The sequence below is a fragment of the Pseudomonas sp. Z003-0.4C(8344-21) genome (assembly GCF_900104975.1).
Lineage (GTDB): Bacteria > Pseudomonadota > Gammaproteobacteria > Pseudomonadales > Pseudomonadaceae > Aquipseudomonas > Aquipseudomonas granadensis.
In genome coordinates this window covers 3,418,157-3,475,827 of record NZ_LT629756.1, presented here as the reverse complement: position 1 = coordinate 3,475,827, position 57,671 = coordinate 3,418,157, and the positions used below count along the sequence as shown (strand labels likewise).

The 57,671-nt window shown below is 58.2% G+C and carries 45 protein-coding genes and 2 pseudogenes (1 of these 47 cut by a window edge); 12 read left to right on the top strand and 35 right to left on the bottom strand.

Annotated elements, in window-relative coordinates:
* Positions 1-143: 143 nt before the first annotated feature.
* The 3 genes from BLU24_RS15750 to BLU24_RS15740 form a co-directional block, all read right to left on the bottom strand.
* Positions 144-509 (bottom strand): histone-like nucleoid-structuring protein, MvaT/MvaU family, encoded by a 366-nt coding sequence (locus tag BLU24_RS15750; protein WP_090283274.1) that lies wholly within the window; start codon positions 507-509, stop codon positions 144-146.
* Between the two features lie 233 nt (positions 510-742).
* Entirely contained in the window at positions 743-2,278 is a 1,536-nt protein-coding gene (locus BLU24_RS15745) for an EAL domain-containing protein (protein WP_093101770.1), read from the bottom strand.
* Positions 2,279-2,376: 98 nt separating this feature from the next.
* Complete coding sequence (locus BLU24_RS15740) at positions 2,377-3,249, bottom strand: LysR family transcriptional regulator (RefSeq protein WP_093101769.1); 873 nt, start codon at positions 3,247-3,249, stop codon at positions 2,377-2,379.
* A 76-nt stretch (positions 3,250-3,325) separates the two neighbouring features.
* On the opposite strand from BLU24_RS15740, the gene BLU24_RS15735 reads away from it, so the two are divergent.
* Entirely contained in the window at positions 3,326-4,264 is a 939-nt protein-coding gene (locus tag BLU24_RS15735) for a DMT family transporter (RefSeq protein ID WP_093101768.1), read from the top strand.
* Between the two features lie 248 nt (positions 4,265-4,512).
* Positions 4,513-5,589, top strand: a complete 1,077-nt coding sequence (gene hppD, locus BLU24_RS15730) for a 4-hydroxyphenylpyruvate dioxygenase (RefSeq protein WP_093101767.1) — start codon at positions 4,513-4,515, stop codon at positions 5,587-5,589.
* A gap of 126 nt (positions 5,590-5,715) precedes the next feature.
* Here the strand turns inward: hppD and rarD are convergent, their stop codons facing one another.
* The 4 genes from rarD to BLU24_RS15710 form a co-directional block, all read right to left on the bottom strand.
* Positions 5,716-6,597: an EamA family transporter RarD gene (gene rarD, locus BLU24_RS15725; RefSeq protein WP_093101766.1), complete on the bottom strand. Its 882-nt coding sequence runs from the start codon at positions 6,595-6,597 to the stop codon at positions 5,716-5,718.
* 169 nt (positions 6,598-6,766) lie between these two features.
* Complete coding sequence (locus BLU24_RS15720) at positions 6,767-8,878, bottom strand: acyltransferase family protein (RefSeq protein ID WP_093101765.1); 2,112 nt, start codon at positions 8,876-8,878, stop codon at positions 6,767-6,769.
* 110 nt (positions 8,879-8,988) lie between these two features.
* Positions 8,989-10,002 (bottom strand): aldo/keto reductase, encoded by a 1,014-nt coding sequence (locus BLU24_RS15715; RefSeq protein WP_093101764.1) that lies wholly within the window; start codon positions 10,000-10,002, stop codon positions 8,989-8,991.
* Between the two features lie 337 nt (positions 10,003-10,339).
* The gene (locus tag BLU24_RS15710; RefSeq protein ID WP_093101763.1) at positions 10,340-11,653 is read right to left on the bottom strand and encodes an MFS transporter; all 1,314 of its coding nucleotides are present in this window, start codon (positions 11,651-11,653) and stop codon (positions 10,340-10,342) included.
* A 171-nt stretch (positions 11,654-11,824) separates the two neighbouring features.
* On the opposite strand from BLU24_RS15710, the gene BLU24_RS15705 reads away from it, so the two are divergent.
* The 4 genes from BLU24_RS15705 (at position 11,825) to BLU24_RS15690 (ending at position 17,378) form a co-directional block, all read left to right on the top strand.
* A complete protein-coding gene (locus tag BLU24_RS15705; protein ID WP_093101762.1) occupies positions 11,825-12,946 on the top strand; it encodes a sugar diacid recognition domain-containing protein in 1,122 nt (373 codons plus the stop codon).
* A 238-nt stretch (positions 12,947-13,184) separates the two neighbouring features.
* Positions 13,185-14,327, top strand: coding sequence for a glycerate kinase (locus BLU24_RS15700; RefSeq protein WP_093101761.1), 1,143 nt, complete (start codon positions 13,185-13,187; stop codon positions 14,325-14,327).
* 196 nt (positions 14,328-14,523) lie between these two features.
* On the top strand, positions 14,524-16,149 hold the full coding sequence (locus BLU24_RS15695; RefSeq protein ID WP_093101760.1) for a methyl-accepting chemotaxis protein: 1,626 nt from the start codon (positions 14,524-14,526) through the stop codon (positions 16,147-16,149).
* Positions 16,150-16,190: 41 nt separating this feature from the next.
* The gene (locus BLU24_RS15690) at positions 16,191-17,378 is read left to right on the top strand and encodes a pyridoxal phosphate-dependent aminotransferase (RefSeq protein ID WP_093101759.1); all 1,188 of its coding nucleotides are present in this window, start codon (positions 16,191-16,193) and stop codon (positions 17,376-17,378) included.
* Positions 17,379-17,514: 136 nt separating this feature from the next.
* On the opposite strand, the gene BLU24_RS15685 is transcribed toward BLU24_RS15690, so the two are convergent.
* The 5 genes from BLU24_RS15685 to BLU24_RS15665 form a co-directional block, all read right to left on the bottom strand.
* On the bottom strand, positions 17,515-18,483 hold the full coding sequence (locus BLU24_RS15685; RefSeq protein ID WP_093101758.1) for a 2-hydroxyacid dehydrogenase: 969 nt from the start codon (positions 18,481-18,483) through the stop codon (positions 17,515-17,517).
* A gap of 12 nt (positions 18,484-18,495) precedes the next feature.
* Positions 18,496-19,794, bottom strand: coding sequence for an MFS transporter (locus BLU24_RS15680; protein ID WP_093101757.1), 1,299 nt, complete (start codon positions 19,792-19,794; stop codon positions 18,496-18,498).
* A 58-nt stretch (positions 19,795-19,852) separates the two neighbouring features.
* Positions 19,853-20,878, bottom strand: a complete 1,026-nt coding sequence (locus BLU24_RS15675; RefSeq protein WP_093101756.1) for a sugar kinase — start codon at positions 20,876-20,878, stop codon at positions 19,853-19,855.
* On the bottom strand, positions 20,871-21,653 hold the full coding sequence (locus BLU24_RS15670) for a sugar phosphate isomerase/epimerase family protein (RefSeq protein ID WP_093101755.1): 783 nt from the start codon (positions 21,651-21,653) through the stop codon (positions 20,871-20,873). The genes BLU24_RS15675 and BLU24_RS15670 overlap by 8 nt, the downstream gene beginning before the upstream one ends.
* A 151-nt stretch (positions 21,654-21,804) precedes the next feature.
* Entirely contained in the window at positions 21,805-22,833 is a 1,029-nt protein-coding gene (locus BLU24_RS15665; protein WP_093101754.1) for a LacI family DNA-binding transcriptional regulator, read from the bottom strand.
* Between the two features lie 230 nt (positions 22,834-23,063).
* Here BLU24_RS15665 and BLU24_RS15660 point away from each other — a divergent pair, with 230 nt between their 5' ends.
* Together BLU24_RS15660 and BLU24_RS15655 are read left to right on the top strand one after the other, a co-directional pair.
* Complete coding sequence (locus tag BLU24_RS15660) at positions 23,064-25,892, top strand: hypothetical protein (protein WP_172833275.1); 2,829 nt, start codon at positions 23,064-23,066, stop codon at positions 25,890-25,892.
* Positions 25,893-26,146: 254 nt separating this feature from the next.
* Positions 26,147-28,795: an autotransporter outer membrane beta-barrel domain-containing protein gene (locus BLU24_RS15655; protein WP_231990159.1), complete on the top strand. Its 2,649-nt coding sequence runs from the start codon at positions 26,147-26,149 to the stop codon at positions 28,793-28,795.
* Positions 28,796-28,860: 65 nt separating this feature from the next.
* Here BLU24_RS15655 and BLU24_RS15650 read toward each other — a convergent pair whose 3' ends face one another.
* The 3 genes from BLU24_RS15650 to BLU24_RS15640 all read right to left on the bottom strand — a co-directional run bounded on the left by BLU24_RS15650 (position 28,861) and on the right by BLU24_RS15640 (position 33,955).
* Positions 28,861-29,502, bottom strand: coding sequence for a DUF1345 domain-containing protein (locus BLU24_RS15650; protein WP_093101753.1), 642 nt, complete (start codon positions 29,500-29,502; stop codon positions 28,861-28,863).
* Between the two features lie 181 nt (positions 29,503-29,683).
* Positions 29,684-32,782 carry an efflux RND transporter permease subunit gene (locus tag BLU24_RS15645; RefSeq protein WP_093101752.1) on the bottom strand — a complete coding sequence of 1,033 codons (3,099 nt, stop codon included), beginning with the start codon at positions 32,780-32,782 and terminating at the stop codon, positions 29,684-29,686.
* Between the two features lie 15 nt (positions 32,783-32,797).
* Positions 32,798-33,955, bottom strand: a complete 1,158-nt coding sequence (locus tag BLU24_RS15640; protein WP_093101751.1) for an efflux RND transporter periplasmic adaptor subunit — start codon at positions 33,953-33,955, stop codon at positions 32,798-32,800.
* A 217-nt stretch (positions 33,956-34,172) separates the two neighbouring features.
* Here BLU24_RS15640 and BLU24_RS15635 point away from each other — a divergent pair, with 217 nt between their 5' ends.
* Entirely contained in the window at positions 34,173-34,874 is a 702-nt protein-coding gene (locus BLU24_RS15635) for a response regulator transcription factor (protein ID WP_093101750.1), read from the top strand.
* Between the two features lie 4 nt (positions 34,875-34,878).
* Positions 34,879-36,180 (top strand): ATP-binding protein, encoded by a 1,302-nt coding sequence (locus BLU24_RS15630; RefSeq protein WP_093101749.1) that lies wholly within the window; start codon positions 34,879-34,881, stop codon positions 36,178-36,180.
* A gap of 127 nt (positions 36,181-36,307) precedes the next feature.
* Here the strand turns inward: BLU24_RS15630 and pncA are convergent, their stop codons facing one another.
* From pncA to BLU24_RS15600, 6 genes and pseudogenes are all read right to left on the bottom strand, one after another.
* A complete protein-coding gene (gene pncA, locus BLU24_RS15625) occupies positions 36,308-36,934 on the bottom strand; it encodes a bifunctional nicotinamidase/pyrazinamidase (protein ID WP_093101748.1) in 627 nt (208 codons plus the stop codon).
* A gap of 158 nt (positions 36,935-37,092) precedes the next feature.
* Positions 37,093-37,434, bottom strand: a pseudogene (locus BLU24_RS15620) (transcriptional regulator); the annotation flags it as partial.
* Positions 37,431-37,904 carry a sigma-70 family RNA polymerase sigma factor gene (locus tag BLU24_RS15615; protein ID WP_231990228.1) on the bottom strand — a complete coding sequence of 158 codons (474 nt, stop codon included), beginning with the start codon at positions 37,902-37,904 and terminating at the stop codon, positions 37,431-37,433. The pseudogene BLU24_RS15620 and the gene BLU24_RS15615, both read right to left, overlap by 4 nt.
* Before the next feature lie 53 nt (positions 37,905-37,957).
* Positions 37,958-38,158: a hypothetical protein gene (locus tag BLU24_RS15610; protein ID WP_157720854.1), complete on the bottom strand. Its 201-nt coding sequence runs from the start codon at positions 38,156-38,158 to the stop codon at positions 37,958-37,960.
* Between the two features lie 366 nt (positions 38,159-38,524).
* A complete protein-coding gene (locus BLU24_RS15605) occupies positions 38,525-39,004 on the bottom strand; it encodes a hypothetical protein (RefSeq protein WP_093101745.1) in 480 nt (159 codons plus the stop codon).
* A gap of 209 nt (positions 39,005-39,213) precedes the next feature.
* Positions 39,214-39,552, bottom strand: coding sequence for a DUF2834 domain-containing protein (locus BLU24_RS15600; protein ID WP_093101744.1), 339 nt, complete (start codon positions 39,550-39,552; stop codon positions 39,214-39,216).
* Between the two features lie 249 nt (positions 39,553-39,801).
* On the opposite strand from BLU24_RS15600, the pseudogene ilvA reads away from it, so the two are divergent.
* Positions 39,802-40,791, top strand: a pseudogene (gene ilvA / locus BLU24_RS15595) (threonine ammonia-lyase, biosynthetic); the annotation flags it as partial.
* Between the two features lie 30 nt (positions 40,792-40,821).
* Here the strand turns inward: ilvA and BLU24_RS15590 are convergent.
* Positions 40,822-41,127, bottom strand: coding sequence for an NIPSNAP family protein (locus BLU24_RS15590; protein WP_093101742.1), 306 nt, complete (start codon positions 41,125-41,127; stop codon positions 40,822-40,824).
* Between the two features lie 21 nt (positions 41,128-41,148).
* The gene (gene eco, locus BLU24_RS15585; protein ID WP_093101741.1) at positions 41,149-41,634 is read right to left on the bottom strand and encodes a serine protease inhibitor ecotin; all 486 of its coding nucleotides are present in this window, start codon (positions 41,632-41,634) and stop codon (positions 41,149-41,151) included.
* 364 nt (positions 41,635-41,998) lie between these two features.
* On the opposite strand from eco, the gene BLU24_RS15580 reads away from it, so the two are divergent.
* Entirely contained in the window at positions 41,999-42,268 is a 270-nt protein-coding gene (locus tag BLU24_RS15580) for a DUF1652 domain-containing protein (protein ID WP_093101740.1), read from the top strand.
* Here the strand turns inward: BLU24_RS15580 and BLU24_RS15575 are convergent.
* The 12 genes from BLU24_RS15575 to BLU24_RS15520 all read right to left on the bottom strand — a co-directional run.
* Positions 42,265-42,663 carry a hypothetical protein gene (locus BLU24_RS15575; RefSeq protein ID WP_093101739.1) on the bottom strand — a complete coding sequence of 133 codons (399 nt, stop codon included), beginning with the start codon at positions 42,661-42,663 and terminating at the stop codon, positions 42,265-42,267. The genes BLU24_RS15580 and BLU24_RS15575 overlap by 4 nt on opposite strands.
* Before the next feature lie 89 nt (positions 42,664-42,752).
* Positions 42,753-43,019 carry a DUF2790 domain-containing protein gene (locus BLU24_RS15570; RefSeq protein ID WP_093101738.1) on the bottom strand — a complete coding sequence of 89 codons (267 nt, stop codon included), beginning with the start codon at positions 43,017-43,019 and terminating at the stop codon, positions 42,753-42,755.
* A gap of 449 nt (positions 43,020-43,468) precedes the next feature.
* Positions 43,469-44,440 carry a tetratricopeptide repeat protein gene (locus tag BLU24_RS15565; RefSeq protein ID WP_093101737.1) on the bottom strand — a complete coding sequence of 324 codons (972 nt, stop codon included), beginning with the start codon at positions 44,438-44,440 and terminating at the stop codon, positions 43,469-43,471.
* A 48-nt stretch (positions 44,441-44,488) separates the two neighbouring features.
* Positions 44,489-45,463 (bottom strand): tetratricopeptide repeat protein, encoded by a 975-nt coding sequence (locus BLU24_RS15560; RefSeq protein WP_093101736.1) that lies wholly within the window; start codon positions 45,461-45,463, stop codon positions 44,489-44,491.
* Positions 45,464-45,472: 9 nt separating this feature from the next.
* Positions 45,473-48,739: a hypothetical protein gene (locus BLU24_RS15555; protein ID WP_093101735.1), complete on the bottom strand. Its 3,267-nt coding sequence runs from the start codon at positions 48,737-48,739 to the stop codon at positions 45,473-45,475.
* Positions 48,740-48,771: 32 nt separating this feature from the next.
* Positions 48,772-49,635 (bottom strand): DUF4123 domain-containing protein, encoded by an 864-nt coding sequence (locus BLU24_RS15550; RefSeq protein ID WP_093101734.1) that lies wholly within the window; start codon positions 49,633-49,635, stop codon positions 48,772-48,774.
* Positions 49,626-51,680, bottom strand: a complete 2,055-nt coding sequence (locus tag BLU24_RS15545) for a type VI secretion system Vgr family protein (RefSeq protein WP_093101733.1) — start codon at positions 51,678-51,680, stop codon at positions 49,626-49,628. Before BLU24_RS15545 ends, BLU24_RS15550 begins: the two co-directional genes overlap by 10 nt.
* A gap of 629 nt (positions 51,681-52,309) precedes the next feature.
* The gene (locus BLU24_RS15540; protein WP_442965784.1) at positions 52,310-52,885 is read right to left on the bottom strand and encodes a transglycosylase SLT domain-containing protein; all 576 of its coding nucleotides are present in this window, start codon (positions 52,883-52,885) and stop codon (positions 52,310-52,312) included.
* 88 nt (positions 52,886-52,973) lie between these two features.
* Positions 52,974-53,912, bottom strand: a complete 939-nt coding sequence (locus tag BLU24_RS15535; RefSeq protein WP_093101731.1) for a carbohydrate kinase family protein — start codon at positions 53,910-53,912, stop codon at positions 52,974-52,976.
* Between the two features lie 13 nt (positions 53,913-53,925).
* Positions 53,926-55,422, bottom strand: a complete 1,497-nt coding sequence (xylB, locus tag BLU24_RS15530) for a xylulokinase (RefSeq protein WP_093101730.1) — start codon at positions 55,420-55,422, stop codon at positions 53,926-53,928.
* A gap of 311 nt (positions 55,423-55,733) precedes the next feature.
* Complete coding sequence (locus BLU24_RS15525) at positions 55,734-57,206, bottom strand: mannitol dehydrogenase family protein (protein WP_093101729.1); 1,473 nt, start codon at positions 57,204-57,206, stop codon at positions 55,734-55,736.
* A 15-nt stretch (positions 57,207-57,221) separates the two neighbouring features.
* Positions 57,222-57,671, bottom strand: the 3' portion of a protein-coding gene (locus tag BLU24_RS15520; RefSeq protein WP_093101728.1) for an ABC transporter ATP-binding protein. 654 nt of this gene lie beyond the right edge of the window; 450 of the gene's 1,104 nt are visible here — the last part of the coding sequence; its start codon lies off the right edge, out of view; its stop codon occupies positions 57,222-57,224.

Sequence of the window (57,671 nt, the reverse complement as noted above, 5' to 3'; positions counted from 1 at the left end):
AACATCAAGCAGCAAACTGTTTAGCCGCTGGCTCATAAACGTTACACAAAAGTCGCAAGTTGTACGATGAAATTCATTCCATTTGTTAGATATTGTCAATAAAAAAGCCCCGCTTGATGCAGGGCTTTTAATCGATTGGCGAATTAACCGCGCAACCACGAATCAACGGTGCCGGCACCGTATTGTTCCTTCCAGGCTTTCAGGCCGCGGTGGTTGCCGCCCTTGGTTTCAATCAGTTCACCGGTGTGCGGATTCTGATAGACCTTGACCACACGAGCGCGGCGGGTTTTAGGTGCTGCAGCGGTCTGCAAGCCGGATTTTGCCGGGTTTGGATCGAGGATGGCGATGATGTCCTTCAGGCCTTTGCCGTAAGTTTTCATCAGCCCCTGGAGCTTTTCTTCGAATTCGATTTCTTTCTTGAGCCCGGCGTCGTTCTTCAGCGATTCGAGCTGCTTGAGCTGTTCCTGAAGGGCCTTTTCAGCTGCACGAAATTCAGCGAGTCTGGACAATATCTTTACTCCAATAGTGTGTTTGGCTGATACCAACCGCAAACAAAGCTATAAGCCAAGAGCCGTGAAGCGACTCGGTGATAATGGCTCACCTGCGAATTTTGCTCAGGTTGAAAAAATTGTAGTAGTTAATGCGCCAAGAGTAAATCCTGATGTTGTCTTGATGTAACAGCAGTGGTCTTTTGTATCAAATTGGTGCGCCTTGTCGGTACGCTCGTCTTGAAACAGCTTAGTTAACGATGAGTTAATGCGTCGATGAAATCCGCGGCGGGCATCGGTTTGGCAAACAGATATCCCTGGAGAAAATCGACATGATGCGCGGCCAGATAGTCGGCCTGTGCCTGGGTTTCGACACCTTCAGCAACAATACCCAAATCCAGCTTGGCCGACAGTTCGATAATCGTGTCGAGTATGTGCCGCGATAGCGCGTCGATGCCGATCATGGCAACGAAGCTCTGATCGATTTTCAAAAAATCCACGTTGAATTTGCGCAAGTAGGCAAGGCTGGAGTGCCCGGTGCCGAAGTCATCGATGGCGATCTTCACGCCCATTGAATGCAGGTGCTCAAACAGTTGACGACTGATCTCGGTGGGTTCGATCAGTTCGCGCTCGGTCAATTCAAGCACCAGGCTGATGCTGCCGGGCGAGAATGCGGCGAGAAACAGCCGACAGTCCTCCACCAGCTCCAGGTCCCGGCAATGGCTGGCGGTGATATTGATGCCAATGTGAAAAGGTGCAGTGAAGGTCGATGACAGCGGTCCCAGCAGCGCAGCGGTTTGCTGCATCAGCGCGCGGGTCATTGGCACGATCAGTCCCGAATGTTCGGCGAACGGAATGAACAGGTCCGGTCGCACCAGACCCTCCTTGGGATGAGCCCAGCGCATCAGCACCTCGGCCCCCGACCAGGCCTTGCTGTCGCCATGCACCACAGGCTGAAAGTAGGGGACGAACTCACCCGCCTCCAGCGCGCGAAGCATCTCGTGACTTGGTGATGTCGAGCGCTTCTGCACAACATGGCCGATCGCGCCCGAGACCGCGCCGAAGAAGATCAGCAGGCTGAACAACGGCGGGTACTCAGCAGCCATGTAGCGCCAGGTCTCACCCTTGGCGAAACAGGCGCTGACGCTAAACCCATAGCGCGATGAAACCAGCGTCGTCGGCGCAACGGGAAGTGCGGGGAGGGCGCCGGCGTGGACTTTGCCCTCAGCCGCCAGCCAGTTATCACCCACCTGTAGAACCAGCAGCGTCTGTCGTCCGATCAGCCGCAGGATGTTGCTCAGGTGATAACCGTCCAGCGTGGTCAACGCGCCACCGCGGCCTTCGCTGAGTCGATACACCAGCAGCGCGGTGTCCGGTGTCACCGGGTTGCCGTTCATCAGCCACAATTTGCCCTGGTTGTAGTCGCCGGCATTCACGACTTCCTGGTAGTCGCCAAACAGCGAGCTGCAATAGAGGTTGTCGTCCCAGACCAGATTGGTCGAGCGCACGAACGGGCGGCGGGTCACTTGTTCACGCAGGGCAAGCTTGACGCTTTCGCAAGTCTTGCCGGCCAGGGGCAGCAACTCATGTGCCGCCTGGGCGGTGTTGTCGAGCATCAGTTCAAACTGGCGCAAGGCCTGATCGGCGGTTTCCTGGGAACTCTGTTCCAGCGTGCGCTGCGCCTGCGAGTGCAGAATCAGGCAGCCGAGCACTAGCGGCAGCAGCCCGCTCAGCAGCGTGACGATGATGCGCGTGCTGCGTTTGCGGCGGGGTCTGACGGTCAACGGCATGGGCGCATCCTGTCGCGATGGAGTGGGCGAAGCTCGGCGCGCTGTACAAACACAGTCAGCCAGAAGCGAGGATAGATCGAACGACACGCTTGCGCTGCTCAGCGATGATGGATCCGCGTCGCCAGCTCGATAAACGCCAGCGTGGCGGGTGATGCCTGGCGGCGATCAAGAACGGCGAGTCCGACCTGACGCTTGACCGCAGGCAACAATGGCTTCTTCACGAAAGCGCTGTCTTGCGTTTGTGGCAATGAGCCTTCGGCGACGATGGTGATGGCGTCGCCACGGCTGACCAGATCGAGCGTACTGAGCAGTTGCGCACAGCGGTAGCGGATATTCGGTTGCAGGCGTGCGGCCATGAACAGTCGCGACACCAGTTCCGAAGAGCCGGCCTCGGTGAGCACGAATGGCGCCTCGCACAAATCTTTCAGGCTTAACGCCGGGTGCCTTGCCAACGGGTGATCGGGCGGCAGCAGGGCGACCATCTGGTCTTCGATCAAAGTGAATGTGTCGAAGCGCTCCTCTGGCAATACCACGAAGCCGATGTCGATGCGTCGCTCCTCCAGCCATTGAATCACTTGACGATCCGGTCCTTCGTCAACGTGCACTTCGATGCCCGGATGGGCTTCTCGATAGCGCCGCAGAATGGCCGGTAGCAGCTTGATCGACGAGGTGGGCCCGAACGAGCCGATGCGCAAGGTGCCGCTTTTCATCCCTCGCGCATCGGCGGCTTCCTGACGCAATGTATTGGCCAGACCGAGCATCGCACGGGCGCGCAGCAGCAATTGCTCGCCGATGGTACTGAGCTCTACTTGTGACTGATGCCGGCGCAGCAGTTCGACGCCAAGTTCCTGTTCCAGTGATTTCAACGCGTGGGACACCGCCGACTGGGAAATCCCCAAGCGATGGGCAGCCAGGGTAAAACCGCGCAGTTCGGCGACCAGCGAGAAGATTTCCAGTTGCGTAAGGGTCATGAGTATTTGCTCATTTTACGATGAACGCGAATGAGGTCGATCATAAAGCATCTGCAACCTTTCGAGCCTCGACTACATGCACAACCCTGGAAAAACATCATCCGACGTTCCGGTTTATCTGACCCTCGCCGGGGTAACGATGATCTGGGGCGGCACATTCGTCGCCGGCCGGTTTCTGAGCAGCAGTCTGAATCCGCTGTTTGCGGCCAGCCTGCGCTTTTTGCTGGCCAGCCTGGCCTTGCTGGGCTTTTTATGGCTGACGCGAATTGCGCTTGTCCGCCCGACTGCCCGCCAGTGGTTGCGCTTGGCATTGTTGGGGTTTTTCGGGATTTTCTTTTACAACCTGTGCTTCTTCTACGGCCTGCAATACATCAACGCATCGCGCGCTTCGTTGATCGTCGCGCTGAACCCGGCGGTAATCGGTCTTGCTTCGTGGTGGTTGTTCAAGGAGCGCCTGGGCTCAATGAAAACCGCAGGTATCGTGATCTGCATCGTCGGCGCCGCATTGGTGATCGTCAGCCGTAATCCGCAATTACTGGCGGCGACGCCCGACGCATGGATGGGCGATTTATTGATCTTGGGGTGCGTGCTGGGCTGGGGTGTTTATTCATTGTTTTCGCGTGAACTGAATCAGTCGTTAGGCCCGGTGCAGACGGTGACGTACTCGATCCTGATTGGCACGCTGATGTTATGCCTGTTGGCGGCAGCGCGCGGCGAACTGAGCTGGGCAGCACTGAATGATCTGGGCGCGCCGCAATGGCTGAGCCTCGCCTACCTCGGTGTGCTCGGTTCAGCGCTGGCATACATCGGTTATTACCACGGCATCCGCAAGATCGGCGCGACGCGCAGTGGCGTGTTTATCGCGCTCAACCCGCTTACGGCGGTGATCTTCGGCGCGCTGCTGCTGGGCGAACAACTGACGCCGACCATGTGCGTGGGCGGTGCGCTGATTCTCGGCGGCATCTACCTGTGCAACAAACCCCTTGCGACAGACGCAAAAAAGCGGATTTCATAGGGGCAGCAGACAAGCCGGTTTACGCTGTGTAGAATCGGGTTACGCATACAATAATAATCGTCTTCTGGCAGCAGAAGCCTCGCCCGCAAGAGCCTTGGGTCGACAATGAAGATATTCGGGTTTCAACTGATCTACGGTGACTTCCTCGCCCGCAGTGTGCGTGGCATTTCCTGCGCGCCGCCCAGCGCTCTCAGCATGACTCGCCAATAAACCCCCGGTTGATTGATTAGAAATGATGAGGCGTCACCATGGCAGATTTATACGAAAACCCAATGGGCCTGATGGGCTTTGAGTTCATCGAGTTCGCATCGCCGACTCCCGGCACGCTGGAGCCGATCTTCGAGATCATGGGCTTCACAAAAGTCGCCACCCACCGTTCCAAGAACGTGCACCTGTACCGTCAGGGCGCGATCAACCTGATCCTCAACAACGAACCGAACAGCGTCGCCTCGTACTTCGCCGCCGAACATGGTCCGTCCGTTTGCGGCATGGCGTTCCGCGTCAAGGATTCGCAGAAGGCCTACAGCCGCGCACTGGAACTCGGCGCCCAGCCGATTCACATCGAAACCGGTCCGATGGAGCTGAATCTGCCGGCGATCAAAGGCATTGGCGGTGCGCCGCTGTACCTGATCGACCGTTTCGGCGAAGGCAGTTCGATCTATGACATCGACTTCGTGTTCATCGACGGCGTAGACCGCAACCCGGTCGGTGCCGGCCTGAAGATCATCGATCACCTGACCCATAACGTTTATCGCGGTCGTATGGCCTATTGGGCAAACTTCTACGAGAAGCTGTTCAACTTCCGTGAAATTCGCTACTTCGACATCAAGGGCGAATACACCGGCCTGACCTCGAAAGCGATGACCGCACCGGACGGCATGATCCGCATCCCGTTGAACGAAGAATCGTCCAAGGGCGCCGGGCAGATCGAAGAGTTCCTGATGCAGTTCAACGGTGAGGGCATCCAGCACGTCGCGTTCCTCACGGACGATCTGATCAAGACCTGGGACCAGTTGAAGAAGATCGGCATGCGCTTCATGACGGCACCGCCGGACACCTACTACGAAATGCTCGAAGGGCGCCTGCCGAACCACGGCGAGCCGGTCGACCAACTGCAATCGCGCGGTATCCTCCTCGATGGCGCATCGGAGCAGGGCGACAAGCGTCTGCTGCTGCAGATCTTCTCGGAAACCCTGATGGGCCCGGTGTTCTTCGAATTCATTCAGCGCAAAGGCGACGATGGTTTCGGTGAGGGCAACTTCAAGGCACTGTTCGAGTCGATCGAGCGCGACCAGGTGCGTCGTGGTGTTTTGACCACCGAGTAATCCCCAGCAGCGATAAACAGTGTGGGAGCCAGCCTGCTGGCGATAGCGACTTCAGATTCAGCATAAAAGTTGACTGACAGATCGCAATCGCCAGCAGGCTGGCTCCCACATTTTTTTGTGTTTGGCTTATGGGCGGCTTTGTCGCATCAGGTGCTTGAAGCCTTCGAAAACCAGCACCACCACCGCCATCCAGATCGGGATATAGGTCAGCCACTCCCCGGACTTGATGCTTTCACCGAGCAACAGCGCCACGCCGAGCAGCAGCACCGGCTCAACATAACTCAACAAGCCGAACAGACTGAACGGCAGCAAGCGGCTGGCGATGATGTACACCACCAACGCTGAGGCACTGATCAGGCCGAGCAGCGGAATCAGCCAGAGCAACCCGGGATATTGGTCAAACACGCCCAAGCCTTGCTCGCCGCCCTGCACGAACCACCAGGCGACCGGGAGCATCAAGGTCATGTCGACCCACAAGCCACCGAGGTTGTCGGTCTGAAGGTATTTGCGCAGTACGAAGTACAACGGATAGCCGACCACGACCACCAGGGTTGCCCAGGAAAAACCGCCCACCTGATACAGCTCGTTCAGCACGCCGAGGCTGGCAAAAAACACCGCGATCTTTTGCAGATACGACAGGCTCTCGCCGTAGGCAATCCGCCCGGTCAGCACCATCGCCAGTGGCAGCAGGAAATAACCCAGCGAGACATCGAGGCTGTAGTCGTTCAGCGGCGCCCACATGAACAGCCACAGCTGCACGCCGAGCAACGCGGCGGAGATGATCAAGCCGCCGATCAATTTCGGCCTCGCCGCCATCAAGCGCACCAGCTCGACAACCCGCCGCCATTCCCCGGAAACCAGCATGAACACGGTCATGCACGGCACGGTCAGCAGCATCCGCCAGCCAAAGATCTCCACACCGCTCAACGGTGTGAGCAACGAAGTGTAGTAATACATTACGGCAAACAGCACGGATGCCGAAACCGATAGAGCGATACCTTTAGCCAAGCTGTCCTCGCAGGTTGAGGGTTGAACGGGGCGCGAAGGATACGTGGTTTTTGTGCTGAATATTGATCGGTTGCTCAATATTCTTCACAGGCATCAACCGGATCGCCGCGCCATCAGCATAGCTACTGGTTTCCCTGTGGGAGCGAGCCCTCTCGCGAAGCGCTTGAAATCACTGAGCACCCTTCAACGGATTGCCAAAGCGCTTGAGGTACATTTCACCAAACCGGTAAGAGGCGTAATCGGTCATGTGACCGAGGTCGCGATAAACCGGCAAGCCATCGACCGTGGTCGCGCAAGCGCCATCCTTGCATTGCAGGCTTTTCGGATCGATGACGATCAGGCTCGGGTATTCGCCCTGCAGTTCGCTGAACAACCGGGCCAATGTCGGATCTTCGTCATTTGACCAAGGCACCGATGCGCATTGAATGCTCTGTTCGGCACTGCCGAGCAAGCCGCGCAACTTCACCTGTTTCAATAAACACTCGTTGATCCCCGTCGGCATCGGCAGGGTATTCATCAGGAACACCGGTGTTGCGCCGGACTTGACGATGATGTCCAGGGCTTGGCGGAGCGCGACGCCGAGGCGTTGTTGCGACAGTTCGACACTGCGCGGATCCTCCAGGCGGGTGACGATGGCATCGGTGAGATAGGCCTCCCAGAACTGCCCGATAATCACGTAGCGGAAATGATGGCTGGCGATCATTTCGTAGTAGCGTTGCGCAGCGTTGTGGCATTTCTGATACAGCGCGTTTTTCGCTTTGTACCAGTTGTAGAGGTAGATGTTCGGCAGCGCCAGGCAGGCCGGATATCCCTGCGCGAGGACGGCGAGGTTCGCGTCCTTGGCCAGCGTTTCAACGAAGCCCCAATAATGATTCGAGTAGGAATCCCCCATCAACAGAACCTGAGGCCTGGCCTGTGCGGCGCCCATGATGCAGCCAGGATCGGTGCCGTCGCTCACGCCCAGACACGCTTCCCGGTTGGCCGGCACCGACGCTTTCAAACCGTTGAACAAATTGTTCGAGCCCTGATTGAAGCGGTTCGGCCAGCCCTCGCTCCGGTCACCCGCCGAATGCAACAGCGACAAGGCAATCGCCGGCACGATCATCAGCCAGATCAGGGTTTTTCCGAAGCCAGCGCGCGCCTTGCGGAAACGGTTTTCGATCAGCACGAAGGACAGATAGCCGATGACGAAGGTCGCGCCGAAGTACACCAGCTGCACCAGCGGGGTGAGGGCGATGCCCAGGTAGCTCGTCACGGCGAGAATCGGCCAGTGCCACACGTACAGTGAATAGGAGAGCGTGCCGATAAACACCAGCGGCCGGAACGCCAGTAACCTCGAGGTCACGCTGGCATCTCCGATGCCGCGAAACAGCAGCACGGCCGTGGCCAGGCACACGGCGATGGCGTGGTAGCCGGGAAAACCCGACAAGATATCTTCGCGCGTCGCGCAGTAGAACAGCGTCGCCAACGCCAGCGCACAGATCAGCGAAGCGTTCAGGCGCTTGAGCCGGAACGTCTCGCTGCTGAAAATGACTGCGCAGGAACCGATCATCAATTCAAAGATACGTGCGGTGAAGAAGTAATAGTTGCGGTCGGGATAGGCGTACGACAGGTACAGCGCCAGTGCCATTGCCGCGAGGGTCAGACCCAGCACCGTGGCTTTGAAAACTCTTTTCGCTACGTAACGGTTGAGCAGCCAGAGGCCCAGTGGCAAGGCCAGATACCATTGCCATTCGATGGCCAAAGACCAGGTGTGCAGCAACGGCAGACTTGCCGCATCCGGCGTCGCGTAGCCGCTGGTGACCTTGGAAAAGTACTGGTTGGAAATCAGCAGCGAGGTGTATTTTTCACTTTTGAGAAAGTCGACGTAGTCGCTGGGCAGATACAGCAGCGTGGTAATCAGCAACGTGACGATCAGCAGCGCAATGATCGCCGGTTGCAGGCGCCAGATCCGCCGCGTGTAAAAGCCGCTGAAGCTGAAAGAGCCCTTGTCCAGCGAGGTCATGATGATCGAGGTGGTCAGGTACCCGGAGATCACAAAGAAAATGTCGACGCCGATGTATCCCGACGGAAACAACGCCAGGCCGCCGTGGAAGATCAACACCAGCAGCACGGCGATGGCGCGCAGGCCGTCGATATCGGCGCGGTACTCAATCGAGGGGTTGCGCCCGATGGCCGTTGCCGTCTCTTCGGCGTGAAGCTGTGAATGCGGATGGTGTTGGTCGCCGGGGTTTTTCAGCAGAGCAGGCTTCGCGGGGGCCTCGACGGAGCGATCGAACATGCAGTTATCCCTGGCAATTTTGCGCCGATCAATCCAGTTTCCGTTTGATCGCGCTGAATTCAATGAAAAACAGCCGATTGTATCGGCTGTTCTACATTAGGGAAGACCTGTTATGCCTGATGTGGTTTGCGCCCAGAGACGAAATGGCTGACATCGTTGAAACCCGGTGTCGAAGCATGCCCCGGCGTGACCAGTGAATCGATGAATGCCTCGTCCTCGGCGCTGATTTTCACCGCCTGCGCCTGGGTATAGGCATCCCACTGCGCCTCGGTCCGCGGCCCGACAATGGCCGAGGTCACGGCGTTGTTGTTCAGCACCCAGGCAATCGCAAACTCGACCATGCCGACGCCGCGCTGCTCGGTGTACTGCTGAATCTGCTGGGCAATGCGCAACGACTCGACGCGCCACTCGGTTTCCAGAATGCGCTTGTCCTGGCGCCCGGCGCGGCTGTTGGCGTCCGGTTGCACATCCGGCGCGTACTTGCCGCTGAGCACGCCACGAGCCAGCGGACTGTAAGGCACCACGCCGAGGCCATAGGTTTGCGCAGCGGTGATCTGCTCGGTCTCGGCCTGACGGTTGACGATGTTGTACAGCGGCTGGCTGATCACCGGGCGGTCAACGCCGAGCTTGTCTGCAACACGAATCACCTCGGCGATCCGCCAACCGCGATAGTTCGACAGCCCCCAATAGCGGATCTTGCCTTGGCGAATCAGATCGCCAATCGCCGAAACGCTCACTTCAAGCGGCGTGTTGTGGTCTTCGCGGTGCAGGTAATAGATGTCGACGTAGTCAGTGCCGAGCCGAGTGAGGCTGGCTTCGAGACCGTTGAAGATGTGTTTGCGGCTTAAACCGCTGCGGTTTGGCACGCCGTCGACCGGGCCGAAGCCGACCTTGGTGGCCAGCACCCATTCGTGCCGATGCCGGGCGATCGCCTCACCGACGATCTCTTCGGAACGGCCGTTGGTGTAGACGTCGGCGGTATCGATGAAGTTGATCCCCTGATCCCAGGCCTTGTCGATGATGCGCAGCGAATCTTCGGCGCTGGTCTGTTCGCCGAACATCATTGTGCCGAGCGTCAAGGTGGAGACCTGCAGCCCGGAGTGGCCGAGTGTGCGGTAGCTCATGGCGAAATCCTTTTTGGCGGTGGGAGGGGTCAATCAAATACCAGATGCGGATGAGGGGGCAAAGTGAATTTACAAGATCAAAAGCCCCTCATCGGAACGCCGCCCGCCTAGCCCTCTCCCAGAGGGAGAGGGGACTGACCGAGGTGACTTGGAGAGATACGCCAACGCGCAATACTGAGTCGAACGCACATTTTGAAAAGCACAGAGATCGGCTCCCTCTCCCTCGGGAGAGGGCTGGGGTGAGGGGCCGCCGATCTCAAATTTCAACCAACTCTCGAGTCGAACCGAAATATAAAAACGGCCCAAAACAGGGCCGTCCATGAAAGCCGTTGAAAGCCTAAGCCCGCAACGTCCGCGTCATCCGCAACGCCAGCAAACTCCCGCCGACAATCACCGCCGCGAGCAGATACAACGCCGCATCCGTCGAGCCTGTGCTGTCCTTGACCCAACCCACCAGATACGGGCTCAAAAACCCCGCCATCTGCCCCATCGAGTTGATCAGCGCCAGGCCACCTGCCGCGGCGCCGGCGCTCAACATCGCGGTCGGTACCGGCCAGAACATCGGCAACCCGGTCAGCGCACCCATGGTGGCGATGGTCAAACCGAGAATCGCAATCGCCGGATTCGCCGCGAAGTTCACTGCGATCAGCAAACCAATCGCGCCCATCAGCATCGGCACCACCAGATGCCAGCGGCGTTCCTTGCGCAGGTCGGCCGAGCGACCGACAACCAGCATGAACACCGCCGCCAGCAGATAGGGAATCGCGCTCAACCAGCCGATCACCAGGTTATCGCTGAAACCCAGATTCTTGATGATCGACGGCAGCCAGAAGTTGATCGCGTAAACGCCGCTCTGGATGCAGAAGTAGATCAGGCCGAAGGCCCAGATCGCGGGATTCTTGAACACGGCCAGTAGCGAGTCGGAGGTGGATTTTGGTTTGTTCGCCAGGTCTTCGGCCTGATCTGCCTCAAGCACCGCGCGCTCGTGCGGGGTCAGCCATTTGGCGTTGGCGAAGCTGTCGCTGAGCAGGAACCAAGCGAGGGCGCCGAGGATGACCGTCGGAATGCCTTGCAGCAGGAACATCCACTGCCAGCCGGCGAGACCGCCCTGGCCGGCGGCGAAGTGATTGAGTATCCAACCGGAGAATGGGCTGCCGAGCAGACCCGACACCGGAATCGCCGACATGAACAGCGCCATGATCCGGCCGCGGCGGAACGCCGGGAACCATTGCGAGAGGTACAGCACCACACCGGGAAAGAACCCGGCCTCGGCCGCGCCGGTGAACAGTCGCAGCGTGTAGAACTCGGTCGGCGTGGTGACGAACAGCAGGCAGGTCGACAGCGTGCCCCAAGTGATCATCATCAGCGCGATCCAGCGCCGTGGACCGAATTTGGTCAGGGCCAGGTTACTCGGCACGCCGCACAGCACGTAGCCGATGAAGAAAATCCCGGCACCGAGGCCGTACACGGTTTCGCTGAACTTCAGCGCGTCGAGCATCTGCAGTTTGGCGAAGCCAACGTTGACCCGGTCGAGGTAGTTGAACAAGTAGCAGATGAAAATGAAGGGGATCAAACGCAGGGTGATGCGTTTGTAGACGGCGTTTTTACCGTCGGTGTCGATGGTCTGGGTAGCTGCGGCGCTCTGCGACATAGCGGCTCTCTCTTTATTATGATTTTTTGCGATGCAAAGGGTAACGTTGATCGCCCCGAGAGTCTCGGCCACCTCTGGCCGGATTGTCTTTGTGCCTGAGCACAGGGTTTGCCGGTAGACCCTGTGCGGGTGAACAATTGCACGCGCCGAAAATCAAGGATTGCCGCTGTCATGTTCGAACTTGACCACGACCTCGCCCAGGACATCGTCGACCGGGCGATGGCCATTTTGCCCTACAACGTCAACGTCATGGACAGCCAGGGGCTGATCCTCGGCAGCGGCGAACCCGAGCGCATCAACACCCGCCACGAAGGCGCGCAACTGGTGCTGGCCAATGGTCGCGTGGTCGAAATCGATACGCAGACGGCGGTGCATCTCAAAGGCGTGCAACCGGGCATCAACCTGCCGCTGCTGCTTGATCAGCGTTTGATCGGCGTACTGGGCATCACCGGCGACCCCGAACAACTGCGCACCTATGCCGAACTGGTGCGCATGACTGCAGAAATGCTGGTTGGCCAGCGCAACCAGCAGGCCGAGCAGCAATGGCGGCGCCAGCGCTGTGATGACCTGCTGGCGCTGTTGCTGAGCGAAGCGGGTGATTCGCCGCGGCTGGTCGACGAGGCGCAGCAACTGGGGCTCAAGCCGCAACTGACGCGGGTGCCTCATCTGTTCGAACTGGGTGCTGAGCACGGTCCGGGGCAAACGGTCGAGGCGCTGAGTGCCTGGCTGATGTCGCGTTACCCGGACAGCTGGTGCGTGAGTTCGGCGCCGTCATCGCTGCTGTGGTGTCGCCCGGCGAGTCAGCACATCGAGCACGAGCGCTTGCTGGAAAAACTCGATGGCCTCGGCTGGAAGATCCTGCGCCTTGCCGTGGGCGGGCAGGCCGACGGGCTGGCCGGGCTGCGCCGCTGCTATCGGCGGGTCGGCGATCTGCTCGCCTACGGGCGCGAAGTCTTGCCGCATTCGCGCGTGCTGACGCTCAACCGCTATCGTTTGCCGGTGATGCTCTGGCGCCATCGTAACGATGATGCGCTGGACGAACTGCTCAAACCGCTGCGCAAGGTGATCGCCAAGGACAGCAACGGTCAATTGCTGGCGACGCTGCGCAGCTGGTGTGAGCACGACGGCCAGAGTCAGGCCTGCGCCGAGGCCTTGGGCATTCATCGCAACAGCCTGCGCTACCGGATGGAGCGGATTGCCGAGTTGAGCGGGGTCGATCCGCTCAGGCTGGACGGGATGCTGGCGTTGTATCTGGGGGTGCAGTTGTTGCCGCAGACCGACCCATCGGCATGAGTCGTTCTTGAGGCCGCCATCGCTGGCAAGCCAGCTCCCACAGGTTATAAGGCGTTCATGACTTCCACATCCACCACAGCACCCTGTGGGAGCTGGCTTGCCAGCGATGAGGCCGGTACAACCAACACCTGTCTTTTGTGAAAATGAACAATAAACGCCGACGCCACTTGTGCAACCGACCGGCGTCAACCTTCGCGGCCACTGGCAGCATGACGGACATTGCCACCGGAGAATTCTCATGAAAGTCGTCATCGCCCCCGATTCATTCAAGGACAGCCTCAGTGCTCAGGGCGTCGCCGAGGCCATCGCCCTCGGCCTGGCTCAGGTGTGGCCACAAGCGACGCTGGTCAAATGCCCGATGGCCGATGGTGGCGAAGGCACGGTGGAATCGATTCTCGCTGCCTGTGCAGGCGAGTTGCGCCGCAGTCGCGTGCGTGGCCCGCTCGGTGCGCCGGTCGAAGCCGCGTGGGGCTGGTTGCCCCACACCCAGACGGCAATCATCGAAATGGCCGAAGCCAGTGGCCTGCAACTGGTGCCGCCGGGACAGCGCGATGCGTGCATCAGTAGCACGTTTGGTACCGGCGAACTGATTCGCGCGGCGCTGGATGCCGGCGCACAACGGGTGATTCTGGCGATTGGCGGCAGCGCTACCAACGATGGCGGCGCCGGTGCGATGCAGGCGTTGGGGCTGAAACTGCTTGACGCGCAGGATCAGCCGCTGGTCCCCGGCGGACTGGCACTGGCGCAACTGGCGCGGCTGGACCTGAGCGCACTCGACCCGCGTCTGGCGCAGGTGCGTTTCGATATTGCTGCGGATGTGAACAATCCGCTGTGCGGCCCGCATGGCGCGTCCGCAATTTTCGGCCCACAGAAAGGCGCCTCGCCGGCGCAGGTGCAGCAACTTGATCACGCCTTGGGGCACTTTGCCGAACTGTGCGCGCAGGCGCTGGGCAAAGACGTTAGCGGTGAACCCGGCAGCGGTGCGGCGGGCGGTCTCGGCTTTGCCGCAAAAGCATTTCTCGGTGCGCAGTTTCAGGCTGGCGTGGAAGTGGTGGCGGAGCTGGTGGGGCTCGCCGACGCTGTTAAGGGCGCCGATCTGGTGATTACCGGGGAAGGGCGCTTCGACGCGCAGACCTTGCGTGGCAAGACGCCGTTCGGCGTTGCACGGATCGCCAAACAACACGGTGTGCCGGTGGTGGTGATTGCCGGCACCCTGGGTGAGGGTTATCAGGAACTGTATGACCATGGCATCGACGCGGCATTCGCCGTGACCAGCGGACCGATGAGCCTGGAACAGGCCTGCGCCGAAGCGCCACGGTTGTTGCGTGAACGCGCTACGGACATTGCTCGCGTGTGGCAGATGGCCCGGCGCAGCTTGTGAAATGCTCGACCGATGTTTCATCCTTGAAACACCGATAAAAATAATTGCAACGCACCCGCAATCTTCCTAAAGCCTGGCCGATACAAAGGTCAGGCGCACACAAAACTTCCAAAACAGTGGCGCCAGACTGCAGCCCACCCCCACGGCTCAGTGATATGGCAGGGACGCTCGTAGCTTCTATCTTGAGAGTGCAGCCATGTCCTTGCGTAACCTGAATATCGCGCCCCGTGCCTTCCTCGGTTTTGCCTTCATTGCTTTATTGGTCGTCGTGCTTGGCGTGTTTGCCGTCAATCGCATGTCGGTCATTCGCCAGGCGTCGATCGATATGAATTCGACGCAACTGCCTAGCGTGACCCATCTCAGCGTGATAACCGAGAACGTCCTGCGGATGCGCATCCTCTCGTTCCGCGTGTTGGTCAATCGCGAGCCTGCCGCGTTGCAGGAAGCCCAGACGCGTATCGCCGTGCTGGTTGAAAAGGCGCGCAAGGCACAAGCCGCTTATGCCGAACTGCCTGCCGGTCCGGAAGAACGTGCGCTGTACCAGACGTTCTCGACCACGCTGGACAACTACGTTCAAGCGCAGAACCAGATGCTCGAGTTGTCGCGCCAGGACAAAATGGATGAGTTGCGCGCGCTGATCAACACGCGCATCAAGGAAGGCACCGACCAGATGGGCGAGCAGTTGAACAAACTGATCGCAATCAATGCCGCCGATGCCAAGACCGCGTCGACTCGCGCCGGCGATTATTACGACAGCGCCATTACCGGGATCATCATTGTCGCGGTGATTGCAGCGCTGGCCACGGTGTTGCTGGCCTGGCTGTTGACCCGCAGCATTGTCACACCGCTCAACCGCGCGCTGCTGGCGGCGCAAACCATCGCCGCTGGCAACCTGAGCAAAGCCATCGAAGTCGACGGCAAGGACGAGCCGGCGCGCCTGCTCGAAGCCCTCGCGGCGATGCAGGTCAATCTACGTCAAACCATCGAACAGATCGCCGGTTCCGCCACGCAATTGGGCGCGGCCGCCGAAGAACTCAGCGCCGTGACTGAAGAAGCCTCGCGCGGTTTGCAGCAGCAGAACAACGAGATTGAACAGGCTGCCACTGCCGTCAACGAGATGACCGCCGCCGTCGAAGAAGTCGCGCGCAACGCCGTGTCGACCTCTGAAGCGTCGAACCAGTCGACCCACGCCGCCCGTGAAGGTCGCGATCAGGTGGTGAAAACCGTCGACGCGATCCAGACCATGACCCACGACGTACAGAACACCGCGCAGATGATTGAAGGTCTCGCCGCACAGGGTCGCGATATCGGCAAAGTGCTCGATGTGATTCGCGCCATCGCCGAACAGACCAACCTGCTGGCGCTCAACGCCGCGATCGAAGCCGCGCGTGCCGGTGAAGCCGGACGAGGCTTTGCCGTCGTCGCGGACGAAGTCCGAGCGCTGGCCCATCGCACCGCGCAATCGACCCAGGAAATCGAAAAAATGGTCGCCGGCATTCAGAACGGCACCGGCGAGGCGGTTTCGTCGATGCAGCAAAGCAACCAGCGCACCCAGATCACCCTGGAAATGGCCCGTGCCGCCGGCGTCGCGCTGGAGCAGATCACCCAGTCGATCCACCAGATCAACGAGCGCAACCTGGTGATCGCCAGCGCCTCGGAAGAGCAGGCGCAAGTCTCCCGCGAAGTCGACCGCAATCTGGTCAACATCCGCGATCTGGCCACGCAGTCGGCGGCCGGCGCCAACCAGACCAGCGCAGCGACTCATGAACTGTCGCGTCTGGCCGTGGATTTGAATGCGATGGTGGCGCGTTTCGTGATTTGAGATACGGTGAAGGCTGGAAACCGCGCAATCAGGAGACGTACATGCGCTATTCAGCCTTGACCCAACGCATTGCCGGAGAGGGCGCCGCCGCCTGGCAGATCCACGACCGAGCGTTGGCATTGCGCGCCGAGGGCGTTGATATTCTGCTGTTGAGCGTCGGCGATCCGGATTTCGATACGCCGCTGCCGATTGTCCATGGCGCGATCGACAGTCTGCTGGCTGGCGATACGCATTATGCAGATATTCGTGGCCGGCTCGAGCTGCGCAGGCTGATTGCCGAGCGCCATTGCCAGCGCAGTGGTCAGCGCGTTGATCCTGACCAGGTGATTGTCTTGCCCGGCGCGCAATGCGCGGTGTATTCGGTGGCGCAATGTCTGCTTGATCCCGGCGATGAAGTGATCGTCGCCGAACCGATGTACGTCACTTATGAAGGCGTGTTCGGCGCGTGCGGCGCGACGGTCATTCCAGTGCCGGTGCGCCCGGAAAACGGCTTCCGCGTCGACCCGGCCGATATCGCGGCGCGTATTACTTCAAAGACTCGCGCCATGTTGCTCAACAGCCCGAACAACCCCAGCGGTGCAAGCTTGCCGCTGTTGATCTGGCAGGAACTGGCGGCGCTGTGCCTGCGCCATGACCTGTGGCTGATCAGCGACGAGGTCTACAGCGAACTGCTTTACGAAGGCCGGCACATCAGCCCGGCGAGCCTGCCGGGCATGGCCGAGCGCACGGCAACGATCAACAGCCTGTCGAAATCCCATGCCATGACCGGATGGCGCATTGGCTGGATGATCGGGCCGACACCGCTGGCCGAGCATCTGGTCAACCTGTCGCTGAGCATGCTCTTCGGTCTGCCGGATTTCGTGCAGAAAGCCGCGCAGGTTGCGCTGCAAAGCGATCTCCCGGAGGTGACGCAGATGCGCGAGGAATATCGCCTGCGCCGCGATCTGGTTTGCGAGCGTTTGCGCGGCTGCCCGGGCCTGCATCCGATCAGGCCGGATGGCGGCATGTTCGTGATGGTCGATGTGCGCCAGACCGGTCTCGGTGCCCAGGCGTTTGCCGAGCGATTGCTGAACGGTTATGGCGTCTCGGTACTGGCCGGTGAAGCGTTCGGCCCGAGTGCGGCGGGGCATATCCGCATTGGCCTGGTGGTAGATCGGGTGAAACTGGCCGACGCCTGCGCGCGGATTGCCTTGTGTGCGGCGCAGCTTTTACAGGCGCGCAGTGCTTGATGGTCCCCGGCCGTAACCCACGCACTGATCGTTCCCACGCTCTGCGTGGGAATGCAGCCCGGGACGCTCTGCGTCCCCTTACAAGCTGGAACGCGGAGCGTCCCTTGAGGCATTCCCACGCGGAGCGTGGGAACGATCAGTGGAAAGGGTTCACTAGATTCGCCGGCTTCTTGCCAGCCAACGCCGCCAGCAGATTCTCCACTGCACACCGCGCCATCGCCTCGCGCGTTTCATGGGTCGCCGACCCCATGTGCGGCGTCGCCACCACATTGTTGAGTTGCAACAACGGCGAGTCATGACTGAGCGGTTCACGCTCGAACACATCCAGCCCCGCGGCACGAATGCGCTGATGACGCAGCGCGTCGATCATCGCGGTCTCATCCACCACCTTGCCGCGTGAGATATTGATGAAAATGCTCTCCGCACGCATCAAGGCAAACTGCTTGGCGCCGATCAACTTTTCAGTCTGCGCCGTCAGTGGCAAGGTCAGGCAAATGAAATCGGCCTGTCTGAGCAAGTCCTCGAGGCTGCGGTATTGCGCCTTGAAGCGTTCCTCGACGGCGGGTTTGCGCGACTGGCTGTGATAGATCACCGGCATGCCGAAGCCAAAATGGCCACGCTGGGCCAGTGCCTCGCCGATGCGGCCCATGCCGATGATGCCGAGTGTCTTGCCATGCACGTCAGTGCCGAAATGTGCCGGGCCGATGTTGCGGCTCCACTGGCCGCTGCGCACCATGTTGGCGAGTTCGACCACACGCCGGGCCGCCGCCAGAATCAAGGCGAAACCGGTGTCGGCGGTGGTTTCGGTGAGCACGTCCGGGGTGTTGGTCAGCAGGATCCGGCGACGACTGAGGTAATCGATGTCGTAGTTGTCGACACCCACCGAAACACTGGCAATGGCTTGCAGTTGCGGCGCCAGATCGAGCAACGAGGCATCGAGTTTAAGACTCGCACCGAGCAAGCCGTGGGCGCGGGGCAGGGCGTCACGTAGTTGCATCAGGCCGTCGGCGTCGAGGCTTTCGATCAGCGTGACTTCGAACTGCTCTTGCAGACGCGCCATGAGCGCGGGCGACAGCTTCTTGTACAGCACGACGTGTTTTTTCATGACAAAGTCCTTTCAGGAATGCGCCGGCACGCGTGGCGTGGCAACGGCTTTAGCGACGACGCGGTCACTGGCGCCGGGCTTGAGAAAAATCGTCAGCACCACCGACAGCAGCAACGCACCGCTCATCAACAGATAGGACGCGCCCGGCGAGCCGGTGGAGCTGTTCAGGTAACCGACCAGATACGAGCCGCCGAACGAACCGAGCGCGCCCATGCTGTTGATCAGCGCCATGGCGCCACCAGCGACGTTGGCCGGGAGGATCTCCGGCACGATCGCGAAGAATGGCCCGTACGGCGCGTACATGCAGGCGCCGGCGATCACCAGCAGCGTGTACGACCACCAGAAATGTTCTGCGCCGAGCGCATAGGAGCCGTAAAAGGCGATGGAGGCGATCAGCAGTGGCGGCCAGACGAAGCGTTTGCGCTTCTGCAATTTGTCCGAACCCCACGACACCGCGAGCATGCCGATCACCGCCGCCAGATACGGTAGCGCCGACAGCCAGCCAGCCTCGATCATGTCCATCTGAGCCCCTGCCTTGAGGATCGACGGCAGCCACAACACGAAGCCGTAAACCCCGATGCTCCAGCAGAAAAACTGCAACGCGAGAATGATCACCTTCGGCGAACGAAACGCTTCGGCGTAGTTCTTCACGGCTTTGATGCCGACCTGTTCTGCCGCCAGTGCGCTTTCCAGATCGTGCTTTTCCTGATCGCTGAGCCACTTGGCCTGGGCCGGACGATCATCGGCCAGACGCCACCAGATAAAAGCCCACAACACCGCCGGCAAGCCTTCGATGATGAACATCCAGCGCCAGCTGAAGTGCTGCACCAGATAACCCGAAACCACGGACATCCAGAGCATCGTCACCGGGTTGCCGAGGATCAGAAAGGTGTTGGCCCGAGATCGTTCGGCACGGGTGAACCAATGACACAGGTAGACCAGCATCGCCGGCATCACGGCCGCTTCGACCACGCCGAGCATGAAGCGGATGACGATCAGCCAATACGCGTTGGAGACCACGCCGGTCAGCGTCGCAAGGCCGCCCCATAGGATCAGGCTGACGAAAATCAGCTTCTTCACGCTGTGCTTTTGCGCGTAGACCGCACCGGGCACCTGGAAGAAGAAATAACCGAGAAAGAACAGCGCTCCGAGCAAAGAGGACAGGCCCGGCGTGATCATCAGGTCTTCGGCCATGCCGGAAGCGGCGGCGAAGCCATAATTGGCGCGATCGAGATACGCCAAGCTGTAGGTGATGAACACGATCGGCATGATGTACCACCAGCGGCGGGTGGCGAGGGTAGCGTTTTTCATGGTCTTGCTCCTGAGCTTGTTGTTTTTGTCGCAGCAGGTTCAAACAATGGGCAGCCTGTCAGGGCCTCATCGCCAGCAGGCTGGCTCCCACGGGGTTAGTGGTCGACACAATCCCCATGTGGGAGCCAGCCTGCTGGCGATTGGCGGCCTCAAATTCAACCGATAATTCCAGGCGAGTCGGTAACCCCTCCATATCCCCACGACTCTGCACCGCCCGACTGCCAATCCAGTTCGCGCGTTGCACCGCCTCGGGAACACTCTGATGCTCGAGCAGGGCGCTGATCAGCCCCACTGCAAATCCATCGCCGGCACCGACCGTGTCGATGACCTGAGCCACAGGCACGCCAGCGACAAAACCCTGGTCCAGCTGTGTGCGGTAGTAAGCGCCTTGCGGGCCGAGCTTGATCGCCACCGCTTCGGCACCCTGATCGAGATAGAACGCAGCAATATCCGCCGGGGTTTCAAAACCGGTCAGCAAGCGGCCTTCGCTCAAACCCGGCAAAACCCAATGGGCGAGGGCGGCGAGGCGGTTGATCTCGCTGATCATCTCGCGCTCGCTGGCCCACAGGCTCGGGCGCAGATTGGGGTCGAACGAAACGCTGCGCCCGGCATGGCGCATGCGGCTCATCAACTCAAAAGACAGTTCGCGCGCCGTGGCCGAGAGCGCTGGCGGAATGCCGGTGGCGTGCAAATGACGGGCGCTGAGCAAGTCCGCGGTGATCGACTGCGACGACAAATGACTGGCCGCCGAACCGCGGCGGAAATACTCGACCTGCGGGTCGCTGCCATCGTCATTGCGCGACTTGAACTGGAAGCCGGTCGGGTGCTTTGGGTCAACATCGACGTGGCTGCAATCGAGACCTTCCTTGATCAGGGTTTGGACCACGAAGCGTCCGAGCGAATCATCACCCACCCGGCTCAGCCAGGCGACATTGAAACCCAACCGCGAAAGCCCGATGGCCACATTGCTGTCGGCGCCAGCGATGCGTTTGTGAAAATGCTCGACCGCTGCCAGATCACCGGTCTGCTCGGCGACCAGCATCGCCATGGTTTCGCCGAACGAAAGAATATCGATCTCAGACATGGGCAGGCTCCAGACGCGATTGGCCGAGGCGGGCGAGGGCGGCGACGTGCTCGGTGGTCAGTTGCAGCAGATCATCGCCCTGCAACGGGTACTCGGCCGCGCGCATAACGCCTTGGGCCATGTGCCGCAACAGTTGCTCCCACAGATGCAGGTCACTGACGGCGGGCGGCACGGCGACGAGTTTGCCGTCGGCGCGACGCGCTACGGCTTTGCAGTGCACATAGCCGACATGCCGGCCGAGCAGGCGCGCGGCGCTGGTGGCGGACTGGTCCTGCCATTGCCAGTTGCCGATGTCGAAGGTCATCTTGATTGGCAGGTTGTGCTGTTCAACCGCAGCGAAAAAGCGTTGAAACGGTTCGATGCGCCCGCCGTACAAGGTCTGATCGTTCTCGACCAATAGCTGCACCGAGGTTTGTCGGAGACGTTCGGTCAGGGCTTGCAGGTCGTTGGTGTCGGTGAAGTAGCCGAGGGAGACTTTCAGCCACTTCGAACCGAACGCTTCAGCCTGTTGCAGTGCAGTGATCAACTCGGGATTTGGCTGTGCCTGCCCAGCAAGCCACAGCTCGGTCGGTGAAGAGTAAATGCTTTGCAGGCCCTGCGCCTGGGTGGCCGCAGCCAATTGCTGCGGGTCTTCGCGGGTGAGCAATTCTTCACGCCACTCGATGCGATTGGCGCCGGCCGCAGCCAGAACTTCGATGAAAGAGTCCTGACCGCGCTGGCGCACAAGCTCGGCGCCGTAGCTGGACAGACTGATGGAAACGGCAGGTTTGTTCATTGTTATTGACCTCTGAAACCGGTTTCATTTTTGTTCAAAAAAATATCAGTGAATTCTGTGTTGTTCTTGCGGATGCCTTCGCGAGCAGGCTCACTCCTACAGGTGACCGCATTCCAAATGTAGGAATGAGCCTGCTCGCGAAGGCGTCAGGTCAAACACCGCCAACCCCGCGCGTAGATCCACGCTCAACCAGCACCGGCGCAAAATCCACCACCCGCGCCAATTCATCATCCCCACGCAAACGCGTAAGCAAACATTCGAACGCCCGCGCGCCAATCTCCTGCGTCGGCTGCGCCAGCGCAGTAATCCCGCTGCCCACCAGCGGATACCAATCCAGATCATCCAGAGCGATCAGCCCGATATCCTCGAACAGCCGCGAGCCGATCGCCCGCAATGCAGTCGCAGTTGACAGCGCGGCCACACCGTTGGCGCAGAACAACGCTTTCGGCCCATCCCCAGGAGTGTTTAAAAAAGTTTGAAGTTGCGCTTGCAGATCATCACCGGTTTCCAGCACCGCCCCGGACAGGTCCGGACGCTGGGCAATCTGTGCATGAAAACTGCTGACCCGCTCGATCCGCGAGCTGGTGCCGTCATACGGTTCGGTGACCAACACCAGATCGCGATAACCGCGTTGTTCAAGATGTGCCAACGCCATTTCTACTGCCTGTGGATTGTTCAACCCGACCATATCGCTGTCGAGCCCGTCCACCTTGCGATCCACCAGCACCAACGGCATCTCGCGGCGCAATTCATGCAATTCGTCACGGTGGTGGCCGAGGGTGTTCACGATCAGCCCCTCGATGTTGTACGAGCGCAGCAGCGCCAGATGCTGGCGTTCCTGCTCGTCATCGCGATCGGTGTTGCACACCACCAGGCTGTAGCCATGCGCACGACAGGCGGTTTCCACCCCGTGCATCACGGCAATTGAATAGGGGTTGCGGATGTCGGCGACCAACATGCCGATCAGGCGAGTGCGCCCGCGCTTGAGACCACGGGCCATTTGGTTGGGGCGGTAGCCGAGTTCGGCGATGGCACGCTCAATGCGCAGGGCGATGGCCTCGGAGAGCAGGGCACGATCATCGCCGATAAAGCGTGACACGCTGGCTTTGGATACACCTGCGCGTTCGGCGACGTCGAGCATGGTTATGCGGCTGCGCTGCGCAGTGAAGAAATCGTTCACGGCTAAGTCTTCTTATGTATGAAACCGGTTTCAGGAGACACCAATTTCTTTACTTGCGTCAAGTGAAGACCCGTTAGGGCTTGAAAAGTACATCGTCGTTTCCGACAGACGGCAGCTAAACCTGTCAGATCTGACAGTAGGCGAATGATTCGGACAGGTGCCTAATTTGCTCAACGGATCAGCAATCAGTCTCACAGGCTGAACTTACATAGACGTGATGGAAAGAAATCATGAGTCCAGTCGGTATTTCCACAACTAGCCCCTCGATCGGTGTATTGGCCGCACCACTATCAGTCGAGGGTGTCGATGGTAATGACCCGGATGGATACGTTCCCAAAGATATCTTGTTGAATGGAACCCGTATCGTCATCCCTCGCCCGGACGACACGGGGCCCAACGACCAATTGATGGCGTTCTGGGTTCAAAACTTGATCGAGACAACTATTTTTGACCAGACCTATCCCGCGGGAATTCCCGATCCTTTTGTTTACGTAGCCTTGACGCCACAACAAATGTCGATGGATGGTGTTGCGCAGGTTTATTACAAGTTATGGAAAAGAGGCGGTGGCAATTCTGATGAGTCGCCACCGCGCACGCTAACCATTGATCACACACCTCTTACAACTTTTCCGGAACCCGTGGCCATACATGCAACACTGTGGGGGTATTGGAATAATAATACGAAGCCTGCATTGACAACTGGTGGCACATTTCGAATTCGCTCTTTGAATAATATTGCGTTGCCCGGCGATGTCGCATGGATGACATGGAGGGGATATCGGACGCTCAATGGCGCTGGTCCGGAAGTGGCAGAAGTATATGGTCGGTGGGAAAAAACCCTTTCCGTGATAGACATAACAAATGGTTTCAACCATGTTGTGCCATTTCAAAAACACATCAGTCCACTATTTGACTCTGATTCCGGTGTCTTCGTCTGCCAATTGTTCAGAGGCGGCAAAATCATTGCCGAGTCTGAAAAAGGGTTAGTGAAAATTGATCAAGTTACGCCTGGTACACCTGGCCCTTTCGGCCTGAACTCGCAAGGAGAGACGATAATGGGAATTCAATTTGTAGATAAAATACAGCGACCGCTTTCTATCGGTGTTTCATCAGGCGTAGGGATTTTAGCGGATATCGCCATTGATACACTGGCGGATGGTTTTATCGCCAAAGCTGTACTGGATAGTCAGGTCTTGACCATCAATTTCACTCGTACGCCCGATGAATTGAATGGTGACAATCTTGATGTCCAATACCGTGAAAAAGGGGAACCGGACTGGACTGATTTCCCAAACACCATTGAGCTTGGCCCGGTTGCCGGCCGGCCGAATGGCACCATCCCACTGCCGTTGAATGCCGCGCTGTTCGCTGAAAAAGCTACCTCTTCCGGTCCGACTGTCTGGGAACTCATGATCAAGCTTTACAAAGGTGGAGGCGGTAACTCGGAAGACTCCAATACGCTGGAATTCACGGTGGATCAGCTCGCACCGGTTAATACAAAAAACCCTCCCAGAAGAATAAAGCCGACGCCAGCTCCGGTCTTTGTCAATGGCACCCCGCTTCCGTTTCGCAATATCGACACGGCCTGGATTACTGCTAATCCGAATATGAATTTCACGGTGAATGTAGGTTATTTCGGACGTCGTATCGACGACAATTTAACCGTCTGGTTAACCTCAGGTACGCAAGTAGTAGAAGTCTTCAGCGATGCGATTCCTGCGGCCGGTACTTTTGATATTCCCAGCAACGAGTTACTTGTATTCCCGAATGGTCGCGTCAACATAAAATATCGCTGGGATGACTGGCTTGGTAATCTGGGCGAGGAGTCTACTCCTACCCCCGTTCTGACGTTGGTATTGCCGCAGGCGCCATTGGCCAATAAAGCACCGCTGGTGCCGGCAACCGACCCGAACTATATGGAATCGCTCTCGTGGGAAAACTTCGAAGGCGGTGTTAACGTTACGGTCATTGTAGAAAACCTGCCTATTCAATACGCAGAACCTGGCGATCAAATCTACGTGGTTATTACGGACCCCGCTGATGTCACCAATTTTTTCGAAACGCCAAAACAGCCATGGGCTAACGCTAACTTGAGTTTCGATCTTACCTTTGCAGCGCTTGATCAGATATTTAACGGTGACGATAAGCCGAAGGATGTCACAATTCACTATGAAATAGAGCGCGCCGGCCTCACCCAAAACGCTGTTTCACCTTCCGCGACCATTATTCTGAAGTTCGACATTGCGGGTGTAGTACCACCAAATCCTCCTGATCTGGAGAATCCGGATCTCCAACTTCCGATCGTACAGGGGGTTTCCAAAATTGATAACGTAGTGGAATCTGATGATCGCGACAAGCCGGGCACATTCAAGGTAGTGAACGCTCTTACGGATCCGGATATAGAGCCGGTGCATACCGTCAAGTGTTTTCTGGGAAGCTCTACCTTACCTTTTGCGGAATTTAGTCCGCTTGCCGCTGTATCACAATTTGAGATTCCCATCCCGGCAACTGAAATGGCCAAGTTGACACCGCCAAGCGTTACAGCTCGTTACTTTATTCAAAAGACCGGAGTCGACAAAAACGTTAACAAATCATTGCCGCAAACAGTCGAAGTCAAGCAGATTCCGGTGCTCCTGCCGGTACCTACGATCAGAATCCGTAATCCTGCAAATCGCGACTATATCGAGTGCTACGCGATGGTCAGTCCTACGAGTGGTTATATCCTGGGACTGAACATCAGCAAAGATCCGCTGCTGCCGGTAGGCACTGTTATCACCGCACACTTTGAAGCGCACTCGAATGCCACGGGTACTGCGCTGATTCCCAATACGAAGGCCTCGGCGCCTTATACCATTCAGGGGCCGACCGTGCCTGATGTCGCCAGAGTGGGCACGGCTGCACACTTCAAGGCAGCACAGCCCAAGCGAGGTGCGCTTGCATGGGGCAAGTACTGGTATGAAGCCCAGGGTGGCCTGCAAGCCTCAATTCCAGTCATCAAGCCTCTGGATACTATCAATAACAGCTTCCAATATTGCGATCTGACAGTAGCGCCAGCGTAGGGCTGCGATAAGTAAAGTAGTTCAGCGGGAGAGAGGTCTTTGCGTCTCTCTCCCGCGCGCGCGGCTTTTTCAGTGAAAGTCAACGGGAGGTTGAACATGCCTGCACTCTGTAAGGATAAATCGCGGTGCATTTAAGGATTATTCCTACATTAATTATTTTCCGTAGTCATTAGCCTGTCGGACGTTTTTTAGTTGGCGCTCGCGACACTACCGAAAAAACAGACGTCGTGATCGCAGAATGAGGAAGTATCCATATGTCCATATATTTAGGCTTCAGGCACCCGAACACTCTTAGACTGATGATGGCTGCGGCATTGATCGCTGCGCCCCAGGCTCACAGTCGCACCTTGCTGCCAGGCGAGAGTGAAGTAGTTACCAATCCACCGGCGCCAGAAGCATGGAGCGTGTCCCAAGGTGGAACGCTGACCATCGACAACGCGACGGCGCTGACCATCGGTTCACAAAGTGCCAATGTCGTCTTCAACGGTGGCCAGAGCCAGCGTATCAATGCAAACGCCTCTTCGTTGAAAATGTCCGGCGCTACGGTCAATAGCGCGACGGGACGGGGAGCTATCCAGCTACTCGACAGCAACGCGACGATCGACAAATCGATTATCACCAGCACCAACAGTTTTGGGCTTTTGCTGGGACGTAACCTCAGCACCCCTGCATCCTCCACTGCCACCATTACCGGCAACAGTGTCATCACCGGGGCGATCGGTGGGGTACAAGCGGTAGGTTTCGCCGTGCTGAACCTTACCGACTCTACTGTCGTCGGTACCGGCGCAAGCAGTTATGGTGTGCAGTTGGGTGGCGCGAAACTTTCAGCGACGGGCAGCACGATTACCGGCGCACAGGATGGCCTGCAAATCGTAACCGACACGGTCGGCGTCAATGCCAGCACCGTGACACTCAATGATACCCGCGTGACCGGTGGCACCGGGTCGGCCATTGTATTGGGCTCCTCCGGCAGCGCCGGGACTGTCGCCAGCATCAATATCAGCGGCAATTCCGTACTGATCGGTGGCGATGGCAATCTTTTGCGAGCAGCCAACCGTTCAACAGCCAACCTCACCGTTGATGCAAGCCAGCTGAAAGGCAATGTCGTGGCCGAGACGGGCAGTTCGATCTCCTGGCGGATGCAGAACGGCGCCGCGCTGGAGGGGGATCTGCAGAATGTGACGCAAGTCAGCCTGGACTCAGGCAGCACGCTCAATGGCAATGTTCTGTCCGTTGCAGGAACGGCGTCAAATGTCAGCCTGAACAATAACGCCCGTCTTACTGGCAACGTGGAAAACGTTGTCGGGTTATCGCTGAACAATGGCAGCCAGATGACCGGCAATGTACTGGCTGACGCCAGTGGCCTTGTTGACCTGGACAACGGTTCGGCGCTCAACGGTAATGTCCAGAACGTCTCAAGCCTGGTGCTGAACCACGGCAGCAGTCTCACCGGCGATGTCAGCACAGCTGCCAACGGTGGCGTGCTGCTGGACAATGCTTCTGTGCTGACCGGTCAGGTCAACAATTCAGGCAGCCTGACTGTCAATAATGCTGCCCAGTGGGTAATGACTGGCGACAGCACCGTGCAACGTCTTGCGCTGGACAACGGCGTTGTTCGCATGGGCACGAACGAGCAGTTTCAGCAATTGAATATCGGCGACCTGTCTGGTCGCGGCACCTTTGTGATGGGCACGGATCTGGGCAACGGGTCCACCGATTTTCTGAATGTCACCGGTAATGCCAGCGGTCAACACCAACTGCAAATTGCTGCCACCGGCACTACGCCCGTTACTGCCGAAGCGGTGAAGATCGGCAATATTGCCGCCGGCGACGCCAGTTTCTCGCTGGGTGGTCGCGAAACGGTGGACGCTGGTGCTTTTGTCTATCGGTTGAAACAGGACGGCCAGGGCCTTTTCCTCAACCCGGACAAGGAAACCGTCAGTACGTCGAGCAACACCGCGCTCGCGCTGGCAGGGAGCGCGCGCAGCGTATCGAACGCGGAGATGAACATGCTCAATACGCAAATCGGTGATCGTGGGCTCAGTATCCGACCTGATGCTGCAATGCGGGCAGCCAGTGACAGCGACACGACCAAGTTGAGTAACAGTGTCTGGGTACGCACTTATGGCAACCAATACAACGTCAAGAATGCCTATGGTGATGGCTACACACAAAATCAGACAGGAATTACCGGTGGTGCCGATACCACGGTAGTCGTCGGCGGACGCGATGTTCTGCTGGGCGGTTTCGTCGGTTCCAGCCGCACCGAGATGGACCTCAAGTACGGTTCCAAGGCAACGGTCGATAGCTTGAATGTCGGTGTTTACGGCAGCACATTCGATACCGAGAGCGGTGTGTTCGTCAACGGTATGCTCAAGCTCAACCAGTTCGACAACAAGGCAAAAGTCACCATGAGCGACGGCACACGGGCCAAAGGCGATTACAAGTCGCTAGGCGCGAGTGCTGCCGTTACCGTTGGCAAGCACATCCGCTTTGCCGACAACTGGTTTCTCGAACCGCAGGTCGGCGTATCTACCGGCGTCACTCAGAGTGACAGCTATAAGTTAGACAACGGCCTAAAAGTCAAAGCGGACACCATGCGATCCGTACAAGGAAACATTGGGGTCCGGGGCGGACGTTTGTTGGCACTGGAAGGTGGCGCCTTGCTGGAGCCCAGTGTTTCGCTGGGGGCAAACCATGAGTTCGTCAAAACCAATGAGGTTAAAATCAACGAAGACAGTTTCAACGATGACCGCGCCAGTAGCACGCTGGAATACCGTGCCGGGCTGAAATGGACACCTGCACAGCGAAATTGGCAGGTGGCGGGCGAAATCGGCGGTGGTACGGGCAATACTGTCTCCCAGGACTGGAGTGCGAGCCTGAGATTGAGTCATTTTTTCTAAATTGAACGAGATGGAAAAGCCCTGGCAATGCCGGGGCTTTTTATTGGAAAGCGACTTCAAAAGACTCAGCCGAACAATCCGGCGGCAATGTTGATCGAGAATCCCAGAATAGCCGTATTGAAGACAAACCCGATCAATGATTGTGCCAGCACGATCTTGCGAATATCCCTTGTCGCAACTCCCACATCCGACGTTTGCACGGCCACGCCGATCGTGAACGAAAAGTACAAAAAGTCCCAGTAATTGGGCGTTGTCAGCCCTTCGGCAAAACGCAAAGCCGGTTCCGTGCCGCCCCAGGTGTAATACAACCTCGCGTAATGCACGCAGAAAATCACGCCGATGAGCAGCCATGAACCGACCACCGTGAGGGCGGTGAAGCCGTAGTGCAGAAGTTTGAGCCTCGTTTCCAGGTCCTTGTTGCCGGCCAGTTCGAGGGTGATGGTCGCCAGGCTTGCCAACGCAGCGATGCAAACCATGAATAACACCAGTCCGGCATTCTCGTCTTCGATCTCAGCGATGCGTTTAACGTCCGGTGCCTTGGCGCGCATGGTGAGCCACAGCATCAGGATCAGGTAACTCCAGACGCCGACGTTCCAGCCGATGAGAGTTTTGCTGACGACGGAGTCGGCGGGGGCCAGCAGGCCGGTGGCGAGGCCGAACAGCGCGGCGGCAGAGAGACGCGGGTGGGTGCGGGCGAGGAAGCGCATGAGAGCTCGATGGGCCGTGATGGTTTGGACACATTAGCCCAGCGATGACGGACATGACCACATCGTCGAATGTTTGCAAAATCCCTGTGGGAGAGAGCCTGCTCGCGAAAGCATCGATACATTCAAAATTGATGTTGACTGATCTGGCACATTCGCGAGCAGGCTCGCTCCACAATTGGGATCAGTGGGGCTTGGTGAATCGTTGTACGAGATTTATCACAACAACAAAGAACACCGGCACGAAGATGACCGCAAGTGTCGCGGTGATCATCCCGCCGATCACTCCAGTACCAATGGCTTGCTGACTCGCCGAACTGGCACCCGTGGCGATAGCCAGCGGCACCACGCCAAGAATGAACGCCAGCGACGTCATGACGATTGGCCGCAACCGCAAGCGCGCTGCCTGCAATGTCGCATCGATCAGGCCGTGGCCTTCGTCATACAGACTTTTGGCGAACTCGATGATCAGGATCGCATTCTTCGCCGACAGGCCAATGATGGTTATCAGCCCGACCTTGAAGAACACATCGTTGGGCATGCCGCGCAACGTCACGGCCAACACCGCGCCGAGCACGCCCAGCGGCACGACCAGCAACACCGACGTCGGAATCGACCAGCTCTCATAAAGCGCCGCCAGACACAGAAACACCACCAGCAGCGACAAACCGAGCAGGATCGGCGCCTGGTTGCCGGACAAGCGTTCCTGCAGCGACAGACCGGTCCATTCCTGGCCCAGGCCTTTCGGCCCTTGCGCAACCAGACGCTCGATTTCCGCCATGGCCTCACCGGTACTGTGCCCCGCTGACGGTTCACCGGAAATCGCAATCGCCGGATAACCGTTGTAGCGAGTCAACTGCGCCGGGCCCTGAATCCAGTTGGCCCGCACGAACGCCGACAACGGCACCATATGCCCGGTGTTGTTGCGCACATGCATTTTCAGCAGATCGTCGACCTGACTGCGTTGGTCGCCTTCTGCTTGCACGACAACGCGCTGCATCCGACCTTGATTGGGGAAGTCGTTGATGTAACTCGACCCCACCGCTGTCGACAGGGCGTTACCTATGTCCGCGAAGGAAACGCCCAACGCGTTCGCCTGTTTGCGATCAACGACTAGCTGAACCTGTGGTGCTTCGGCCAACGCGCTTTCGCGCACATTCATCAGCACCGGGCTTTTTTCTGCGGCAGCGAGCAATTCGCTGCGCGCCTGCATCAACGTCGCATGGCCGAGCCCGCCACGATCCTGCAAACGGAACTCGAAACCGCTCGATGTACCGAGACCATCCACGGGCGGTGGCAGGACCGAAAACGCCATGGCGTCCTTGACTTCACTCAAGGCGACGTTGGCGCGATCGGCAATCGAACTGGCGGAATCTTCACTGCCGCGCTGCGACCAATCCTTCAACGTCGAAAACGCCAAGGCTGCGTTCTGGCCGCTACCGGAGAAACTGAAACCGAGAATCACCACACTGTCACTAATACCCGGTTCGCCGGCGTTATGTGCTTCAAGCTGCTCGGCCACGGCCACCGTACGATTCTTGGTCGCACCGGGCGGCAGTTGAATGTCGGTAATGGTGTAGCCCTGATCTTCCACCGGCAGGAACGAAGAGGGCAGGCGCGCGAAGCAAAACCCCAGTCCGACCAGCAGCACGACGTAAATCAGCAGGTAGCGACCGCTGCGTTGCAGCGCATGGCCGACCCAGCCCTGATAGCGGTCAGTCAGTTGCTCGAAGCGTCGGTTGAACCAGCCGAAGAACCCGGACTTTTCGTGATGCTCGCCTTTGGCAATCGGCTTGAGCAGCGTGGCGCACAATGCCGGGGTCAGGGTCAGGGCGAGGAATGCCGAGAACAGGATCGACGTCGCCATCGACAGTGAGAACTGCTGGTAAATCACCCCGACCGAGCCCTGCATGAATGCCATCGGAATAAACACTGCGACCAGCACCAGCGTGATACCGATGATCGCTCCGGTAATCTGCGTCATGGCTTTGCGCGTGGCCTCCTTGGGTGACAAGCCTTCACTGGCCATGATCCGCTCGACGTTTTCCACCACGACAATGGCGTCGTCGACCAGAATGCCGATCGCCAGCACCATACCGAACATGGTCAACACGTTGATCGAGAAGCCCAGCGCAAGCATGGTCGCAAAAGTGCCCATCAGTGCCACTGGCACTACCAGCGTCGGGATCAGCGTGTAACGCACGTTCTGCAGGAACAGGAACATCACCGCAAACACCAGCAGCATCGCTTCGCCAAGGGTGTAAACCACCTTGGTAATCGAGACTTTGACGAAGGGCGAGGTGTCGTACGGGATCTTGTATTCAACGCCTGCCGGGAAGTAGCGCGACAGTTCATCCATCTTCGCCCGCACCAGTGTTGCGGTGTTCAGCGCGTTGGCGCCCGGCGACAGTTGTACGCCAACCGCTGTCGAAGGCTTGCCGTTCAAGCGGGTACCGAACTGGTATTCCTGGCTGCCGATCTCGACTCGCGCGACGTCGCCGACGCGCACGGTGGAGCCGTCGCGATTGGCCTTGAGCACGATGTCGGCGAACTCTTGCGGCGTCGATAACTGACCTTTCACCAGAATGGTTGCGGTGATTTCCTGCGACGCCGGTGACGGCAAGTCACCGATACTGCCGGCAGAGACTTGCGCGTTCTGCGCGACGATGGCGGCGTTGACATCGGCGGGCGTCAGGTCGAAAGCGATCAGCTTCTGCGGATCGATCCAGATGCGCATGGCCCGTTCTGCGCCATACAGCTGAGCCTTGCCGACGCCCTCCAGACGCTTGATCTCGTTCATCACGTTGCGCGCCAGATAATCGCTGAGCGCGACGTCATCGAGCTTGCCGTCACTGGACGTCAGGGTGATCAGCAACAGGAAGCCCGAGGAGACTTTCTCCACCTGCAGGCCTTGCTGGTTGACCGCTTGCGGCAGGCGCGACTCGACCACTTTGAGACGGTTTTGCACATCGACCTGCGCCAGTTCCGGGTTGGTGCCGGGCTGGAACGTGGCTTTGATCGTCGCGCTGCCGAGGCTGCTTTGCGATTCGAAGTACAGCAGATGATCGGCGCCGTTGAGCTCTTCTTCGATCAGGCTGACCACGCTTTCGTCGACAGTCTGCGCCGAGGCGCCGGGGTAAACGGCATAGATCTCGATCTGCGGCGGCGCGACATCAGGGTATTGCGCCACCGGTAATTGCGGGATGGCCAGCGCTCCGGCCAACAGAATGAACAGCGCGACGACCCAGGCGAATACCGGGCGATCGATGAAGAACTGCGGCATAAAAAAGCGTCCTGCTTACTGACCCGAGGTCTGGGCAATGGGAAGAGGGCTGTCGTCGATCTGCACAGTTTCGCCGGGGCGCGCGTGTTGCAGGCCTTCGACGACGATGCGGTCGCCGGCCTTGAGACCACTGGTGACGATCCAGCGGTTGTTCTGCACGGCGCCCAGTTGCACGGGTTGCTGGGCGACGCGCATCTGGTCATCGACAATCAGCACCTGGGCGATGCCGGCGCTGTCACGCTGTACGGCGCGTTGCGGCACGGTAATGCCATTGGCGATCGTTGCCTGTTCCAGACGTACGCGGATGAAACTGCCCGGCAGCAAGTCGAGATCCGGGTTGGGGAATTCGCTGCGCAGGATGATCTGCCCGGTGCCCGGATCGACGGTGATGTCGCTGAACAGCAACTTGCCCGGCAGCGGATACAGGCTGCCGTCGTCCTGGATCAGGGTGGCTTTGACTTGATCCTGACCGACTTCCTGCAATTGCCCGGAGCGGAACGCACGGCGCAGTTCGTTGAGTTCGCGGGTGGACTGGGTGAGGTCGGCGTGGATCGGATTGAGTTGCTGAATCAGTGCCAGCGGGGTGGTTTCGTTCTGCCCGACCAAGGCACCTTCGGTCACCAGCGCGCGGCCGACGCGACCGGAAATCGGTGCCGTGACGGTGGCATAGCCGAGATTCAGTTTCGCCCGTTTCACCGCTGCTTTATTTGCCGCCACGTCGGCTGCGGTCTGCCGGGCATTGGCGCGGGCGTTGTCGTAGTCCTGAGCGCTGATGGCCTTATCGTCGATCAGCTGCGCATAGCGCTGCTCTTGCAGTTTCGCCTGAAAGGCATTGGCTTCAGCCTTGCGTAGCGCGGCTTCGGCGCTGTCGAGGTCGGCCTTGAAGGGTGCCGGGTCGATGCGAAACAATACGTCGCCTTTTTTCACGTCGCTGCCTTCGCGAAAGGTCCGTTGCAAGACCACACCGGCGACCCGAGCGCGGACTTCGGCAATCCGTGGCGCGGCAATGCGCCCGCTGAGTTCGCTGCTGAGCGTCAGGGGATGCGCCTCGACCGTCTCGATACGCACCGTAGCCGGTGGCGCCTGCACCTCGGCGTCCGACGACGAATCACAGGCGCTCAACGTCAGCGCCAGCGCGATCAGGCCGAGCCCGGCCAGCAGTTTGTTCGACATGTACAACCCCCAATATTGAAGTCCGCATCCTACGGGCAGACGCCGAGATTAGCGGTGAAGCTTTGTAGGCGCTGTGTGAAATTGTGTAAGGGTTTTGCTCGGGGAGGGGTGAGGGCGTATATCCTGCAAGCCTTGAAATTTATTGCGACAGATAAAGCATCGCCAGCCTGCTGGCGATAGCGGTCGAACCGTCGCCACAGCATTCTCTGGATCACCCATGCCCAACATCCTCCTCGTCGAAGACGACACCGCCCTCGCCGAACTGATTTCCAGCTACCTGGAGCGCAACGGTTATTCCGTCAGCGTCATTGGCCGTGGCGACCACGTGCGCGAGCGGGCGCGGGCCAATCCGCCGGATCTGGTGATCCTCGACCTGATGCTGCCGGGCCTCGACGGCTTGCAGGTGTGCCGCTTGCTGCGCGCCGATTCGGCGACGCTGCCGATCCTGATGCTCACCGCCCGCGATGACAGTCATGATCAGGTGCTGGGCCTGGAGATGGGCGCCGACGATTACGTCACCAAACCGTGCGAGCCGCGCGTACTGCTGGCACGCGTGCGCACGCTGTTGCGCCGCAGCAGTCTGGGCGAGCCGCAAACGGTCAATGACCGTATCGTCATGGGCAATCTGTGCATCGACCTGTCCGAGCGCACCGTGACCTGGCGCGAACAACCGGTGGAGCTGTCCAGTGGCGAATACAATCTGTTGGTGGTGCTGGCCCGGCATGCAGGCGAAGTGCTCAGCCGCGACCAGATCCTTCAACGCCTGCGCGGTATCGAATTCAACGGCACCGACCGTTCGGTGGACGTGGCGATTTCCAAGCTGCGGCGCAAATTCGACGACCATGCCGGCGAGGCGCGCAAAATCAAGACCGTGTGGGGCAAGGGCTATCTGTTCAGCCGCTCCGAATGGGAATGCTGAGCTGATGTTTCGCATCCTGTTTCGCCTGTATCTGGTGACGATCGTCTCCTACAGTGCGGCGATCTATCTGGTGCCGGATCTGGTGGTGATGGCGTTCAGAGAACGCTTCGTCACGTACAACCTCGACTATTCGCGCGGTCTGCAATCGCTGATCACCCGCCAGTTTCATGCGGTGCCGCAGGATCGGTGGCCGGCGCTGGCGGCGTCGCTGGACAAGGATTTCCAGCCGTTGCACATCGTCCTCGCTCGAATCGATGACGCACAGTTCACTGACATCGAGCAGGAGCGCCTGCGCCGTAAGGAAAACGTCGTGCGCATCGGCGATTGGGGCTGGCGCACGCTGGCGGTCGCGGCGCTGGACGACACCACCGCGGTGAAGATGGTCGTACCGCCCGATCCAGTTGATGTCGATCTGCTGTACTGGAGCATCAATGTGCTGATCGGCGCGACATTGCTGGCGTGCCTGTTGATGTGGTTGCGCCCGCACTGGCGCGATCTGGAACGCCTCAAAGGCACCGCCGAACGTTTCGGCAAAGGCCATTTGAGCGAGCGCACGCATATCGCGCCAAGCTCGAACATCGGCAGCCTCGCGCATGTCTTCGACACCATGGCCGGCGATATCGAAAAACTGCTCAATCAGCAGCGTGATCTGCTTAACGCCGTGTCCCATGAACTGCGCACGCCATTGACGCGTCTGGATTTCGGCCTGGCGCTGGCGCTGTCCGACGACCTGCCGGCCGCCAGCCGCGAGCGCTTGCAAGGGCTGGTCGCGCACATTCGTGAGCTGGATGAACTGGTGCTGGAGTTGCTGTCCTACAGCCGTTTGCAGAACCCGGCGCAACTACCCGAACAGGTCGAGGTGGCGCTGGACGAATTTATCGACAGCATTCTGGGCAGTGTCGACGAAGAGCTGGAATCTCCTGAGATCGTCATTGATGTGTTGCTGCACGGTCAGCTCGAACGCTTTTCACTCGATCCGCGCCTGACCGCGCGTGCCATTCAGAACCTGTTGCGCAACGCCATGCGCTATTGCGAAAGCCGTATTCAGATTGGTGTGCAGGTCAATGCCGAGGGCTGTGAGATCTGGGTTGATGACGACGGCATCGGTATTCCCGACGATGAGCGTGAGCGGATATTCGAGCCGTTTTATCGGCTTGATCGCAGTCGGGATCGGGCCACGGGCGGGTTTGGTCTTGGCTTGGCGATCAGCCGTCGGGCACTGGAAGCGCAGGGTGGCACACTGACCGTCGAACCTTCGCCGCTGGGCGGTGCGCGGTTCAGGTTGTGGCTGCCGACGAAACCCTGATTTCCAAAGGCTAAGCAATACCTTGTGGGAGCGAGCCTGCTCGCGAAGGCGGTCTATGAGCGAAGCATGATTCGACTGATTCAACGCCATCGCGAGCAGGCTCGCTCCCACAGGGGGCTTGCGTTGTTCAGGCGAGTTCTGTCGATTGAATCAACTCAACGCCGGCGCTCTGCATTTTCTCCAGCGCCGACTGCAGTGATCCATTCAAATCGATTGCCCGACACGCATCCAGCACCACATAAGCATTGAAACCCGCCGCTCGGGCATCCAGCGCGGAAAACATCACACAGAAATCCAGCGCCAGTCCGACCATGTAAACGGTGTCGATGCCGCGTTCTTTGAGATAGCCCGAAAGTCCGGTAGTGGTATAGCGATCGGCTTCCAGGAATGCCGAATAGCTGTCGATATCAGGATTGCAGCCCTTGCGGATGATCAACTGGGCGTGCGGCAAGTCGAGTTGAGGGTGAAACTCGGCGCCGGCTGTGCCTTGCACACAGTGCTCGGGCCACAACGTTTGTTCGCCATAGGGCAGTTGAACGCTATCGAAGGGTTGCTTGCCAGGATGCCTGCAGGCAAACGAAGCGTGGCCCGACGGGTGCCAGTCCTGGGCGATGATGACCTGGCTGAACTGCCGGGCGAGCCGGTTGATCAACGGCACAACAAGATCACCTTCCGGCACTGGCAATTGCCCGCCGGGGACGAAATCGTTTTGCACGTCGATCACCAACAACGCGGTACGGGATGAATCAGGCATTGCGTGTCCTCCTTGAAAACAGTCGCTCAGCATAGTTCAGGACTGTTCATGCGCCGAGGCGGCTTTAACGATTTTGCCTTGCTTTCAAGTTCTGGTGCAGCGTTGTGCCCGCTCGTGGGCCGGCGGTTGCTTTCCGTACTCCGAGCGGGTGGCGAACCGTGGTTTGACCGTGTTGCCTGCCAGCCAAGGAACGCGCGATCGGCCAGAACACCGCCAGCAAACAAAGCTGCTGCGGCGGCAGCAATAAACCAGCGCCGGCTCAGCCCTGGCTGTTCAGGCGAAGGAATCGCGTCCAGCCGCGCCTGCAAACGTTCGAGCGGTGCCTGTTGTGCCAGCTCGTCGTAGGCTTTTTGGTAGGGCAGGTTAGCCCGACTGAGCCACTGCACGCGCAGGTTGAGCAGCGCGTCGTCCGCGATGGCCTGTTCCAGCAGGCTGCGTTGCTCGGCGCCGAGTTCATTGTCCAGCCAGGCGACCAGTTGCTCATCCGAAGGTGTCTTCATGAGTGGTTGGCCTCGGTAGAGGTCGAAACCGTGTACAGCGGTGGGTATTCAGCCAGTTTCAACCGGGCGGTGGCCAACCGCGTCATGACTGTCGCAACTGGAATTTGCAGAATGTCGGCGACTTCGCTGTAGGAAAAACCTTCGACGTAAGCCAGATAAACCGTCTCGCGCTGGGTTTCCGGTAAGGCGTTCACACGGCGAATGACCTGTGCAGCCATTACGTGGGGTTTCGCAGCAAATGCGTTGTCAGCCTCTGTGCCATTCCCAGCCGGTTCCTGACGCACCCGGCGCGTGCGCACTTCGTTGATCCAGATTGAATGCAACAGGCCCAACAACCATCGCTCCATACGCGTGCCCGTCACATACTGACCCGCGCGTTCGAGTGCGCGCACGCAGGTCGCGTGCACCAGATCCTCAGCCACATGCCGATTGCGCGACAACAGCAAACCGTAGCGCCACAGTCGCGCCAGATGCTGTCCGAGTTCTGCTCTGAACGCCTGCTCGCTGATGGCGACTTCCCTTATCAATGTTCAGGTTGTGATGAGTCGTGGACGGCACTGGTTTGCAACGCGCATTTCTGCGATTTGCTGTCCCAGACCTGACCTTTCGGGCATTCGGGTTTTTGCACCGGCTGGCCTTTTTCTTCGGTAGCCAGCGCCAACGGGCTGGAGATCACCGCGACCAACAGCCACGGGGCGGCGAACATAACGGAACGGATAGTCATGGGCAAGGCTCCACAGAAGGTTGAGTCCGCGCGGGGACAAAACCGGGTGAAATTTTGTTCATTACATTGTCAGTGACTGTTGAGGGTGCGGATAAATTCAAGCGCTATGCTCGGGTGGGTCTGCCGTCGATCCGATGTATTGCTGTAGGGAGCATTGCCATGAACGGTCCGTCATTCAGCGGCGAGCGAGTACAAGACCGCCGCTGACAGCTATGTCAATGGCGCTGGTTGTAGCAGAGCCGCAATTGCGCAGCAGGGACGTGGTCAGGGTACCCTATGAAACGGCTGCGCTTGTGGCAGTCAAACGGGGCTGAGGCGGGCAGGCACCCTGAAAGCAGAGTCGCGCGTCGGGGTTTGTCAAAGGGGTCAGGCTCTTAATGTCAAAGGAGTCAGGCTCTTAGGTGTCAGGCCTGTCATGACGAACCGGCCATTCTTGATCTCGACGGTTTCCACACTGTTTTGGAGTTTAGCGCTGAACTCGACGCTGCCCTCCAGTCGCGGATCTCCCTCTTTCGGTGCAACTTTCAGGATCAAGGTGCCACTCGTTGCCCGATAGATTTCTGGATCGTTCAAAGTGCCAAAAGCATAGCTTGCTCGATATTTACCATTTTCGGTCAGCGTATAGGTGTCTGGAGTTGTTCCTTCAGGAAAGTAAACACTCAAAGCGGCTTGTCGTTGAGGCAGCGGTTCGGGAAAAGTCTGAATGCCTATAGCTTGCCAATAAGGATCAGGCACCGGATTGGAACTGATGGCCAGTTTCACATCCGTCGTATAGAACGTCGGGCTTTCGCCATCGATCGTATCAGCAGAGAACTCTCCAGTAGTTTGGTTCTTGGAAGCTGTCATCGCTAATGCTCCTTATGCACGAACTAAAGTGGGAGCGAACTCCCGGTCAAGGCTCAAGCTACTGCATCAGGATCTGCGGCATAACTGTCAGAGTTGACAGTTGACAGGCGAACTATTCGGGAATTTTTAATCGAAGCCGTGACTCCCTGCTTCGCATCGTTACACAAGAAAACGAGCCTGCTCGCAATTGCAATTTGCGCGACAACCGATCAGCCCACGCGAGCCAGATCCGCAGCCTTCCGGTTGCGCTCGCGAACCCCACGTACCACCAGATACAACAACGGCCCAATCGAAACAAAAGCCGCCGTCAGCAACAGATAAGGGGCCACCGACCAAACCGGCTGCCCGCGCGACCTGGCATCCTTGACCATCCAGACGCCCGCCAGTGTGGCCAGCAAGTACAGATCGATAACAACCTGCGCAGTGTCCGGACGCGACATCAGGCTGATGCCAAAATCGATCACCGACTGTTCGGCCTGGAGCATCACTGAAACGGTGTAACCACCAAAAGCGAGCAAAGCCGTGAGGGGCAGGGCGATGGAGATCATGCGTGCCTTCCTTGGTGCGATGAGAGAGTCGCCACACTAACGCTTCCGGCTGAATTTGGCCATTGACTCGCCCGCAGCGAGCAGGCTACTTTCCGTTCCATGACTTCCACCGTATTGCGCTGCCAGCCAAGCATTATTACCGCCATTCCTCATTTGGCGGGCTAGCTCACGACTGCAGCACCCAACCCGCCCTAGAGGCGGGTTTTCACTTTCTGTCTCCGGGGTTTTGAAAAACGTCAGGAGACGACCATGCCGCACAGCCCCGACCAGCAAGCCCTGCTTGAGCACTACGTAAAAAAGATCCTTGCTGCGTCGGTGTATGACATTGCCGTGCGCACGCCATTGCAAGCGGCGCCGGCGCTGTCGGATGCGCTGGGCAATCGGGTTCTGCTCAAACGTGAGGACTTACAGCCGACGTTCTCCTTCAAGATCCGTGGCGCCTACAATAAACTGGTGCAACTGAGCGAAGAGCAGAAAGCGCGCGGGGTCATCACAGCCTCGGCCGGCAACCATGCCCAGGGAGTGGCGCTGGCGGCACGCGAACTGGGCATCACGGCGACGATCGTCATGCCGTCCACCACGCCGGAACTCAAGGTCCAAGGCGTGCGCAGTCGGGGAGCGGAAGCGCTGCTGCATGGCGAGAGTTTTCCGTTTGCACTGGCCCATGCGCTGCAACTGGCCGAACTCAGCGGACGCACCTTCGTCTCGCCATTCGATGACCCTGAGGTGATTGCCGGGCAGGGCACCGTGGCGATGGAAATTCTTCGGCAGCATCAGGGCGCGCTCGACGCAATCTTTGTTCCTGTGGGCGGTGGCGGGCTGATTGCCGGAATCGCCGCTTACGTCAAATACCTGCGCCCGGAAGTGCGCATCATCGGCGTTGAATCCGAACACTCGGCGTGCCTGAAAGCTGCGCTGGAAGCGGATCAACGTGTGGTTTTGCCCAGTGTTGGCACTTTCGCCGATGGTGTCGCGGTCGCACAAATCGGCGCGTTTGGCTTCGAAGTCTGCCGATTTTGCGTGGACGAAGTCATCACGGTCAGCAACGACGACCTCTGTGCGGCGATCAAGAACATCTACGACGACACGCGCTCGATCACCGAGCCTTCGGGCGCACTGGCAGTGGCGGGCATCAAGCAATACGTGGGCCGAACGGGTGCGCAGGGGCAGACTTTCGTGGCGATTGATTCGGGCGCCAATATCAACTTCGACAGTCTGCGTCATGTCGCCGAGCGCGCCGCGGTGTGCGGCGTCCCTGCTTGATGAACGTTACGGCAGCATTGGGCGCAGGAAGCTGCGCTCGTAACTGACGATGAATTTCTTCTCTACAAGATTGGCAACCAGTGCGGTGCTTTCCGCATCGGTCATCGCAACGTGACGATAGCTTTCGTAGTCTGCCAGCGAAGGAAAGCTGAACAGACAATAAGCGATATTGCTCGCGCCTTCGGACGGAAGAAAGTAACCATGATGGGTGCCGCCCAAACGCTCGACGATACCGAGCCAGGCTTTGGCGTAATCTTCGAACTCGGTCAACTGATAGGGATCGATGACGTATCTGACGTGGCAGGTAATCAAGCCGTACACTCCTTGTTGTGGTTATTCCGGCAGCGCCGTGCCGACTTTTTCAGATGCCGACCAGATCCGATAACGCACTTCTACGTCCGATGGTGCGTAGACCACAACGGGTAATTTGCTGTTGTAGCGCAGTTTGAAACCGTCACCGATAACCGGCACGAACACGCGTTTCTTTTGCGAACCGGGCGGGCAAGCCATCATCGTGCTCACCGGGCCGGTTACCTGTTCCAGGCGGTAGAACGGATAACCCCAGCCTTCGAGGTTCTTTTCGACCAGCGCGCCGCCGAGCCGCTGGCGATTGCAATCGACCTCAAGGGTTTTGCCAGCAAGGATTTCGACCTGAAAGTTCTCTTCCTGCTCTTGCTTGGGCAGATGAATGACCTGGCGGGTGAAGCCGGCCTCAGCCTTTGGATAAGGCGCGACATCTTCGAGCTTGGCCGCGTGGGCGAGGGTAGAAAGGCTGGCAACAAGCAGCCCGGTAATCGCGTATGCGCGTAAAGAACCCATGGAAGCCTCCGTGCGGGTGTCGGGGTAGTGAGGCATTCTTGCCGCCACGGATGCTTAATGCAAATCAGGGCGTACTTGCAAAATGCAGTGCGTGGGCAGGCCTTTCTTGCATTTTGCAAATAGCACAATGCTGGCCAGTGCGCCAAGTGACTGATTTGTAAGGCGTGACAAGAAGCCGATCAAAGGCACGCTTTATGCGTTCTATTAGTGCGGCGCACCGGATTTGGGCGCCTACACTCCAATGGGCATTTCGCAGTACCGCCGCTTGACGCACCCAGGGAAACAGCGGGGACACACCCGCGCAGGGGCGCAACGGTCAGCGTGAATACTTGATTGGCATCTCACAGTAAGGAGAGGGTTCGCCATGTTTCTGTCTGCCTTGGAACTACGCAACATCATCGAAAGCAGTTTTCTGCCGAAACGCTGCCAATGCACGCTGTCGCCGGATCTGTCGATGACCATCAAGGTCTTCGGCGATCATCGGACCGATCAGGTAGACCTGCAGGTCAACGGCATTGATGCGAGCCGGCTCAACAGCTGTCGCGAAATCAACAATCTGGTCGCGGGGCTTCGCTCCGATCTGGCCCAACAAACTGCGCCGCATCAGAGCACCGTCCGCTCGCGAGCGGTTTAACGCACCGTTTCACCCAGCTCGACCGTCACGCGCCGGGCCTGCACAAAACCAAGGCCCAGCGCGAACTCGACCAGCACCGCGAGCAAAATCCCGGGGCCGGCATGACCGTTGAGCCATTCCGCAAAACCCAGCACCGCTAACCCAAGACAACCGACGATAAAACCGTTGCTCAGCGCATTGCGCCCCAGCGACGGCGGTGCATTGCGCACCAGATAAAACATCACCCCCAATGCCGCAAACAGCACTGCACTGCGCCGCGCGACAAAACCGGCCCCCTCGGAATACTCGATGCTCCAGATCGCCAACAGCCGTTCGGGGAAGATGCCCCAGGCCAGCGCCAACAGAAAACACAACGAACACGTGAGACTGGACAACGTGCGAAACGACAACTGCATGGCGAATCCTTGCGGCAGTGAGGAAGGCTTCGAGCATAACCGCCGAAACCCCTCCCGCCTACCGCAAAGCCGCGAATCAGACGTTTCTGTCAGTTCTGTAGCTGGCACGCGTCGGATAATTTCCGGTAGCTGATTTCTTCAGGTCTGCCGTTGTTGTCGATGTATTTCATGTCAGCGGTGATGACCTTGCATTCCAGAGTAGGTGGCTCGGTCAGTGCAATTACCTTCGCTACTTGCAGCGGCATGCCGTACTTGTAGGGCACGGCGTTTGAGGGGGTTGTGTCATTGGCTTGGGCCAGTCCGGTGAATGCGGCGCAGGCGAGGGCGGCTGCGAGCAGTGAAAGACGAATGTTCATGAGAGGACTCCGGTGCGACGGTTCTGGAGTTCGGCGTGATTCACCCGAATCTGCCGCACTGGACAACAGCCAGAATGGTTGAGGGCGTGCGGTTCAGTGGAGTTTTTGACTACGGCGTTAAGGCAGGGTTAACCGGGCTGAATGGTGGCTGTCGGAGGTGTGGGATGGCTTTCTTCCCAAGATCTCGCGAACTCAGACGCAGGCAGGTGCATTGCGTTCTTTGTGCTTCAAGCAAGCGGGCGTGCAGGACGCGCCCACATCAATTGTGCGCTTAACCCGCTGACGCAGGGCAATGACCATAGCAGGGGCGCAGCAACGAATGTTGAGTTACTGCGCGTCGGTTTAATATTTGAATGAGAGCGGAGCGGGAAGGCCTTGGGACGGGCTCGACGCTAACTATTCCTTCCGCTTGTATTATTCGCGTCATTATTGTTTTTGAATAAAGTAATTTATCGGCTTAGTTTGTCAGGGAAGAAAGACAGGGGCGAGTGCGAAGAAGCCCATTCTTTGGAAAGCTTTTTAGCTGCTTCAATCTGTTTAACAGACATTTTAGCCGCGATTCTAGGTAACGTGTATTCAACGTTTTCCTTCATGCCACCCCCTCCGTCTAGCTCGGACAACCAGGATATAAGCGCATAGCCTTTTATAAGGTCGAGGGGATATCCGAATGTATCGGGCTCATGAGCTAGGTCAGCGCCGTATCCGAAAACAGTAGGTGCATACCCTGCTAACGCCGCCTGTTCATTCCAGTGGCGAAATCCCTCAATATCGCCACGTTTATGCAATATTTCACCATATTCCATCATCGACTTAGGGTAACCGCCTTCAGCCGAAAGCTTAAACCACCTTTCAACTGCTTCGCTTCGTTTCCAAGGCAGGAAAAAACCATCACCTTGCCTGAGGGAGACCGCCATCCAATATTGCGCAAATGCATTTCCCGCAGAGGCGGCCTTTTCCAACCAGGTATCATCTAGCGTTATTTCGTACATTAAGCACATCGCCTCCGCGTCTCCAGCCTCGGCTTTTTCTTGAGCAATTTGTTTTGCCCGATTCAACCATTCTACAGGTGGCTTCTGAGAAGGAGCGCAGTCGTTGGATATTTCACACATATCATGCTCAATGCGGCCCAATTGAATCATGGCATACAGATTGTTCTGACTTGCTGAGGCTTCATACCATTTTCTGGCCTCTTTGTTCATGTAATGATTTTTCTTTCGAATTGCTTCGCCTAAATAATACTGTGCTTCAGGGTCGCCTGCCTCTGCTGCGATGGTCAAAAAGGAAATGGCTGAGGCTGTCTTGTATTGGTTGTAGAGGGTAATGCCGTTATCTCTGGCAGATTTCTGCTCGATATCCAGTTGGGCTTCCACGTATGAGGGAAGCAGAGTCATGAATAACAGGAGAACGGCGAAATACTTCATTGGGTTTATCAGTCTGACTCGTCAAAAAAAGATCATGCTAATTAGTCTTCAGCGGCTTAGTTTGTCCGGGTAAAATGAAAGGGGGGGGTGAGTCGCCTTCCATTCTTCTGCAAATCTTTTACCTTTGGTAATTTGCTCAGTTGTCATCTTCGCTTCAATTTTAGGTAGTTTGCTCTCCACTCTTGCTTGTAAACCTCCACCCCCATCTAGCTCCTTCAAGGTGTAAACCAGGGCATAACCTTTTACGACATCGAGCGGGAATCCATAGGTGTCTGGCTCATGAGCAAGATCAGAGCCGTAACCATAAACCGTGGTGGCATAGCTTGCTAAAGCTGCTTGCTCATTCCAATGACGGAATCCCTCAATATCACCTTTTTCATAAAGAAGTGCTCCGTATTCCATCATTGCAGGCGGGTAGCCGCCCTCAGCAGAGGCTTTGAATAATTGTTCAACAGCTTCAGAGCGTTTCCACGGTAGGAATACGCCATCTCCTTGATGGTAGCTTTTAGCTAACAAGTACTGTGAGAATCGGTGATGTTTTGCAGCCGCTTTTTCTAACCAAGTTGTATCGAGTGTTAGCTCATACATGATGTACATGGCTTCTGGGTTTCCATCCTCAGCCTCAGGCTGAGCGATGCTAGATGCTTGATTCAGCCAGTCTGATGGTTTTTTTTCTGTAGGTGGACAGTCTTCTGATAATTTACATAGATCCTTTTGTACTCGTCCAAGCTGGATCATTGCGTAAAGATCCCCTTGAGCAGCTGCCATTTCATACCACTTTTTAGCTTCAGGATTCATATAGCTATTTTTTTGCCGCAACGACTCAGCTAGATAATACTGCGCTTCATGGTCACCAGCCTCTGCCGCTATTCTTAGTAGAGGGGCCGCTGAGACAGCTTTAAGTTGATTGTAAAGGATTACTCCTTGATGTTTTGCTTGCGACTGGTTGGTGTCCAAGTCGGCATTTGCCTGGTTGGCAATGACAAGTATTGATGCGGCTAAAAGTAGTTCTATAAGGCGCATGTTCTTTTCTCAAATGTTACCGGTTGGGGCTATATATTTGGCTGTGCCAGACGGTATGTAAGTTCGGCCGAAGAACTGGGATCTCTGACATTGTCCATCCTTTTTCGCGCCTAGCACTTTTACGTGGGACAAATAATCGGCGCGCATGTCATCACCGGCACGGTTCGTTAGGCGGAGAACCGGGTCCGCCATGAAATTGTCAAGTAAAAGCCTGTTCTCGCAATAAAACTGTTCTGCGTTTGCTGGCTTTATTCCGAACTTATTCATAGACATGCATATGTCTTCAAACTGAGTTTGCGCTTTGTCAACGGTATTGTCTTTCTGCGCGCGTTTCAGGAGCCAAAACAAAATTTTCTCAATGGCTTGCTGTTGCAGTAAATGTGACTCTTCCTCACTATATTTAATCGTATCGTCTTTTTCTGCTGTTTTCCCTGTGGGGCTGGTAATGGTCACAGAAAAATCACTTGGAGGACTGATCAGGGTCAGAAGTAGAGGACCTAAAGCTCCGGGTATAGCGTTTATGCACCACTCCTCGAGTTCATGTTGGTTCTCGTAAGACATAATGGTTTGCGCTATCGCACTGCCTTTGCCTGTTGCAGTTAAGGTCTCATAAAGCGTCATTACCGCATCAGCGCCCATAAGATAAATCATGCGAATATCAAAACCGCCAATGCCCAACGTATTTAACTTTGAAAGGTACGCATAGGTTTCGTCTTCAATGACAAAGTATGGGTTCTGGTTGTTTTTATAGAGTTCTCTACGAAACATGTTAAGCAACTCTGTGACGGCATCGTAGCCGACTTCGAACTTGAAGGAGCCACCGACGCCTGGGCCGGCAATCAACGCTGCTTTGAGCACCAGAATCAAGCGGCCCTCGTGCAGGGAAATACTTGCTTCGGCCCTCGCTCCGAGACCAGCAGCGGCGTTGAGTTCCACGGTCAAACGCGCAAGGCTGAACCATTCGTTGGCTTTCATTCCGGCGGCTTTTCCAGAAACGGGCGCTTTGGTTAGCAAGGCTACTTCGGAGGGTGGAGCCCAGTTTAGTGCTCCGGTGACCATGATCCCGGTTTGAAGGCCAGCGAACAGATTGAATGCGGCTTTTGCGCCGTCCTGTATCTGTAGCGTTTCAGGAACTTTTTTAATTTGGTCGCTTTTTTCAGTTCTCGCATAGCTGCGCTTGTCGGGGTTGCGCACCACCGGTTCCGGAGGCGCCAAATGGAAGCCAGCGTTACCGACATCCAATGCAATTTCCGAAGAAAGCAGCAACGATGCGCCGGCGTAGCCCCAAGCCTTCGCGCCTAGAAAGAGCGAAAACCGTCCGAGGTTCATCTTTTGCTGTATATCTTCGGCATTTCGGTAGGTGATGACGATATCCTTCGCGCTAGCACGGTCTGGCAAGTCGACTTTAAAAAGTTCGACCTCACCTCTGGCAAGATCAACGGCAAAGGTGGCCTTGGCCGAGGCTTGGAACCCTTCTGCCAGAGTCCAGCCCGGCCCTTCTACTTTTGTCGACGAGTGGATGGTCTCCGTGGTGGAGGGCATCAGGCAACGAACCAGTTGGGCTTGCGGTGTGATGTCGAAAATCCGGAAGGTCTTGCGTACGTTGTCCTTGAACAACACTTGCTGCAATCGATCCCCCCATTCTTTACGGGTACCAGCGTTCTCCAGCGCAGTGACCTTGTACTTTTTGTTTTCAAGGTAAGCTTTGAATTTTTCGATTTCGAACCACCCTTCGGCGGAGAACCAATCGCTTTCCTGGTCCTTGATTCTTAGCGCGCCTTCGCCTTTCAGCCACTGTCCGAACAAGCTCAGTTCGCTGTCCGTCGCTGCTTTTCCATCGCTGTTGCCCGGACGCTTCGCCAGATCTTTGACTTTGGCGCCAACTTTCTTCCAGTCATCCTTAACGGTCTGTTTGAGTCGTGGTAGCGAATACATGCTGAGGTAAGTCAGCGGTTTTTTCAGGCTGTCCGCCATGCTCATCTCGGCCAACGGAAAGCCGTTTTTGATCAAGCGCTCTTCAGGTCTTGCCTGAAATTGCTCTGGCTCCCACAACAGATGACGGCGAACAGTCGCCGTTGCCACATTGCTCTCAGCCCGAAGACGTAGTTCTTCTTTCGACGCCTGCAAACTGTCCCAGTCGGCACGTTCATTAGTGACCAGGTTGGTGGGCGCTTTTGCTTGTCGACCACTTGCCTCGATCCAGCCTTTGTACTTGGCACTGAGGCGTTCATTGACGTCCTTTTGCTTTTTCTCGAGCGCCATATACTGCTTGAACAGGTCGACACCACCTTCGACTGCTCCGCCCTCAGGAATCAATGCGAACTCCGGCAGGGCAATTCCGTATTGCGCAACGTCGATGATGGCGTCCAGATAAGCGCTGTAGGTAGCTTTCCTTTCCTTGCGTTTGATTTCCTGGTCGCGCACATAGGTGCAGAGCATCAACTGATTGTTAGTGCCGCACATCGCGATGTCGTCGATTCGCTTTTTGTCTTGAACGAGCATCGGCGCGAGCTCTGCCGAGGTTAACGTGGTGAGATCCTTGTCCTCTAACAGCGCTTCTCGCGCTTTCAGGTACTTTTGAACAGCTTCACGAGCCGCAATGGCTTTGGGCGCATAAAGGTTGCCGCTTTCGTACGCGTAGCCTTTTTCCTTGGCGGCGGCAATGGCCATGCGCTTGAGCTTTTGCCATTCGCTATGCATGCCGCGTACGCGGGTTGCTGCATCCCGGGCGGCCATGAATTGGTTTCTTTTGAGTTGGTCTTGTTCAAGGGCGGTAAGCGGGGCGGTAGATTCTGCTGCTGGCGCTGTGGTTGTTAAGTTCTGCTGAGCCTCCAAGAGCGCTGCATCCAGATTGCTGATGTTCGGATGTTGAGCTTCGATTTCAAGCATCCGTGCCTTCTCTTCACCCTCAAGAAAGTTTGCCAGTTTAGGCTCAAGGAAATACTCAAGGAGCCCCGACTCGTATAGACCTTTTTTCCGTTCTTCGGGAGATTTGCTTGAGCTGACCTTCTGCTCCAAGTCACTGGAAGCTTCTTTCAAGGCGGAGTTTGTCCGCTCTGGCAGTAACCAGAAGGACTCATTTTCCGTATCGTAAATTGCACTGCCATAAATGGTGGAGCAGGGCGTTTTCACTTTGTCGTGATCGCTTGGTGTGTCTTCTGGCGCTTCGGGTTGTTCACCTATATCCCGAGGCGGTTTTGCACAAGTTTCATCGGCCACTACCGGTGTTGCAGGTGCCGACTCGGTGTTAGGTGCTGCGCTGGTATTTTGTTCCATTTCGCTTCCATTCATTCTGTACTGACGGGTCATCAAGCAGCGCTGACAGCGAGTTGCTGCAGCTGCTGGACTTTGATGAACGACTCTTCCCTGGATTGCAGGATGGCCATCACTTCTGGCTGCGTTTCGAGCAGAGGGCCGTTGGTGATTGCGCCCAGCTTAAGCAGATGGCGACCTTCATAAATGTTGTGGTCAACCAGCGTCTGGAGGTTCGCCACGAGGTGGGGTAGTTGTTCATCGGTAGGATCACCGTAAGCAGCGTATTGCTCGTCTGCCCAATAAACCCATCCAAGATGCGCTTGAACGCTCGGTGCTTCAGGCGGCAGATTGAAAGCTGAAACGTCGCCCAGCCATTCAAGTTCCGAAACGGCGCGCCAACTCAGCCATCGACCGCGATTACGCCCGAAGTGGGCCGGCGCCGGGCTGTATATACGCTGCCAGGGCCCGAAGAGTTGGTGCAAACTTTCACCGGTGGTATAGGCCAGCGCAGCCCACAGACTAGGTTTGTGATAGCTCAACAAACTCTGGCCGCCAGAACCATCATTGGCCCGCAGGAGCCAACGTGCGTGCGCCAATGACTTGATCGGATCCGCAGTGGTAAGGGCGATGCCAGAGTAGTTCTCTTCGCACAGTTTTGCCGCCTCGGCGGCCAGACGACTGCCCCAAGGTGCGACCAGCCAGAGAGGCCCGTCGGCGGCGATTTCAGCAAAATCGGTATTGAGAAAAAGAGCTTGTGCCTCCACAGGTTCACCGACGCGGTAAAGACGGCTCATGGCCTCTGGCTGGCGGACGCGGTCAATGATGAAACATAACCTCACATCAGAGCTTTCTCTCGGCAGTTCCTCGAATGAGTAACGTGGAGCTTCGAGGAGGGTGCTCAGCGCTTTTACATGCATGTGCAATCCTTACGGCTGCAAGCGCCGTTACTTTGTTTTCCGCACAACGGCGTGATGCCGGACTCGCTCAGGCGCTTGGGTAGCGGAATAGGGACGGTACCAGCCTTATCTGCGTCAGCCACCTTCATCGGCCCCGGCAACAACGGCACCGCCGGCGTGCCCACCCCAGGCGAGCCGCCGGTATTGACCTTCACCTCAGCGCCGCTGATGGTCACGCCACCGGCGTCGACTTTTACGAAGCTGCCGCCGGCCTTGGCGGTCAGTTCCATCGCGCCTTCGACCACCACTCGCTGGCCTGCGTAGTAATGGATTTCGTTGCCAGCCTCAACAAACTGCCCAGTCCCCACCTTCACGTGCTGCGTCACACCCACCGTCAGGTGATCATCCGCGCGCATTTCGCTGATTCGGTCCAGATGGGTGATCCGGTGCTCTTCAACCTTGAATTCGCTTAGGGTGTTTGCTTCAACAGTGTCATGCCGTTCGTTGCCGACGCGAATCTTCTGGTCGTGTTCGATGTTTTCGTCCCAGTCGCGCTGGGCGTGGATGTAGATCTGTTCGGCGCCTTTCTTGTCTTCGATGCGGAACTCGTTGTAGCCCTTGCCGCCCGGGGAGCTGAGGGTTTTGAAGGTGCTGCGGGTCTTGTTGGCGGGCAGGTCGTAGGGGACGACGTTTTCCTTGTGGTACAGGCAGCCGCTGACCAGAGGCTGGTCGGGGTCGCCTTCGAGGAAGGTGACGAGGACTTCCATGCCGATGCGCGGGATGGCGATGCCGCCATAGGCCGCGCCGGCCCAGCCGCTGGCGACGCGCAGCCAGCAGGTGGTTTTGTCGTCGGACTGGCCATCGCGGTCCCAGTGGAACTGCACTTTGACGCGGCCGTACTGGTCGCAATGGATCTCTTCGCCGGCAGGGCCGGTGACGATCGCGGTCTGGCTGCCGAGGACTTTCGGTTTCGGGTGTTCGAGGGCAGGGCGGTAGTGCGCGTCCCACGGCGTGGCGAGGAAGCTGTTGCGGTAGCCCTGGTGGAAATCGCTTTTGTTGTCGGTGACGTCGCTGGTGACGTTTTCGCCGAGCACTTGCGGTTGTTTGCCTTCGTGGAGGACTTCGAGCAGCAGCCACAAGTCGTTCCATTCGGCGCGCGGGTGTTCGGCGAGCGTCAGGAAATGACCGCTGGTCAGCGTTGGTTCGTCACCTTTGCCTTCGGCGAGTTTGTAGTCGCTGCGATGGCGTTCCAGCGCGCGGGTCGAGAGGAACTTGCCGCGCTCGCGGGTGGTGAAGCGGCCGGGGTAGTCGTAGTCCTCGAGGTCGGGGGCGAATTCGGATTTGACCGCGCCCTCGGGCAAAAGCTTGGGTTTCTCGAAATCGTAATCGCGGCGGCTGACCCGGGTGGTGCGGGTTTCCAGGCGCAGGTTAAAGCGTTTGATCACCGGTTTGTCGGCGGCCATGCCGGAGTCCTGCTGGTAGCTCACCGGTTTGAGCTTGCGGAAGACCGTCTGATCGTCGCCGAACACCAATTTGTGGCCACTGCTGCTGTGCTGGAAGTGAAAGTGAATACCTTCCTCTTCGCACAGGCGCTGAATGAAATGCAGGTCGGACTCGTCGTACTGCACGCAGTAATCGCGTTCCGGGTATTCGGCGCCGAGCTGAAAACTGTACGCGTCGGCGAGGATGCCGCGGTCTTCCAGTACCTGAGCGATTATTTTCGGCACGGTCAGTTGCTGGAAAATCTGCTGATCGTGGTTGTGCCGCAGGTAGGCCAGTTGCGGCACCAGGCTGAGGCTGTAACGAGTCAGCGTCTTGCCGGAGTCGCCTTGCTCGATGCGATAGACCAGACCGTGGATCTTGCCTTCGCCGGTGGCGCCGAAGGTCAGCACGCCGGGCTTGTGCAGCAGCTCTTCGAGGTTGAGGTCGGGTCGGGCGCTGACCAGTTCGAGGTCGAAACGGAACGGCTCATTCAGGGCTTCGCGACCGGTGAAGCTGAGGACCTGCAGGTCGGCGTTGGCGCCTTCGAGGGTGAGGGTGATGTGGGTAGCGTTGGCGTCCAGCATGCCTTGAATTCCGTCCGTGAATAAGCAGGACACAGATGTTGCAGGATTAAGCCGTCTCGTTCAAGGCGCAAAAGGCGTAGGTGGGATGGGTATGGGGTATAGGGAAAACCCTTAGGGGGGGCGTTTCGGCTAATGAACCCGGGTGGTTGGCGGGGTGTGGCCTTGGCTATTGGCGACTTTTCTTACGCGTTGATGTTGGAGATTCAACTGTCGAAGTTGCCGGGGAGTACGGCAGGTGGCGATCGTTGGCGTCTGGTAGACCGCTATCGCCAGCAGGCTGGCTCCCACAGGTATTGGTGTCGTACTGGGGGAGAGAGGTGGGTTTTCAATATTGTCAGTGACTGGAAGTAAGCTATCGCCAGCAGGCTGGCTCCCACAGGGATTGGTGTCGTGCTGGGGGAGAGAGGTGGGTTTTCAATATTGTCAGTGACTGGAAGTCAGCTATCGCCAGCAGGCTGGCTCCCACAGGGATTGGTGTCGTGCTGGGGGAAGAGGCCGGTTTTCAAGAGGTCATTGACTGGAAGTCAGCTATCGCGAGCAGGCTCACTCCTACAGGGGAATGGGGTTCAGGCATGAGAATTCATTTGTGGGAGCCTAGCCTGCTAGCGATAGCGGTCGAACAGTCACTGCTACAACCAATGCCAGAACCGGCTCCAGAATCCGCGGTTCAAATCCTCTTTACACCCGGCATATTGCCGCGCATACGTGTCGGAACGAACCTGCACCTTGCGCGCGGTCGGGGGCAGCCAGGCTTTGCTGGCGTAGGTTTTGTTGCGGAAGCCGCCCCAGCCTTCGTGGTAGTTGAGGTACTGGTTATAGGCGTCGTATTTGTAGACGCCATTGATCGAGGTGGTCTTGTCCATGTACCAGCCGATGAAATCGATGGCGTCATCGAAGTCTTCGCGGTCGGCCCAGTTGCGGCCGGTGCTTTTCTGGTAATCGGACCAGACTTCATCCTTGGCCTGCGCGTAACCCGAGGCGGTCGACACCCGACCCCACGGAATCACCCACAGCAGGTATTTGCGCGGGGTCTTGGCATCGTAGCGGTAGCCGGATTCCTGATACATGATCGCGAAGGGCACCTGAATCGGCACCCCCCAGCGTTTTTGCGTGACTTGCGCGGCGTCGTACCAGTCGCTTTTTTCGCGAAAGATTTCGCAGATGTCTTCAGGCGACCGGGGCGGCGAGGTGCCGCACCCGGTCATCAGTGCTGCCAGTGTCAGTAGTCCAAGCGTCTGCCCGTATTTCAAAAGCGGTATCCCGTCGTGCGCAAAAAGCCGACAGTCTACGCGCTCAGCTCAATTGCTGACGATAGGGCAGGTCCGGACCGGTCTTGCTGCAGGTCAGCGCGGCGGCCTGGACCGCGAAGTGCAGCATGGCGTCGATCTGATCCCGGGCGAGTTGCTGCACACCTTCGACCGAATCCAGGTCGTGCTCGGTCAGCCAGGTAATCAGCGCGGCCTGGAAGGTATCGCCAGCGCCCACGGTGTCGGCGATCTTCACCGAAGCGGCCGGCACCGACCACTGGCCATGTTGACGGCTGAAGACGCTGGCGCCGTCGCCGCCACGGGTGAGGAAGACTATCTGGCAGCGATGCTCGAGCCAGTTCTCGATGACCTGCTGCGGATCCTGTTCGGGATAGAGCAGGCTCAGGTCTTCATCGCTGACCTTGATCAGGTCTACCAGCGGCACCAGCGTGGCGATGCGTTCGCGCCACAGCTCGATGTTCGGTTCAGGATTGAGGCGTACGTTCGGGTCGAGGGTGATCAGGCGCTGGCCGCTTTCTCGCTGCACCAGTTGCAGCAGGGCGTCGCCGATCGGCTGCACCACCAGCGAAAACGAGCCTACGTGCAGGCCGCGCACCTCGGTACCGAGGGTCGGCAGATGCGCCGCGCTCAATTGCCGGTCGGCGCAGCCTTCGCCACGAAAGCTGTAATGCGGCGAGCCGTTGGCGCCGACCGCGACCATCGCCAGCGTGGTCGGCGCGGCGAACTCCACCAGATAATCCGGGCGCACGCCTTCCTCTTTCAATACCTGCTGCAAGCGCCGACCGAGGTAGTCGGTGGACAAGCCGCCAAACAACGCCGAGTCCACACCCAAGCGGCGCAAACCGACGGCGACGTTGAACGGCGAACCGCCGGCGATCGCCTTGAAATTGACCTTCGAGGCCAGACCGCTGGCATCGTCTTCACTGAAAAAATCGAACAGGGCTTCGCCACACACCAGGTACATGATTGTTTGCTCTTTAAAGGGTTGCGACATGCTGTTGATAGCGTTCATAAGCCTGCTGGAACGCCGCGACATTGGCGGCGATCGGCAGGGTTTCGCTGCCGGCATCGAGTTTTACGCAGCGTTGGCACAAGTCTTCGAGGCTGTCTTGCTCACCGTCAGCCGACGATGTGCACCATGCCGCCTGAATCGCCGCGCCAAGCGCCGCAGCTTCGCTTTGCTCGGTGCAAATGACCGGGGTGTTCATGATATCGGCGACGATCTGCCGCCACACGGCGCTTTTCGAGCCACCGCCGATCAGGCAGATGCGCAGGCTTTGTAAACCATTGCGGCGCAGCAGATCCAGTCCGTAACGCAAACCGAAGGTCGTGCCTTCGACAGCGGCGCGGCACAGGTTGGCCTGGGTCAGGTTGTCCAGCGTCAGCCCGTGCAGGCTGCCGGTGGCGTGGGGCAGGGCGGGGACGCGCTCGCCGTTGAGGAATGGCAGCATGCACACGCCGTCGGCGCCGATCGGGGCTTGGGCGACCAGATCGTTGAAGTGCTGCAAATCGAGCGCGAACAGCTCGCGAATCGCGCCAGTGGCGTTGGTCAGGTTCATCGTGCAGATCAGCGGTAACCAGCCTCCGCTCGACGAGCAGAACGTGGCCACCGAGGCGTCCGGGCTGACGGTCGCTGTGTCGGAATAGGCGTATACCGTGCCGGAAGAACCGAGGCTCATGGTGATCGCGCCGGGCTGAATGTTACCGGTGCCGATGGCGCCCATCATATTGTCGCCACCGCCACTGGCGACCCGCGCGTTGCGGTTCAGGCCAAGCTGTTCTGCGATCGCCGGGAGGATCGTGCCGACCGCTTCGTGGGCTTCGATCAGCTCGGGCAGCGCCGCTTCGAGGCGCCCGCTGCTGTCGATGTCGCGCAGCAGTTGCAAGTCCCACTCGCGCGTGCGCACGTTGAAATAGCCGGTGCCGGACGCATCGCCATATTCACTGCAGGCGCGTCCGGTCAGCCAGAAGTTCAGGTAGTCGTGGGGCAGCAGAATGCGTGCAACGCTGGAGAAGACGACGGGGTGTTGCTCCTTGGTCCAGAGCAGTTTCGACACGGTATAACCCGGCGCAATGACCACGCCCAGACGTTCCAGCGAACCTTGCTCGCCGCCCAGATGGCTGAGCAACCGGTCGTTTTCGGGGCTGGTTTCGGTGTCGCACCAAAGCTTGGCCGGGCGCAGCACTTCGCCTTGATCGTCGAGCAGGACCAGACCGTGCTGCTGGCCGGAAACGCCGATGCCGAGGATGTCCTGACCATCGACATTGGCGGCCTGTAACGCCTGGCGGGTGGCGAGGGCGAAGGCTTCCAGCCATTGCTGCGGGTCTTGCTCGCGACGACCGTTGGCACCGCTGATCATGGTGTGCGGCGCGGCGCCCTGACCGAGGACCTGGCCACTTACCGCGTCGAGGATGATGGCTTTGCTGCCTTGGGTCCCGCAGTCGATGCCGAGGTAGAGCTTTGTTGTTTTCATTTATGCACCGGTCGGATTGTGTTGAAGATCAAAAGCTACCCCCTCTCCCCAGCCCTCTCCCCCAAAGGGGGCGAGGGGGAAGGGAGCAGATCGGGGGATGTCCAAATCCAGCGTTCGACTCAATATCGATCGTTCCCACGCTCAGCGTGGGAATGCCTCAATGGACGCTCCGCGTCCGCTGTTCGCTTTTTGGTGGGACGCAGAGCGTCCCGGGCTGCATTCCCACGCAGAGCGTGGGAACGATCAGTCACTCGCAGCCACCACGGTCAGTTCCCTCTCCCTTCGGGAGAGGGTTAGGGTGAGGGGGCTTTTCAGGCGAGCACTCGTTCCAGCGTTCGCGTCACGCCTTCGTCGCGCAAGCTGTTGTAGCACCACTCGAACGCCGCCACAAACTCCGCCGATTTCGGGATCGCCGCACCAAAAATCTCCTCGACCCCCAGCAACCGCTCAGTGATCAACTCATCGTCCACCACCAACGCCTGACAAAATGCCGCCCGTGGGTCAGGAATCGTGTACGTATCGCCGTTCTCATCGACACCCTTCAAGTACAGCGCCCACGCCGCCACGACCAGTGCAGCGCGCCGGGTCTCGCGGCCATCGGCGATCAGCCGATTGATCGTCGGGATGGTGAACTTGGGAAATTTCGATGAGCCGTCTGAACACACCCGCTCCAGTTGATCGGCAATCGCCTGATTTGAAAACCGCGCGACCAGCGTGTCCTTGTAATCGCTCAGGTCGATGCCCGGCACGGGCGCCAGTTGCGGGGTCACGTCAAGATCCATGTAGGCGCGCATGTAACGCACGAACAACGGGTCATTCATGGTTTCGTGGACGAAGCGATAGCCCTTGAGAAAACCAAGATAGGTGAGCGCCAGGTGACTGCCGTTGAGCAGCTTGATCTTCATTTCTTCATAGGGCGAAACGTCGTCGGTGAACTGCACGCCGACCTTCTCCCACGCCGGACGGCCATTCACGAATTTGTCTTCGAGTACCCATTGCACAAACGGCTCGCAGACCACCGGCCAGGCGTCGTCGACCCCGTGTTTGTCGGCCAGTTGCAAGCGATGCGCGGTACTGGTCATTGGCGTGATGCGATCGACCATCGCGTTGGGGAAGCTGACATTGGTGTCGATCCAGTTGCACAGATCGCTGTTGCGCAACGAGGCAAACGCGAGCAGCGCCTTGCGCGTTACCGCGCCGTTGTGCGGCAGGTTATCGCAGGACATCACGGTAAACGCCGGAATCCCCGCCGCCCGGCGTTTTTCCAGGGCTGCACAAAGAAAGCCGAACACGGTTTTCGGCGCCTCTGAATGAGCCAGGTCATGCTGGATCTGCGGCAGGTGCGCCATGAATTCGCCGTTGCTGTCGTCGATGCAATAGCCGCCCTCGGTGATGGTCAGCGAAACGATGCGGATCTGCGGATCGGCGAGTTTGTCGATCAATGCCTGAGCGCCGTCCTCGGCCAGCAGCATGTCGCGGATGGCGCCGATCACTCGTACTTCGGTGTCATCGCTGTCACCGAGTTCGAACAGGGTGAACAGGTAATCCTGCTCCTTGAGATCGTCTCGGGCACGGCGGTCTTCGGCGCGCAGGCCGACACCGCAGATCGCCCAATCAAGGGCTTCGCCGCTGTTCATCAAGGCGTCGGTGTAGTACGCCTGATGCGCGCGATGGAAGCCGCCGACGCCAATGTGCGCAATGCCCTGGCGGGTGTCGCTGAGGCGATAGGCCGGCAGTTGCACTTCGGCGGCGAGACGGTTGAGGTTCTGTTGGTTGAGTTTCATCGGATAGTCTCGAAATCAGGCCGCGGCACGCAGCGGGCGGGTCAACGCCACGCCCTCGGCATCGAATAAATGGCAGTGGGCGGCATCCAGGTGCAGGTTCAGTTGTTCGCCATAACGGCTGGCGAGATCACCGCGCACGCGCATGGTCAGGGCTTCGCCGGCGTTGGTGGTGACGTGGCAGAACGTATCGCTGCCCAGGCGTTCGCTGACGTCGGCAACCACCGCCAGGCTGCAATCGCCCGGTTGCGCCAGTTCCAGATGTTCCGGGCGAATGCCCAACGTCACCGCGCTGCCGACGCTGAGGCTGGCGGCGTTGAACGGCAGGTTGATGCGCGTGCCGGCATCCAGCGCGACTTCACAGCTCTGCGCATCGACGCGGGCAATCTTGCCCTTGAGGAAACCCATCTTAGGCGTGCCGAGAAAACCGGCGACAAACAGGTTGGCCGGGTTGTGATACAGGTCCAG

Bases quoted from the DNA above. Each gene is read 5' to 3' on its own strand.
- BLU24_RS15705 (WP_093101762.1), top strand. From the start codon at position 11,825: ATGTTCGAACTTGACCACGACCTCGCCCAGGACATCGTCGACCGGGCG.
- BLU24_RS15695 (WP_093101760.1), top strand. From the start codon at position 14,524: ATGTCCTTGCGTAACCTGAATATCGCGCCCCGTGCCTTCCTCGGTTTT.
- BLU24_RS15535 (WP_093101731.1), bottom strand. From the start codon at position 53,912: ATGTACCTGGTGTGTGGCGAAGCCCTGTTCGATTTTTTCAGTGAAGAC.
- BLU24_RS15560 (WP_093101736.1), bottom strand. From the start codon at position 45,463: ATGCGCCTTATAGAACTACTTTTAGCCGCATCAATACTTGTCATTGCC.
- BLU24_RS15735 (WP_093101768.1), top strand. From the start codon at position 3,326: ATGCACAACCCTGGAAAAACATCATCCGACGTTCCGGTTTATCTGACC.
- BLU24_RS15635 (WP_093101750.1), top strand. From the start codon at position 34,173: ATGCCCAACATCCTCCTCGTCGAAGACGACACCGCCCTCGCCGAACTG.
- BLU24_RS15540 (WP_442965784.1), bottom strand. From the start codon at position 52,885: ATGACCGGGTGCGGCACCTCGCCGCCCCGGTCGCCTGAAGACATCTGC.
- BLU24_RS15565 (WP_093101737.1), bottom strand. From the start codon at position 44,440: ATGAAGTATTTCGCCGTTCTCCTGTTATTCATGACTCTGCTTCCCTCA.
- BLU24_RS15690 (WP_093101759.1), top strand. From the start codon at position 16,191: ATGCGCTATTCAGCCTTGACCCAACGCATTGCCGGAGAGGGCGCCGCC.
- BLU24_RS15715 (WP_093101764.1), bottom strand. From the start codon at position 10,002: ATGAGCTACCGCACACTCGGCCACTCCGGGCTGCAGGTCTCCACCTTG.
- BLU24_RS15655 (WP_231990159.1), top strand. From the start codon at position 26,147: ATGTCCATATATTTAGGCTTCAGGCACCCGAACACTCTTAGACTGATG.
- BLU24_RS15640 (WP_093101751.1), bottom strand. From the start codon at position 33,955: ATGTCGAACAAACTGCTGGCCGGGCTCGGCCTGATCGCGCTGGCGCTG.
- BLU24_RS15650 (WP_093101753.1), bottom strand. From the start codon at position 29,502: ATGCGCTTCCTCGCCCGCACCCACCCGCGTCTCTCTGCCGCCGCGCTG.
- BLU24_RS15670 (WP_093101755.1), bottom strand. From the start codon at position 21,653: ATGAACAAACCTGCCGTTTCCATCAGTCTGTCCAGCTACGGCGCCGAG.
- BLU24_RS15660 (WP_172833275.1), top strand. From the start codon at position 23,064: ATGAGTCCAGTCGGTATTTCCACAACTAGCCCCTCGATCGGTGTATTG.
- BLU24_RS15600 (WP_093101744.1), bottom strand. From the start codon at position 39,552: ATGATCTCCATCGCCCTGCCCCTCACGGCTTTGCTCGCTTTTGGTGGT.
- pncA (WP_093101748.1), bottom strand. From the start codon at position 36,934: ATGCCTGATTCATCCCGTACCGCGTTGTTGGTGATCGACGTGCAAAAC.
- BLU24_RS15570 (WP_093101738.1), bottom strand. From the start codon at position 43,019: ATGAACATTCGTCTTTCACTGCTCGCAGCCGCCCTCGCCTGCGCCGCA.
- BLU24_RS15550 (WP_093101734.1), bottom strand. From the start codon at position 49,635: ATGCATGTAAAAGCGCTGAGCACCCTCCTCGAAGCTCCACGTTACTCA.
- BLU24_RS15575 (WP_093101739.1), bottom strand. From the start codon at position 42,663: ATGCAGTTGTCGTTTCGCACGTTGTCCAGTCTCACGTGTTCGTTGTGT.
- BLU24_RS15545 (WP_093101733.1), bottom strand. From the start codon at position 51,680: ATGCTGGACGCCAACGCTACCCACATCACCCTCACCCTCGAAGGCGCC.
- BLU24_RS15605 (WP_093101745.1), bottom strand. From the start codon at position 39,004: ATGACAGCTTCCAAGAACCAAACTACTGGAGAGTTCTCTGCTGATACG.
- BLU24_RS15645 (WP_093101752.1), bottom strand. From the start codon at position 32,782: ATGCCGCAGTTCTTCATCGATCGCCCGGTATTCGCCTGGGTCGTCGCG.
- hppD (WP_093101767.1), top strand. From the start codon at position 4,513: ATGGCAGATTTATACGAAAACCCAATGGGCCTGATGGGCTTTGAGTTC.
- BLU24_RS15740 (WP_093101769.1), bottom strand. From the start codon at position 3,249: ATGACCCTTACGCAACTGGAAATCTTCTCGCTGGTCGCCGAACTGCGC.
- BLU24_RS15680 (WP_093101757.1), bottom strand. From the start codon at position 19,794: ATGAAAAACGCTACCCTCGCCACCCGCCGCTGGTGGTACATCATGCCG.
- BLU24_RS15675 (WP_093101756.1), bottom strand. From the start codon at position 20,878: ATGTCTGAGATCGATATTCTTTCGTTCGGCGAAACCATGGCGATGCTG.
- BLU24_RS15745 (WP_093101770.1), bottom strand. From the start codon at position 2,278: ATGCCGTTGACCGTCAGACCCCGCCGCAAACGCAGCACGCGCATCATC.
- BLU24_RS15580 (WP_093101740.1), top strand. From the start codon at position 41,999: ATGTTTCTGTCTGCCTTGGAACTACGCAACATCATCGAAAGCAGTTTT.
- BLU24_RS15685 (WP_093101758.1), bottom strand. From the start codon at position 18,483: ATGAAAAAACACGTCGTGCTGTACAAGAAGCTGTCGCCCGCGCTCATG.
- BLU24_RS15555 (WP_093101735.1), bottom strand. From the start codon at position 48,739: ATGGAACAAAATACCAGCGCAGCACCTAACACCGAGTCGGCACCTGCA.
- BLU24_RS15700 (WP_093101761.1), top strand. From the start codon at position 13,185: ATGAAAGTCGTCATCGCCCCCGATTCATTCAAGGACAGCCTCAGTGCT.
- BLU24_RS15630 (WP_093101749.1), top strand. From the start codon at position 34,879: ATGTTTCGCATCCTGTTTCGCCTGTATCTGGTGACGATCGTCTCCTAC.
- eco (WP_093101741.1), bottom strand. From the start codon at position 41,634: ATGGGTTCTTTACGCGCATACGCGATTACCGGGCTGCTTGTTGCCAGC.
- BLU24_RS15610 (WP_157720854.1), bottom strand. From the start codon at position 38,158: ATGACTATCCGTTCCGTTATGTTCGCCGCCCCGTGGCTGTTGGTCGCG.
- BLU24_RS15710 (WP_093101763.1), bottom strand. From the start codon at position 11,653: ATGTCGCAGAGCGCCGCAGCTACCCAGACCATCGACACCGACGGTAAA.
- BLU24_RS15525 (WP_093101729.1), bottom strand. From the start codon at position 57,206: ATGAAACTCAACCAACAGAACCTCAACCGTCTCGCCGCCGAAGTGCAA.
- BLU24_RS15720 (WP_093101765.1), bottom strand. From the start codon at position 8,878: ATGTTCGATCGCTCCGTCGAGGCCCCCGCGAAGCCTGCTCTGCTGAAA.
- xylB (WP_093101730.1), bottom strand. From the start codon at position 55,422: ATGAAAACAACAAAGCTCTACCTCGGCATCGACTGCGGGACCCAAGGC.